Source organism: Candidatus Pseudothioglobus sp. Uisw_041 (genome assembly GCF_048087625.1).
GTDB lineage: Bacteria > Pseudomonadota > Gammaproteobacteria > PS1 > Pseudothioglobaceae > Pseudothioglobus.
Window position 1 is genome coordinate 1,440,758 of the sequence record NZ_CP159805.1, and the last position, 57,552, is coordinate 1,498,309.

64 protein-coding genes, 3 tRNA genes and 1 pseudogene (2 of these 68 only partly in view) are annotated in these 57,552 nt (G+C 36.0%); 14 read left to right on the forward strand and 54 right to left on the reverse strand.

Going from position 1 to position 57,552, the window contains the following annotated elements; all coding sequences use genetic code 11:
* Window positions 1-458, reverse strand: partial view of a thioesterase family protein gene (locus ABXT44_RS07305; protein ID WP_416686601.1) — the 5' portion only. 70 nt of this gene lie to the left of the window's left edge; 458 of the gene's 528 nt are visible here — the first part of the coding sequence; its start codon is at window positions 456-458; its stop codon lies off the left edge, out of view.
* 94 nt (window positions 459-552) lie between these two features.
* Here ABXT44_RS07305 and yihA point away from each other — a divergent pair, with 94 nt between their 5' ends.
* Both yihA and ABXT44_RS07315 read left to right on the forward strand, forming a co-directional pair.
* Window positions 553-1,158 (forward strand): ribosome biogenesis GTP-binding protein YihA/YsxC, encoded by a 606-nt coding sequence (yihA, locus tag ABXT44_RS07310; protein ID WP_416686602.1) that lies wholly within the window; start codon window positions 553-555, stop codon window positions 1,156-1,158.
* Complete coding sequence (locus tag ABXT44_RS07315) at window positions 1,148-3,652, forward strand: PD-(D/E)XK nuclease family protein (protein WP_416686604.1); 2,505 nt, start codon at window positions 1,148-1,150, stop codon at window positions 3,650-3,652. Before yihA ends, ABXT44_RS07315 begins: the two co-directional genes overlap by 11 nt.
* Here the strand turns inward: ABXT44_RS07315 and ABXT44_RS07320 are convergent.
* Window positions 3,614-4,285, reverse strand: a complete 672-nt coding sequence (locus ABXT44_RS07320; RefSeq protein WP_416686606.1) for a hypothetical protein — start codon at window positions 4,283-4,285, stop codon at window positions 3,614-3,616. The genes ABXT44_RS07315 and ABXT44_RS07320 overlap by 39 nt on opposite strands.
* 122 nt (window positions 4,286-4,407) lie before the next feature.
* Window positions 4,408-4,692 (reverse strand): hypothetical protein, encoded by a 285-nt coding sequence (locus ABXT44_RS07325; RefSeq protein ID WP_416686607.1) that lies wholly within the window; start codon window positions 4,690-4,692, stop codon window positions 4,408-4,410.
* A gap of 54 nt (window positions 4,693-4,746) precedes the next feature.
* Here ABXT44_RS07325 and msrB point away from each other — a divergent pair, with 54 nt between their 5' ends.
* Window positions 4,747-5,118 (forward strand): peptide-methionine (R)-S-oxide reductase MsrB, encoded by a 372-nt coding sequence (msrB, locus tag ABXT44_RS07330; protein WP_271556511.1) that lies wholly within the window; start codon window positions 4,747-4,749, stop codon window positions 5,116-5,118.
* A gap of 31 nt (window positions 5,119-5,149) precedes the next feature.
* On the opposite strand, the gene ABXT44_RS07335 is transcribed toward msrB, so the two are convergent.
* The 12 genes from ABXT44_RS07335 to ABXT44_RS07390 form a co-directional block, all read right to left on the reverse strand.
* Window positions 5,150-5,935 carry a sulfite exporter TauE/SafE family protein gene (locus tag ABXT44_RS07335; protein ID WP_416686610.1) on the reverse strand — a complete coding sequence of 262 codons (786 nt, stop codon included), beginning with the start codon at window positions 5,933-5,935 and terminating at the stop codon, window positions 5,150-5,152.
* A 43-nt stretch (window positions 5,936-5,978) separates the two neighbouring features.
* Window positions 5,979-6,560, reverse strand: coding sequence for a thymidine kinase (locus ABXT44_RS07340; protein WP_416686611.1), 582 nt, complete (start codon window positions 6,558-6,560; stop codon window positions 5,979-5,981).
* A gap of 65 nt (window positions 6,561-6,625) precedes the next feature.
* Entirely contained in the window at window positions 6,626-8,578 is a 1,953-nt protein-coding gene (locus ABXT44_RS07345; RefSeq protein ID WP_416686613.1) for an acetoacetate--CoA ligase, read from the reverse strand.
* 48 nt (window positions 8,579-8,626) lie between these two features.
* Window positions 8,627-9,871 carry a pyridoxal phosphate-dependent aminotransferase gene (locus ABXT44_RS07350; protein WP_416686614.1) on the reverse strand — a complete coding sequence of 415 codons (1,245 nt, stop codon included), beginning with the start codon at window positions 9,869-9,871 and terminating at the stop codon, window positions 8,627-8,629.
* Window position 9,872: 1 nt separating this feature from the next.
* On the reverse strand, window positions 9,873-12,413 hold the full coding sequence (locus ABXT44_RS07355) for a TRAP transporter permease (protein ID WP_416686615.1): 2,541 nt from the start codon (window positions 12,411-12,413) through the stop codon (window positions 9,873-9,875).
* A 130-nt stretch (window positions 12,414-12,543) separates the two neighbouring features.
* A complete protein-coding gene (locus ABXT44_RS07360; RefSeq protein ID WP_416686616.1) occupies window positions 12,544-13,527 on the reverse strand; it encodes a TAXI family TRAP transporter solute-binding subunit in 984 nt (327 codons plus the stop codon).
* Between the two features lie 205 nt (window positions 13,528-13,732).
* The gene (locus ABXT44_RS07365; RefSeq protein WP_416686618.1) at window positions 13,733-15,382 is read right to left on the reverse strand and encodes an AMP-binding protein; all 1,650 of its coding nucleotides are present in this window, start codon (window positions 15,380-15,382) and stop codon (window positions 13,733-13,735) included.
* 22 nt (window positions 15,383-15,404) lie between these two features.
* On the reverse strand, window positions 15,405-15,974 hold the full coding sequence (locus tag ABXT44_RS07370; RefSeq protein ID WP_416686620.1) for a DUF2889 domain-containing protein: 570 nt from the start codon (window positions 15,972-15,974) through the stop codon (window positions 15,405-15,407).
* A 7-nt stretch (window positions 15,975-15,981) separates the two neighbouring features.
* Window positions 15,982-16,968, reverse strand: a complete 987-nt coding sequence (locus ABXT44_RS07375) for an NAD(P)H-dependent flavin oxidoreductase (protein ID WP_416686622.1) — start codon at window positions 16,966-16,968, stop codon at window positions 15,982-15,984.
* The gene (locus tag ABXT44_RS07380; protein ID WP_416686623.1) at window positions 16,969-18,162 is read right to left on the reverse strand and encodes an acetyl-CoA C-acyltransferase; all 1,194 of its coding nucleotides are present in this window, start codon (window positions 18,160-18,162) and stop codon (window positions 16,969-16,971) included.
* 12 nt (window positions 18,163-18,174) lie between these two features.
* A complete protein-coding gene (locus ABXT44_RS07385) occupies window positions 18,175-20,613 on the reverse strand; it encodes a 3-hydroxyacyl-CoA dehydrogenase/enoyl-CoA hydratase family protein (protein ID WP_416686625.1) in 2,439 nt (812 codons plus the stop codon).
* 15 nt (window positions 20,614-20,628) lie between these two features.
* Window positions 20,629-23,085, reverse strand: coding sequence for an acyl-CoA dehydrogenase (locus ABXT44_RS07390; RefSeq protein WP_416686626.1), 2,457 nt, complete (start codon window positions 23,083-23,085; stop codon window positions 20,629-20,631).
* A gap of 168 nt (window positions 23,086-23,253) precedes the next feature.
* Here ABXT44_RS07390 and ABXT44_RS07395 point away from each other — a divergent pair, with 168 nt between their 5' ends.
* The gene (locus ABXT44_RS07395) at window positions 23,254-24,249 is read left to right on the forward strand and encodes a helix-turn-helix domain-containing protein (protein WP_416686628.1); all 996 of its coding nucleotides are present in this window, start codon (window positions 23,254-23,256) and stop codon (window positions 24,247-24,249) included.
* Here ABXT44_RS07395 and putA read toward each other — a convergent pair.
* A complete protein-coding gene (gene putA, locus ABXT44_RS07400) occupies window positions 24,246-27,881 on the reverse strand; it encodes a bifunctional proline dehydrogenase/L-glutamate gamma-semialdehyde dehydrogenase PutA (protein ID WP_416686630.1) in 3,636 nt (1,211 codons plus the stop codon). The two genes, ABXT44_RS07395 and putA, sit on opposite strands and share 4 nt — an antisense overlap.
* A 144-nt stretch (window positions 27,882-28,025) precedes the next feature.
* On the opposite strand from putA, the gene ABXT44_RS07405 reads away from it, so the two are divergent.
* Window positions 28,026-28,481: an Lrp/AsnC family transcriptional regulator gene (locus ABXT44_RS07405; RefSeq protein WP_416686632.1), complete on the forward strand. Its 456-nt coding sequence runs from the start codon at window positions 28,026-28,028 to the stop codon at window positions 28,479-28,481.
* Between the two features lie 2 nt (window positions 28,482-28,483).
* Here ABXT44_RS07405 and ABXT44_RS07410 read toward each other — a convergent pair whose 3' ends face one another.
* The 35 genes and pseudogenes from ABXT44_RS07410 to ABXT44_RS07580 all read right to left on the reverse strand — a co-directional run bounded on the left by ABXT44_RS07410 (window position 28,484) and on the right by ABXT44_RS07580 (window position 47,852).
* On the reverse strand, window positions 28,484-28,930 hold the full coding sequence (locus ABXT44_RS07410; RefSeq protein ID WP_416686634.1) for a GatB/YqeY domain-containing protein: 447 nt from the start codon (window positions 28,928-28,930) through the stop codon (window positions 28,484-28,486).
* A 32-nt stretch (window positions 28,931-28,962) separates the two neighbouring features.
* Window positions 28,963-29,178, reverse strand: a complete 216-nt coding sequence (gene rpsU, locus ABXT44_RS07415) for a 30S ribosomal protein S21 (RefSeq protein WP_416651608.1) — start codon at window positions 29,176-29,178, stop codon at window positions 28,963-28,965.
* 222 nt (window positions 29,179-29,400) lie between these two features.
* A pseudogene (gene rplQ / locus ABXT44_RS07420) lies at window positions 29,401-29,781 on the reverse strand (50S ribosomal protein L17); the annotation flags it as partial.
* A 9-nt stretch (window positions 29,782-29,790) separates the two neighbouring features.
* On the reverse strand, window positions 29,791-30,771 hold the full coding sequence (locus ABXT44_RS07425; RefSeq protein ID WP_271537418.1) for a DNA-directed RNA polymerase subunit alpha: 981 nt from the start codon (window positions 30,769-30,771) through the stop codon (window positions 29,791-29,793).
* 9 nt (window positions 30,772-30,780) lie between these two features.
* A complete protein-coding gene (gene rpsD, locus ABXT44_RS07430) occupies window positions 30,781-31,407 on the reverse strand; it encodes a 30S ribosomal protein S4 (protein ID WP_271537420.1) in 627 nt (208 codons plus the stop codon).
* Window positions 31,408-31,416: 9 nt separating this feature from the next.
* On the reverse strand, window positions 31,417-31,803 hold the full coding sequence (rpsK, locus tag ABXT44_RS07435) for a 30S ribosomal protein S11 (protein ID WP_416651612.1): 387 nt from the start codon (window positions 31,801-31,803) through the stop codon (window positions 31,417-31,419).
* 17 nt (window positions 31,804-31,820) lie between these two features.
* Window positions 31,821-32,174, reverse strand: coding sequence for a 30S ribosomal protein S13 (rpsM, locus tag ABXT44_RS07440; RefSeq protein WP_271537422.1), 354 nt, complete (start codon window positions 32,172-32,174; stop codon window positions 31,821-31,823).
* Window positions 32,175-32,287: 113 nt separating this feature from the next.
* Window positions 32,288-32,401, reverse strand: coding sequence for a 50S ribosomal protein L36 (gene rpmJ, locus ABXT44_RS07445; RefSeq protein ID WP_020026342.1), 114 nt, complete (start codon window positions 32,399-32,401; stop codon window positions 32,288-32,290).
* Between the two features lie 9 nt (window positions 32,402-32,410).
* Window positions 32,411-33,691 carry a preprotein translocase subunit SecY gene (gene secY / locus ABXT44_RS07450; protein ID WP_416686636.1) on the reverse strand — a complete coding sequence of 427 codons (1,281 nt, stop codon included), beginning with the start codon at window positions 33,689-33,691 and terminating at the stop codon, window positions 32,411-32,413.
* Window positions 33,692-33,695: 4 nt separating this feature from the next.
* Complete coding sequence (gene rplO, locus ABXT44_RS07455; protein WP_271537427.1) at window positions 33,696-34,130, reverse strand: 50S ribosomal protein L15; 435 nt, start codon at window positions 34,128-34,130, stop codon at window positions 33,696-33,698.
* A gap of 3 nt (window positions 34,131-34,133) precedes the next feature.
* Window positions 34,134-34,439, reverse strand: a complete 306-nt coding sequence (rpmD, locus tag ABXT44_RS07460; RefSeq protein WP_416686638.1) for a 50S ribosomal protein L30 — start codon at window positions 34,437-34,439, stop codon at window positions 34,134-34,136.
* A complete protein-coding gene (gene rpsE / locus ABXT44_RS07465) occupies window positions 34,439-34,957 on the reverse strand; it encodes a 30S ribosomal protein S5 (protein ID WP_416686640.1) in 519 nt (172 codons plus the stop codon). The genes rpmD and rpsE overlap by 1 nt, the downstream gene beginning before the upstream one ends.
* A 24-nt stretch (window positions 34,958-34,981) precedes the next feature.
* Window positions 34,982-35,329 carry a 50S ribosomal protein L18 gene (gene rplR, locus ABXT44_RS07470; RefSeq protein WP_271537433.1) on the reverse strand — a complete coding sequence of 116 codons (348 nt, stop codon included), beginning with the start codon at window positions 35,327-35,329 and terminating at the stop codon, window positions 34,982-34,984.
* Between the two features lie 17 nt (window positions 35,330-35,346).
* A complete protein-coding gene (gene rplF, locus ABXT44_RS07475) occupies window positions 35,347-35,892 on the reverse strand; it encodes a 50S ribosomal protein L6 (protein ID WP_416686642.1) in 546 nt (181 codons plus the stop codon).
* Window positions 35,893-35,907: 15 nt separating this feature from the next.
* Complete coding sequence (gene rpsH / locus ABXT44_RS07480) at window positions 35,908-36,306, reverse strand: 30S ribosomal protein S8 (RefSeq protein ID WP_271537436.1); 399 nt, start codon at window positions 36,304-36,306, stop codon at window positions 35,908-35,910.
* A 9-nt stretch (window positions 36,307-36,315) separates the two neighbouring features.
* Window positions 36,316-36,621: a 30S ribosomal protein S14 gene (gene rpsN, locus ABXT44_RS07485; RefSeq protein WP_271537438.1), complete on the reverse strand. Its 306-nt coding sequence runs from the start codon at window positions 36,619-36,621 to the stop codon at window positions 36,316-36,318.
* Window positions 36,614-37,165 carry a 50S ribosomal protein L5 gene (rplE, locus tag ABXT44_RS07490; RefSeq protein WP_271537440.1) on the reverse strand — a complete coding sequence of 184 codons (552 nt, stop codon included), beginning with the start codon at window positions 37,163-37,165 and terminating at the stop codon, window positions 36,614-36,616. Before rplE ends, rpsN begins: the two co-directional genes overlap by 8 nt.
* 23 nt (window positions 37,166-37,188) lie before the next feature.
* A complete protein-coding gene (gene rplX / locus ABXT44_RS07495) occupies window positions 37,189-37,500 on the reverse strand; it encodes a 50S ribosomal protein L24 (RefSeq protein ID WP_271537441.1) in 312 nt (103 codons plus the stop codon).
* Window positions 37,500-37,868, reverse strand: a complete 369-nt coding sequence (gene rplN / locus ABXT44_RS07500) for a 50S ribosomal protein L14 (RefSeq protein WP_271537442.1) — start codon at window positions 37,866-37,868, stop codon at window positions 37,500-37,502. Before rplN ends, rplX begins: the two co-directional genes overlap by 1 nt.
* A 25-nt stretch (window positions 37,869-37,893) precedes the next feature.
* Window positions 37,894-38,163: a 30S ribosomal protein S17 gene (gene rpsQ, locus ABXT44_RS07505; protein ID WP_271537443.1), complete on the reverse strand. Its 270-nt coding sequence runs from the start codon at window positions 38,161-38,163 to the stop codon at window positions 37,894-37,896.
* Window positions 38,160-38,348 (reverse strand): 50S ribosomal protein L29, encoded by a 189-nt coding sequence (gene rpmC / locus ABXT44_RS07510; RefSeq protein ID WP_271537444.1) that lies wholly within the window; start codon window positions 38,346-38,348, stop codon window positions 38,160-38,162. The genes rpsQ and rpmC overlap by 4 nt, the downstream gene beginning before the upstream one ends.
* The gene (rplP, locus tag ABXT44_RS07515) at window positions 38,348-38,758 is read right to left on the reverse strand and encodes a 50S ribosomal protein L16 (RefSeq protein ID WP_271537445.1); all 411 of its coding nucleotides are present in this window, start codon (window positions 38,756-38,758) and stop codon (window positions 38,348-38,350) included. The genes rpmC and rplP overlap by 1 nt, the downstream gene beginning before the upstream one ends.
* Window positions 38,759-38,770: 12 nt before the next feature.
* Window positions 38,771-39,463, reverse strand: coding sequence for a 30S ribosomal protein S3 (gene rpsC / locus ABXT44_RS07520; RefSeq protein WP_271537448.1), 693 nt, complete (start codon window positions 39,461-39,463; stop codon window positions 38,771-38,773).
* A 6-nt stretch (window positions 39,464-39,469) separates the two neighbouring features.
* Entirely contained in the window at window positions 39,470-39,799 is a 330-nt protein-coding gene (gene rplV, locus ABXT44_RS07525; protein WP_271537475.1) for a 50S ribosomal protein L22, read from the reverse strand.
* An 18-nt stretch (window positions 39,800-39,817) separates the two neighbouring features.
* Window positions 39,818-40,087, reverse strand: a complete 270-nt coding sequence (gene rpsS, locus ABXT44_RS07530; protein ID WP_271537450.1) for a 30S ribosomal protein S19 — start codon at window positions 40,085-40,087, stop codon at window positions 39,818-39,820.
* 9 nt (window positions 40,088-40,096) lie between these two features.
* The gene (gene rplB, locus ABXT44_RS07535) at window positions 40,097-40,921 is read right to left on the reverse strand and encodes a 50S ribosomal protein L2 (protein ID WP_271537451.1); all 825 of its coding nucleotides are present in this window, start codon (window positions 40,919-40,921) and stop codon (window positions 40,097-40,099) included.
* 10 nt (window positions 40,922-40,931) lie between these two features.
* Window positions 40,932-41,222, reverse strand: a complete 291-nt coding sequence (rplW, locus tag ABXT44_RS07540) for a 50S ribosomal protein L23 (RefSeq protein WP_416686645.1) — start codon at window positions 41,220-41,222, stop codon at window positions 40,932-40,934.
* Complete coding sequence (gene rplD / locus ABXT44_RS07545; RefSeq protein WP_271537455.1) at window positions 41,219-41,833, reverse strand: 50S ribosomal protein L4; 615 nt, start codon at window positions 41,831-41,833, stop codon at window positions 41,219-41,221. Before rplD ends, rplW begins: the two co-directional genes overlap by 4 nt.
* A gap of 25 nt (window positions 41,834-41,858) precedes the next feature.
* Window positions 41,859-42,680: a 50S ribosomal protein L3 gene (rplC, locus tag ABXT44_RS07550; protein WP_416686647.1), complete on the reverse strand. Its 822-nt coding sequence runs from the start codon at window positions 42,678-42,680 to the stop codon at window positions 41,859-41,861.
* 22 nt (window positions 42,681-42,702) lie between these two features.
* Entirely contained in the window at window positions 42,703-43,014 is a 312-nt protein-coding gene (gene rpsJ, locus ABXT44_RS07555) for a 30S ribosomal protein S10 (protein ID WP_271537458.1), read from the reverse strand.
* Between the two features lie 79 nt (window positions 43,015-43,093).
* Entirely contained in the window at window positions 43,094-44,284 is a 1,191-nt protein-coding gene (gene tuf / locus ABXT44_RS07560) for an elongation factor Tu (RefSeq protein ID WP_416686450.1), read from the reverse strand.
* Between the two features lie 13 nt (window positions 44,285-44,297).
* Entirely contained in the window at window positions 44,298-46,400 is a 2,103-nt protein-coding gene (fusA, locus tag ABXT44_RS07565; protein WP_416686649.1) for an elongation factor G, read from the reverse strand.
* Window positions 46,401-46,415: 15 nt separating this feature from the next.
* Complete coding sequence (gene rpsG / locus ABXT44_RS07570) at window positions 46,416-46,883, reverse strand: 30S ribosomal protein S7 (protein ID WP_271537464.1); 468 nt, start codon at window positions 46,881-46,883, stop codon at window positions 46,416-46,418.
* Between the two features lie 20 nt (window positions 46,884-46,903).
* A complete protein-coding gene (gene rpsL, locus ABXT44_RS07575) occupies window positions 46,904-47,278 on the reverse strand; it encodes a 30S ribosomal protein S12 (RefSeq protein WP_271537465.1) in 375 nt (124 codons plus the stop codon).
* A gap of 100 nt (window positions 47,279-47,378) precedes the next feature.
* The gene (locus tag ABXT44_RS07580) at window positions 47,379-47,852 is read right to left on the reverse strand and encodes a low molecular weight protein-tyrosine-phosphatase (RefSeq protein WP_416686651.1); all 474 of its coding nucleotides are present in this window, start codon (window positions 47,850-47,852) and stop codon (window positions 47,379-47,381) included.
* 144 nt (window positions 47,853-47,996) lie between these two features.
* Between ABXT44_RS07580 and ABXT44_RS07585 the strand changes: the two genes are divergently transcribed.
* The 7 genes from ABXT44_RS07585 (at window position 47,997) to ABXT44_RS07615 (ending at window position 52,689) form a co-directional block, all read left to right on the forward strand.
* Window positions 47,997-48,962, forward strand: a complete 966-nt coding sequence (locus tag ABXT44_RS07585) for a KpsF/GutQ family sugar-phosphate isomerase (RefSeq protein ID WP_416688462.1) — start codon at window positions 47,997-47,999, stop codon at window positions 48,960-48,962.
* Window positions 48,963-48,997: 35 nt separating this feature from the next.
* Window positions 48,998-50,386 carry a UDP-N-acetylmuramoyl-L-alanyl-D-glutamate--2,6-diaminopimelate ligase gene (locus ABXT44_RS07590; RefSeq protein WP_416686653.1) on the forward strand — a complete coding sequence of 463 codons (1,389 nt, stop codon included), beginning with the start codon at window positions 48,998-49,000 and terminating at the stop codon, window positions 50,384-50,386.
* On the forward strand, window positions 50,373-51,701 hold the full coding sequence (locus ABXT44_RS07595; protein ID WP_416686654.1) for a UDP-N-acetylmuramoyl-tripeptide--D-alanyl-D-alanine ligase: 1,329 nt from the start codon (window positions 50,373-50,375) through the stop codon (window positions 51,699-51,701). The genes ABXT44_RS07590 and ABXT44_RS07595 overlap by 14 nt, the downstream gene beginning before the upstream one ends.
* A gap of 34 nt (window positions 51,702-51,735) precedes the next feature.
* A tRNA-Arg gene (locus tag ABXT44_RS07600) sits at window positions 51,736-51,812 on the forward strand.
* Between the two features lie 56 nt (window positions 51,813-51,868).
* Window positions 51,869-52,450 (forward strand): CDP-diacylglycerol--glycerol-3-phosphate 3-phosphatidyltransferase, encoded by a 582-nt coding sequence (gene pgsA / locus ABXT44_RS07605; protein ID WP_416688465.1) that lies wholly within the window; start codon window positions 51,869-51,871, stop codon window positions 52,448-52,450.
* Window positions 52,451-52,479: 29 nt separating this feature from the next.
* Window positions 52,480-52,555 (forward strand) — tRNA-Gly (locus ABXT44_RS07610).
* Window positions 52,556-52,615: 60 nt separating this feature from the next.
* A tRNA-Cys gene (locus ABXT44_RS07615) sits at window positions 52,616-52,689 on the forward strand.
* A gap of 46 nt (window positions 52,690-52,735) precedes the next feature.
* Here ABXT44_RS07615 and ABXT44_RS07620 read toward each other — a convergent pair.
* The 3 genes from ABXT44_RS07620 to ABXT44_RS07630 all read right to left on the reverse strand — a co-directional run bounded on the left by ABXT44_RS07620 (window position 52,736) and on the right by ABXT44_RS07630 (window position 55,565).
* Entirely contained in the window at window positions 52,736-54,469 is a 1,734-nt protein-coding gene (locus ABXT44_RS07620; protein WP_416677743.1) for a SulP family inorganic anion transporter, read from the reverse strand.
* Window positions 54,470-54,574: 105 nt separating this feature from the next.
* Window positions 54,575-54,892, reverse strand: a complete 318-nt coding sequence (locus ABXT44_RS07625; protein ID WP_416686656.1) for a branched-chain amino acid transporter permease — start codon at window positions 54,890-54,892, stop codon at window positions 54,575-54,577.
* The gene (locus ABXT44_RS07630; RefSeq protein WP_416686658.1) at window positions 54,885-55,565 is read right to left on the reverse strand and encodes an AzlC family ABC transporter permease; all 681 of its coding nucleotides are present in this window, start codon (window positions 55,563-55,565) and stop codon (window positions 54,885-54,887) included. The genes ABXT44_RS07625 and ABXT44_RS07630 overlap by 8 nt, the downstream gene beginning before the upstream one ends.
* Before the next feature lie 220 nt (window positions 55,566-55,785).
* Here ABXT44_RS07630 and sat point away from each other — a divergent pair, with 220 nt between their 5' ends.
* A complete protein-coding gene (sat, locus tag ABXT44_RS07635; RefSeq protein ID WP_416651651.1) occupies window positions 55,786-56,991 on the forward strand; it encodes a sulfate adenylyltransferase in 1,206 nt (401 codons plus the stop codon).
* A gap of 176 nt (window positions 56,992-57,167) precedes the next feature.
* Window positions 57,168-57,552: the beginning of an adenylyl-sulfate reductase gene (locus ABXT44_RS07640; RefSeq protein ID WP_416686660.1), read on the forward strand. The gene runs 410 nt beyond the window's last position; 385 of the gene's 795 nt are visible here — the first part of the coding sequence; its start codon is at window positions 57,168-57,170; the stop codon falls past the right edge of the window.

Here is a 57,552-nt window from a genome sequence, read left to right on the forward strand (position 1 = left end):
TTTAAAAGTATATCTTCAACAGTTGATTCAATCTGGCATGCTTTCCCTTTGTTCATATCTACATGAACAAGCATTTGCTCAGTTGTAGCTAATAAGTCACCACTTTCAGCATGGAACATTTGATGAAAAATATGAAGCTTTTTTGCATCTAAACCAAGTAATTGAGTAGTAAACTTAAGAGGCTCTCCCTTTGAAACTTCCAAATAAAAGTTTATATGCGTTTCAACAGTATAGAAAGACTTGCCTGCTAAGCGATAGTCATTATCAACCCCAATGTATTGAAATAAAGCATCTGAAGCATCGCCAAAAGCATACAAATAGAATGACTCGCTCATATGGCCATTGTAGTCAATCCAATCTGGATGAACTTCAGATTGATATAACTCTAGAGGAGTATTAAGCTTGTCCTCTAGAGAAAAGTATTGGTACTTTCTTTTAAGATATATTTCATTATCCATATGATGTCAGAATACCTAATAGAATTAGAATGTAATGAGATGTCAATTAATAAAGATTATATAATGACAATGTCTGCACCGAACTACTTGAATTATGCATAATTTCTATCGCAAAGCAAAGTTTCTTTTATCCTGTCCATCCATTAAAGGTTGTCCAGAAGATGCTGGATATGAAGTTATTTTTGCAGGTCGTTCTAATGCAGGTAAATCTAGTGCAATTAATACACTCACCGAACAAAAAAAATTAGCGAAAGTTAGCAGAACTCCTGGTAGAACTCAGCATTTAGTCTTCTTTGAGCTTGATAAAGATAGAAGGCTTGTTGATTTACCTGGTTATGGATATGCCAAGGTTCCAGATGCTGTAAAACAAAATTGGCATAGAAATATGAGTGAATATTTTGACAATAGAAAGTGCATGCGAGCTGCAATACTTGTAATGGACTGTCGCCATCCATTAAAGCCCTTTGATCAAATGATGCTTGAGTGGTCTATCACTAATAAAGTCTCTACAAATATTTTACTAACAAAATCTGACAAACTTAAAAAGGGAGCTGCAAGTTCAGCTAAACTTGCTGTCATGAAAGCAATCAAAGGTTACCCATCAATAAGTGTTCAGCTTTTCTCATCCCTGAAAAAAGAAGGGGTGCCTGAACTTTGTAGTTATCTTAATAAAATATTTGAAGTGAGTAATGAGGGTTAACCTAGACCTCTCTTTAATTAAAGCTAACGATACAATTATTGTTGCGAACAATCGCCAAGTCTTAGCAATCAAGAAATCAATATCTGAACTTAATGGCACATCAAAAATGCCGAAAGTATCTTCCTATAAATCATGGCTTGAAGGCAACTGGAATCAAAATAATCCATCAAGAAGTTTGCGCCTGCTAACTCAGTTTGAAATAAGATTTTTATTAAAAGAAATTAGTAAAGGAGATGTTACAAGCAATCCTGAAACTTTTATTGATGAGCTAATTAAGTGCTACATAATTTGCAAAACTTATTTTATTGATATAACTGAGTTATCAAGTTTTGGTGCAATCCCTCCTAAGTTCTTTATAGGCTGGATAAGTAAATATGATAAGTTTAAAATGGCTAATAAGTGTATCGATCATACAGATCTTTTTCGTGCTTCACTAGAATCTCTAAAAACTCAAAATAAAGAAGGGAAATATTATTCTTATGGCTTCAATGAGCCAACACCTGAGCAAAAAAAACTTTTTGAAATATTAAAATGTAGGCCTATGTTGTATCAAGGTCAAAATAAAAATATTCCTGCCTTCTCTTTCAATAACCAAGACACTGAATTAAAGACAATAGCAAAATGGGCAAAAGAGATTAGTCTAAAAAATCCAGATAAAAAAATTGGAATTGTTATCCCAAATTTAAATGAATTACAGCATATTGTTAAAACTATTTTTGATCTTGAATTTACTTCGACCCTAATCGAAACTCATCAAAAACCATACAATATTTCTCTTGGAATACCGCTTGGACACTATCCACTCATTCAACATCTTTCCTCTGTTTTACAAATTTCAACTGAATTTATCAAGGGTCATATAAGCCACGAATTATTGATCAAGGTTGTTACTTCGCCTTATATTAAAGGTGCTAAGAGTGAGCGAGATAGTCGCGCGTTATTGGTCTCTAAAGTTTTAAAAATTGGCGCCAAAGAGAGCAGGGTTAATAAAATCATTTCTCTTTTAGATACATGCCCATCACTTAAAGAGATTTTTATAGAAATAAATACAATTAATACCTCAAAAACTATATCTCTTGAAGATTCCCTTGATTCTGTCAACTTATTACTTTCTTGTTGGGGCTTTACTTCAGATAGAGTCTTATCAAGTAGTGAATATCAGATATTTGAAAAGTATCAGACTGAAAGTTTAATTCTAAATAAACTATCAATTTATTATAAAAAAACAAACTTATCAAATGCTTTAGATATCTTAAGTGCCCATATAAGTGCTGTTATTTTTCAACCAAAAAGTGGTTTGTCAAATATTCATATAATGGGCTCTCTTGAGGCTGAGGGTTTATTCTTCGATCATGCATGGGTATCGAGCATGACAAGCAACTTCCTTCCAGGGCGAATAAAAATGCCATTATTCATTCCATCAAAGACTTCAATTGAGTATAAACTTCCAAATTCAAGCTTTCAATTAGTTGCTAAAGAAAGCAAAAAAACATTAGAAAACTTAAATAATTTAAGTTTTGATACTACATACAGTTACCCAAAGAACTCAAGTAATCGTGAAGAGCTTCCTACTCCATATTTAGACTTTGATGAATTTCCTTTCGAAGCTTTATCTGAAGATTTTCCTAGAGATTTAGAATATATTGAAGATTTTAAAGCATCTAAAATTATTGAACCTTCCATAAAAAAAGGCGTTAAAACCCTTCAAGATCAGATGAGTTGCGGGTTTAAAGGATTTACAAACCGTCTTAGTATTGATAACTTTGAAGAGCCACATCTTGGTATAAGCCGACTTGAACAGGGCAATTTAATCCATAAGATCTTAGAAACTTTATTCAATGAGATTACAACCAGCACAAAATTATTACAACTTTCTGATAATGAGCTTACTTTATTAATAGAGAAGCATACTGAGTCTGCAATTTTGAAAATACCTAATTCAAATTTTAAGGTCAATGAAAAAAATAGGCTTTTAGCAATTATTAATGAATATCTTGATCTTGAGAAGCAGCGAGATTACTTTGAAGTGCTAGAGACTGAATCAGCATCTGAAGTTAATATTGAGGGCTTGAAGTTTTCAACTCGTATTGATCGTATGGATCAAATGGCTTCTGGTACAAAACTCATCATTGATTATAAAACTGGAAAAAATATTAAAGCAAGTCATCTCACTGGAGATCCTTTAAAGGAGGCTCAGCTTCCTATTTATGCAATAACGAATTCAGTTGATGGAATCTCATTTGCAACTATTAACTCTAATAATTGTGAGTTTAAGGCAATAACAAAGAATAAATTTGAACTTCCAATAAGTAAACAGGCGAGTAATAAAATGCCAGATTGGGACAGTCAATTGACTGAATGGAAATCAAGCTTAATCTCAGCTAGCCAAAATTTTCAGTCAGGTGTTGCTAGCGTCTTGCCTGCAAAAAATGCTTGCGAGTACTGTGATTATGACCTACTCTGCAGAATCGATAAATCTAGTAATAATCGATAGTCTTTCTTGAGCTATCTCTTGTGCAATATTAATATTAGCAAGTTTTGAAATCTGAATTGATTTAAGAAGCTCCAGTAATTTAATTATTGGCTTTGTATTTATATCCAAGTAATCAAAAGCTGTCAGAATTATTTGAAACCTTTTATGACGCCTTAAACCATCATTCTTTAAGTAAAAATTTAAGACTTCCTGAGGATTAAATGACAAGAAATTCATAGCAAAATGACTCCATTCTGCAACGAGTTCAGTAATTTGTTGGATATCTTTTGGACATTTAAGATGCTCACAAAGCGCCTCAATATTTTGAAGGTTTTGCTTATGAAGCCAAAGAGCAAAGGAGACTTCAGGTTGCTTGATTGATTGATTGAGTAGCTTAAAATCACTATTATTACTAAGCTCTAGCATTGGAAATAAGCTTTCATATGCCCTAGATTCAATCAAAACTTCAAAAAATACAGACGGTGACTCTGTCTGCATTGAAAGAGCAATTTCTTTAAAAACGCGCTCTGATGTTAGAGCGTCGACTTCACCAGAGACAACCATTTTTTTTATTAGCTCTAGCGTCTTATCGTCAATAGTAAAACCAAGATTAGAGAAGCGAGATGCAAAACGGGCAGTGCGTAATATGCGCACAGGATCTTCTGAAAAAGCATCAGATACATGCCGAAGTGTTTTCTTTTTGATATCTTCTATTCCGCCATAAGGATCAATATAACTTCCATTGCCATCTATTTTTTGGGCAATTGCGTTAACTGTTAGATCCTCCTTGAAAGGTCTTGCTCAATTGTTACAGTCCTAGAAGTGTCAAATGCAAAGCCAGTATAGCCTGCGCCGACTTTACGCTCAATTCTTGCGAGTGCGTACTCATCATGAGTCTCTGGATGAAGGAATACTGGAAACTCTTTTCCAACCTGACGATAGCCAAGTGACAAAAGCTCCTCAGGGGATGAACCAACAACAACATAATCCTTTTCTGTTGTTTCGGATGCTATCCCTAAAATCTGATCTCGAATAGCGCCGCCTACTAAATATATTTCCATAATTATTAACTGCAGATTTTAAAGATGACTGTAAATTTATCTTATAATACACGAATGGATAATAAGAAGAATATATCACCCGAAGCGTATCATATTACTCAAGAATGCGGCACTGAGCCTCCATTCTCTGGTGAGTATTATAATCATAATGAGACAGGTCACTATCATTGTATATGCTGTGACGCAGTGTTATTTGAATCGAGTACTAAATTTGACTCGGGAAGTGGGTGGCCAAGTTTTTATGAACTTGCAAACAGTAGCTGTGTTCGCCAACTAGAAGATAACTCTATGGGCCACGTTAGAGTAGAAGTTAGATGTGCGTCTTGTGATGCCCACTTGGGACATGTTTTCCCTGATGGCCCTCAGCCTACTGGAAAGCGATACTGCATTAACTCTGTTGCTTTAAATTTTACTGACGATCAGTGATGGTTTGGTAATAAGTCTAGCTAGCAACCATTTAATAAAATAGAACCATAACCGCCAAAAAACCTAGAAAAATTGAAAACCCTTTTTTGAGTTTTTTACTATCAACAGCATGGGTTACCTTGGCTCCTAATGGCGCAAAAAAAATACTCGTAGAGACAATAGCGACAAGCGCTTCAAAATTGATAAATCCAATCCCACCAGTTGGAAGGTCTTGACTTGAGCCTGTAATCATAAAACCAATACTTCCAGCAATTGCAATTGGCATCCCAACAGATGCAGAGGTTGCAATAGCATTTTTAATATTTACATTGTTATAAACCAAAAATGGTGTTGTCATAGTTCCGCCACCAATTCCAACCATAGCAGAAATTAGGCCAATAAAATACCCAGTTATTGACCAAGCCCATCTAGATAAATTATCAGCATGACTTGATGCTGTAACCCCAAACCATAGAATCAAAGCAACACTAATCTCAAAGAGTGCAAAAAATAGCCTTAGAAAATCAAAGCTCATATATTTTACTAATAGGGCGCCTGTAAAAGACCCAAGTAGAATCGTAGGGGCTAACTTTTTAAAATTATCCCAAAGTATTGCTCCGTGCCTTTGATGCGCATAGAGACTAGAAATAGAAGTAAAAACAATAGCCGCTAAAGCAGTGCCAATTGAAGTATGCATTAAGATTGACTGGTCCACAGATGGTGCCAAAAGATAAAGCAAAGCTGGAACAATTATTAGCCCCCCACCAACCCCCAATAGACCAGCTAAAAATCCAGAAAATGCACCTAAAAGCAACAGAAGGGCAACAAGCTCACTCACAACACAAAGACTATTAAAGTGTTATTTACCTTCATATGTCAACTCAATTTGACCAGATATGCTCTGCAAAATGCTTTCGACACATGGACTGGTAACGATCATTACCACCAATAACTACTTGATCGCCATCATTAATAATATTACCTTTTTCGTCTGTGCGAACCACCATCGTTGCTTTACTTCCACAATGGCAAATAGTTTTTAGCTCTATTAGATTATCTGCCCACGCCAAAAGATGCTGACTACCTGGGAAGAGTTCACCTCTAAAGTCAGTCCTAATCCCATAACAAAGAACAGGTATATCTAGATCATCTACAGCAATAGCGAGCTGCTTAACTTGATCTCGACTTAGAAACTGACTTTCATCAATAAGCACGCAGTTGATGCCTTGTTTTTTATTTTCCTCAGAAAGTATCTTAAACAAATCATCTTCCTTATGAAAAAGATAGGCCTCTGCCTCAAGGCCAATTCTTGACGTTACTTTACCAACACAATATCGATTGTCAATTGCTGCCGACATAATATAAGGCCGCATACCCCTCTCTTTATAGTTATATGCAGACTGAAGAAGTGAGGTTGACTTTCCGGCGTTCATTGCAGAATAATAAAAGTAAAGCTTAGCCAAAATACAAACCTTAAATTAGAAATAATATAATATTATAACCTTTGATAACCCTTCAAAATGTAGCATCATTGAAGCTCTTTATGTTGATAAAACTCCTGAAGAACTTCCGGATTTTCTAGTGCAGTCTTGTTGTCAATAGGAAGATTATTAATTGCTTTTTGAACCGCTAATTCAACAATTTTGCCACTCTTTGTTCTAGGAATATCAGAGACCTGAATGATCACATCTGGAACATGCCTTGGCGTGGTATTGCTTCTAATCTGATGAGCTATTTTATTCTTAAGCTCATCATTCAGCTGCTGACCTTCACTTAACTTTACAAACAAGATGATTCGTGAGTCATCATCAAGTGCTTGCTCAACAACGACAGACTCCAATACTTCATTTAGTATTTCAACTTGTCGATATATTTCAGCTGTTCCGATCCTCACTCCGTCTCGGTTAAGGGTCGCATCTGATCTCCCATAAAAAATCATTCCACCAGATTCCATGAGCTTTACATAATCCCCATGGCACCAAACATTGGAGTAGCGTTCAAAATATGAACTTTTGTATTTATTCATTTTCTTATCGCTCCAAAACATTATTGGCTTTGAAGGAAAAGTACTAGTGCAAACCAGCTCGCCCTTTTCTCCAGTAACAGATTCGCCTAGCTCATTCCAAACCTCAACTGAAAGACCAAGGCCTCGAGTTTGTAGCTCACCTCGATATACTGGAAGTATTGTAGAGCCCAATACAAAACATGAAACAATATCAGTCCCACCAGAAATAGAAGACAAACATATTTCTTCTTTTACGTATTGATAGACATAATCAAAACAATCAGGACTTAATACTGATCCTGTAGAAAGCAACATTCTTAGAGCTTCTAAATTGTGAGATACACTTGGATTGAGATTTATTTTCCTGCAAGTATCCAAAAATTTCGCAGATATACCCATAACATTAATTCTTTCTTGCTCTGCATAGTCAAACAAAACACCAGCATTATGTTTTAATATTGGAGAGCCATCATAGAGCATTATTGTTGCCCCAGAAGCTAAAGAGCTCACGAGCCAGTTCCACATCATCCAGCCACACGTAGAAAAATAAAAGACCCTTTCACCTTCTTTAATGTCGCAGTGGAGAGTATGCTCTTTTTTATGTTGAATTAGAGTCCCACCAACTCCATGAACAATGCACTTTGGAATGCCAGTAGTTCCAGATGAAAATAAAATATAGAGTGGGTCATTAAAAGTAACTGATTCAAAAATTAATTCAGGAGTTACTTCCTGATCAGCAATTTTATCAAATGCAAAAATGGAATTATCTTCATTTAAAGAAGCTTGATCGTTAATATAACGAACCAATAAAGTGTTTTCAATAGATGGCAACTTTGAAATTATTTCTGCATTCTTTTCAAGGCAATTAAAAACCTTTCCGTTATAAAGATATGCGTCCACACAAATAAATACTTTAGGCTTAACTTGACCAAATCGATCTAGGACTCCTTGAACACCAAAATCAGGAGAGCAGGATGTCCAGATTGCACCAATACTAGATGTTGCCAACATTGAGACCACCGTTTCGGCCATATTAGGAAGCAAGCCAGCAACGCGGTCACCTTTTACAACGCCACTTTTCTTAAGCCAGTGAGATAGCCTTGCAACCTGATTATATAATTCGTCGTGTGTTAAAGAACTTTTATGTTTATCTTCGCCCCAAAAAATTATTGCAGGCGTTTGATCTCTTTTAGATAATAAATTTTTTGCAAAATTTAATTTTGAATCTGAAAACCATTCTGATTTTAAAAAATCTTCACCATTTTTTAAAACTTTTTTAGATTTTTTATCTACAATAATTCTAGAGTAGCTCGAAAACAACTCCCAAAAAGATTCAGGGCATTTGCATGACCATTTATATAAATCATGAAAATTTTCTAGGCTGATATTGAATTTTTTATTAACTTTTTGAATAAATTCCCAGGCCTGAGAATCTTCTATTTGGTTTTTTGTAGGGCTCCAAAGCAACTTAATCATCAAACTCAAATCCCTTGTTATAATCCACTTATCTTTCCTTAATTATGTTTACTGAGATTTAATCCACTCTTTTAAAAGTGAAACACCTTTTACTATTTGTGGACAAATTATATCTAAAAAATTCTCAGGTGAGAAATCCTTATTTGAAATAAATTTAAGAGCCGCTGAACCATCAAAATCTACAAACGCAATACGTGATAATAATTTATCTTCTTCTAAACCAAAGTCAGACCCAGGCAACATTGCAAAACCTATATCGTTAAGTATTTTTTTACAAAGTGTTTTGTCATTATTCATTTCCTTGGTTATATTTATAACATTTGAAAAGTCACATATCATGTAGAAGCCTCCTTGTGGTTTTTGACATTTCACACCAACTGAGCAAAGTTCTCTATAAATATAATCAGCAATTATTTTCAAAATTAGCCTCGAACTATAGAGAAATTCTGAATGATCTTCTGAATATGCTTTAATAGCTGCGTACTGAATAGGCGCACTCACAGCAGTATAGGTTTCGCTAGCTATAGCTCTCACGCTGTCCCTAATATAACTCAATCCTTCTGGAAAAATTAATGTTCCAAGTCTCCACCCACCAGCTCCACACCACTTACTCAATCCACTACTAATAATTGTTTTTTCAGGGTAGTAGTGAGTAATGGATTTATACTCTCCAGTGAAATCTAGCTCAGCATATATTTCATCAGCAATAATAATGATATTGTACTTTCTGGCAACCCTTGCTAATTCCTCTAAATCTCCATGTACTGTTCCTGAAGGATTATTAGGCGAGTTTAAAATTAAAAGTTTATTAACCGACTTAAGATTATCACAGACTCTACCTAGCTCTTGAGGGTCAAGATGCCAATTGCTCTTAGCAGAAGCCTTAATCCAATGAACTTTTTTATTTATTATTTGTGCTTGGGGCTCATAAGACACCCAACTCGGCCTTGGAAGTAGCAAGTCACAATCTAATGCTAACTGTGTTTGAAAAATTAATTCTTTCGACCCAGGGCCAATTATGACATTTTCAGCGCCATATTTATATTGATTTTTATTTGAATGATAATGAGCAACCTCACTCCTTAATCCTATTAAACCAGATACATTTATATAATCTTTTTGATGGGCATTTTTTTTTAACTCATCAACAATTACCTCTGGAACTGGGAAAGGAGACTGGCCTAATCCAAACTTAAAAACCTCTTTACCATCTTGAATTAAATCCTGCGATAGTTCATTGATAGCTAATGTAGCTGAAGTCTTTAAATCTATAATGTTTTTTTGTATATCCATATTAGTAATTTTTCCGTCTAAACTGCATTGTCGCTATAATGCCTAATAGCATAAGAGCTGGTATAAAAATAATCTGCTTAGGTAGAGTATTTCTTTTAGTTTGAACAGATGTGATAATCCAGCCACTATCAACACCAGCAACTTTCATTGACTCAACCTGCTTGTTTATTGCTCGATTATTTGACATGCCAGGCATTACCATTGCAACCTCCATATCCCCAAATAAGTCATCTAAATAAAAGCCAGTATTATTTATTTTTTCCATTCCAGAATTACCCTCAGCTAAAGATAATAAAAAAGTGTAACTTCTTTGAATGCCCTCAAGTGTTTCTCCTTCAACAATAAATCGAATCGATTGACCTGAGGTCATTGCTTCAGCAATTTCAAATATTTGATCTCCAGGAAGACTTTCATAAGGTGGGTCAACTTTATTCCAAAAATAACCAGGCCTGAATAACATAAAAGCTACTAATAAAAGTAATAAGGTTTCCCACCATCGATTCCTTACTAGCCAATAACCTTGAGTTGCTGCTGCAAATAATAATATAGCAATAGTTGAAGAAATAACGACCATTAAAAAACTAAATACATTACCTATTCCAATCATAAGTAACTGAGTATTGAATATGAATAAAAAAGGAAGTATGGCTGTTCTCATATCATATATAAAACCTTGTACTCCAGTTTTAATTGGATCACCCTTTGAAATAGCTGCCGCAGCATAAGCAGCTAAACCAACTGGTGGTGTATCGTCAGCCAATATTCCAAAGTAAAAAACAAACATATGCGCTGCAATTAGAGGAATAGCAACATTATTTGCAGCACCCAAGCTAACAATTACAGGCGCCATTAAACTGGAGACTACTATATAGTTTGCAGTTGTTGGTAAGCCCATGCCTAAAATTAAACTAATCATTGCTGTGAAAAGTAAGATCAAAAACAAGTTGCCTGCTGCAATAAACTCAACCCATCCTATAATAAGTTGGCCAACTCCTGTTAGAGTTACAGTGCCAACAATTATTCCAGCTGCAGTAGTTGCAACACCTACTCCAATCATATTTCTTGCGCCATTAATAAAGCCAGCTTTAATATCATAAAGGCTTTGGATTAGCTGATTAGTGAAATCTAAACTACCTCGAAATACTCCTAAAAGAATTTTTTGTGTTAAAACGATAAAAACCATAAATAGTGTTGCCCAATAAACTGATGTTTCAGGTGAAAAACGCTCAACGGTCAGTAGCCAAATTAATAATATTACAGGGAGTAGGAAATGAAGTCCTGCTTTAACTGTTTTTCCAACTTCAGGAATTTCAATAATATCTCCAGTCGGTAGATCAGGCATTCTAGAGACATAAAATAATAAGGATACATAGCTGAATATCATAATTGTTGAAACAATCAAAATATTAAAATCGCCAGCTACTGCTTTTATCAATTCAAAAAATGGTGGAAGGACCCAAACCAATATTCCCAAAAGTATAAGCACGGTGCATATGCTAATTAGCTTATCAACTCTGTTAAGTTTTTTGGTTCTTTTAAGACCCTCCATTCCCGCCTTTAAAGCCTCTAAATGGACAATATAAATTAAAGCTATGTATGAAATAAGAGCAGGTAAGAAAGCATGTTTAATAACTTCTATATAAGATATACCAACATACTCAACCATTAAAAAAGCAGCAGTTCCCATAATAGGTGGTGTAAGTTGGCCATTCGTTGAAGATGCAACCTCTATGGCTCCAGCCTTCTCAGAGCTAAAACCAACTCTCTTCATTAATGGTATTGTAAATGTCCCAGTAGTTACTACATTAGCTATTGAGGATCCAGAGATCATACCGGTCATTGCCGATGATACTATTGCAGCTTTAGCTGGTCCACCACGATAATGGCCTGTAAGTGCATAAGCTACTCTAATAAAATAATTTCCCGCCCCAGCCTTTTCAAGGAGTGATCCAAATAAAACAAATAAAAAAACCATACTTGCAGATACGCCAACTGCAATTCCAAATGCGCCTTCTGTAGTTATCCACATATGGGAAACAATTTTATTCAATGAGGCGCCGCCATATCCACCAGCACCAAAATAAACATACGAAAGAGCAAGCAAAGCAACAATCATTAGTGGAGGGCCTAATGACCTTCTTGTGGCCTCTAGTAACAATAATAGCCCTACAACACTTAAAACTAAATCCGTTGAATTTGGGACACCTAAGCGCATTTCAAATGCTCTTGAATCCCAAACCTGATTATAAATTAAATATATACAAGAAAGAACAAGCAGCAAACCCATAATCCAATCTGTCCAAGGAACAAGAGTTCTTGAAGAATTTTTAAATGCAGGATAAGTCATAAAAGCTAAAAATCCAGCAAAAGAAACATGGACTCGCTTTACTACATCAGCATTCATCCATGGCGTAATTTCAAGAACTAGAGGAGAGGAGACATATAGTTGAAATAATGACCAAGTCAATGCAGTATATAGCAGTATATTTTTGACAAATATACTATTTGGATTTCGATTTCCAGTTTCCAAATCAGTTTTCATGTAAATTTATGACCTAAATATGATAATTGAATAATATATCTTTTCGAACATCTATAAAGGATTTTTGAGTCATTAAGAAAAATAAAAAAAAAGGATGGCGTTGGCCATCCTTTTTAATTAAAACTTAAAATTACCAGTTCATTAAACCAGCTTCTTTATAGTACCTTGCTGCACCAGCATGAAGTGGAGCTGATAAGCCATCTTGAATCATTTCTTCTTTCTTCAAGTTAGCAAATGCAGGATGCAACTTTTTAAAGGAATCAAAATTTTCAAACACACCCTTAACAATAGAATGAATTACATGCTCTGATACTGCAGCTGAACTAACAACTGTTGCGCCCACACCAAATGTTACAGTGTCTTCAGGATTTCCATTGTACATTCCACCCGGAATAGTTGCAGTACGATAGAAGTCATTGTTAGCCACTAAACCATCTACTGCAGCTCCAGTTACATTTACTAGGACACTGTCACAAGAGGTAGTTGCTTCTTTGATTGAACCTGAAGGATGGCCAACAGTAAAGACCATTGCATCAATTTTATTGTCACATAATGCTTTTGATTGTTCAGAAGATTTCAGTTCAGATGCTAGAGCAAAAGTTGATTTATCCCAGCCAAGCGCCTCCATTAATACCTCCATAGTTCCTCTCTGGCCAGAACCAGGATTTCCAATATTAACTCTCTTGCCTTTTAGATCCTCAAGATTACGAATACCTGAATCAGCTCTAGCTACAACAGTGAAAGGTTCAGGATGTACTGAAAAGACTGCTCTTAGATCTGTAAATGCACCTGCATCAGCAAATTTACTAGTTCCGTTATAAGCATGGTACTGCCAATCTGACTGAGCAACACCTAAATCCAACTCACCAGCACGAATCGTGTTAATGTTGTATACCGACCCACCTGTTGACTCAACTGTACAACGAACACCATGGCTCGCCCTGTCTTTATTTACTAGTCGACAAATAGAACCACCAGTCGGGTAGTAAACGCCTGTCACTCCACCAGTTCCAATAGTAACAAATTGATCTGCTGCTGAGACTGCTGTTGAAGCAGTTATACCACTTAGCAAAGCTGCAGAAAGTAACGCACTAAAAAAATTAAATTTTTTCATTTTTTTCTCCTTAATTTATAAATCATATTTATTTGACAACAAATTAAAAAGTACATTAATTTCTTTTAAATTTGAGTCATAATCAAAAATAGACATATTCTCTTTCAGGAAAAACTGTCTAATCAATAAGTTAATTTTTACTATAACTTAAGAGCGTAAAACTTATCACGCACTCTATTTATACCATAGAATAGATCATAATGGTCTATTGATTAGTCTTTAACTCTCTTCTTAGAACCTTACCAACATTTGTTTTTGGAATCTCTTTAATAAACTCAATATGCTTAGGAACCTTATAAGCAGTTAGTTTTTCACGGCAAAAACTAATGATCTCCTCTTCTGATAACGTTTGCCCTTCATGAAGAACTATAAATACTTTCACAAGCTCTTGAGAGCTCTCACCCTCAATTCCAACGCAGCCACACTCAAGAACTGCAGGATGCTCATTTACGACAGCCTCTACCTCATTTGGAAATACATTAAAACCAGAAACAATAATCATATCTTTTTTACGATCAACGATAAAAATATTACCTGTTTCATCTATTCGAGCAATGTCACCTGTCATGAACCAATTATTTTCGTCAAGACCTGAAACTTCAGAATTCCAATATCCACTCATAACCTGTGGTCCGCGTACGCAGAGCTCTCCAACCTCGTTAGTTTCAGTTAAAACATTATTATCCTCATCTCGAATTTCAATTTCAGTGAAAGCAGCAGGAAGTCCTACAGAGCCAGTAAATTCAGTTTGTTTATAATCATTAACGCTCACCAAAGGAGAAGTCTCTGTTAGTCCGTATGCTTGCCAAATGACAGATTTAGTAGTTTCATGCCACCTTTTTGCAGTGGTATCTAAAGCAGCCATTCCGCCGCTTAATGACATAAGCAAGTTACTAAAATCTAACTCCCTAAAGCCATCATAATTTAATAGGGCCTCATAAAGAGTATTGACACCAGAAATCATATGAAACTTATGTTTTTTCATTAATGAAACAAAAGTCTTAAGGTCTCTTGGGTTAGTAATTAATACACTTTTACCGCCAATATGAAACAGCATAAAGTTGTGTACCGTTAGAGCAAAAATATGATAAAGAGGTAACGGGCAGATTGCAATTCTCTGTTCATTTCTTGATTCATCATACATTTTTGGATCAATAGTAAAAAACGCCTGAATAATATTTGCAAGGATATTTCGATGAGACAATACTGCGCCCTTTGAAACTCCTGTTGTGCCTCCGGTGTATTGAAGAAATGCAGTATTATCAATAGAGATATCAACTTTAACTGGATTTTTCCCTAAGTTGTCACTTAGTACTTTATTAAACATAATAGCGCCATCAATATTAAATTTAGGCACTAATTTTTTAACTTTTCTAGTTACAAAATTAATAATTTTCCCTTTAAATCCAAGAAGGTCACCAACAGTTGTAATCATTACTTTTTCTACATTCGCAAGATTAGACTTTTCTACTACATTAGCGACGCCCTCCCAGACTACTAATACTTTAGCTTCACTATCTTTAAGGACATGCTCTAATTCTCTTTGAGTATAGAGAGGGTTAACATTAACAACAACGATTCCAGCCTTCAGAGCTCCATATACAATGATTGGATAGGCAAGCATATTTGGCATCATCACAGCTATCCTATCTCCTGCCTGAAAATTATTAGTCAGCCATGAGGCAAAAGCATTTACTTTTTCTGAAAGATCTTCATATGAAATTTCAACACCAAAGCTTTCAAATGCCATTTTTCCATTATGCTCTTGACAGCAGTTATCAAAAAACTCTACTAAGTTACCATGCTCTTTAAAAAACTCTGTTTCTTCAAGTTTGTTTGGTATGACTTTTTCCATGCTTTTCTCCTTATTCTAGTAATTAACTTTTCTCTATCTTGTTTATTAATATTTCTTTGTACTGATTATAAACCTCTCCATCTTTCTTAAATGCAAAACAAGAGTTTGTAAATTTTTTTTCTATCGATTTGGCTTCCTCTAAAGAAATAGTATTGGTTTTGCCGCCAGTTTTCTCTTTCCAAAGAGTTTGATAAGCAATCGTTCCGGCATAAGCCAATAAGTCAGTAATATGCCTACATCCTTTTTCACCACCCATAGCTTTGATAACCTTCCTGTTAAAGCCTGAAATTAAATACTCACCTTTTAAATTTTGGCAATTTTGTACAGATTGCGGGCAAATATTGTATGGGGATGCATTTATTACTGCCTCTATATCGATAATTTTCCTGTCGTCATCTAGAGTTAATCTTACAGCCATATCATGAAGTGGCTCTCCTGCACTTATATAGCCTCTATGCATATTTTCAAATGAATAAGTTTTACTATCAACTAGGAATACCTCAACGTCCCAAAGCCCATCATCTCTTTTATAGCCCTTTCCTTCGATGACTCTATTATGTTTTAAATCTCGCTTTGCTGGCCTAGATAGCATTTATTTATTATCCTTTTAAAATTCGACTTTTCGATTTAGCATGTTGCATTTCTAATTCTAACACTAAATCCTCAACACTTGGTACATTGGAGATAGAGCCAACTCCCTGCCCTGCTGAAAAAATATCACGCCACCTCTTAGCAGTAACCTTACTGATATCAAAATCTACTTTAAGTTTTTGCTTAATTAGGGGCATTATCATTTTTTTTAAATCACCCAATGTTTGCTTAACTCCTCTTTCTTTAGGAGAAATCCCAGCATTTTTTAGTGATTGCTCGAGCCAATTTCCATTAACACCAGTAATTTTATTAGACTTAATAATGTCACTGGCTGAGGCGTTAAGTATCATCTCTTTATACTCCTCAGTGGCATCACTTTCTTTTGTAGCAATAAAGCGAGTTCCCATATAAGCCATGTCAGCACCCATAGCCTGGATTGCTAAGATTGAATCGCCTGAGCTGATACTTCCGCCGACAATAATTGTGCCATCAAAGATCTCTCTCACCTCAGCTACAAAAGCAAATGGTGACAATTCACCGGTATGCCCGCCTGCGCCATTACAAACCAATATTAAACCGTCAACTCCAGCATCAATTGCTTTTTTTGAGTGGTATAAATTAATAACATCTGAAAAAACTAATCCGCCATATTTATGGACTTTTTCAACAACCTCTTTGGGGTTACCCAGTGAAGTAATTACAATTGGTGGCTGATGCTTAAGAATTAAATCGAGGTCATCATTACTCCGAGCATACATTTTACTAACAATAAGATTAACCGCCCAAGGAAGTGCTTCTTTGCCTGAACCTAAAGCTTCGGTTATTTCAGAAAAAGTTTGATCCAGTGCTTCTAATGTTCGACAATTAGCTGACGGAAATGACCCAACAATTCCTGCCTTTGATGATGCAATAACAAGTCTTGCGTTGGATACAATGAACATTGGTGACTGAATGATTGGCAGTCTTAGCTTACTGATAAAATTTTGTGTTTTCATCTAATTTCTTATATTTTTAAGTATGCCTGCAGCGCCCATTCCAGTTCCAATACACATTGTGACCATACCATAATCAATATTTTCTCTTTGCATAGCTGATACTAGAGTAGCAATCCTTATAGCCCCTGTAGCTCCTAAGGGATGACCAAGCGCAATTGCGCCACCAAGTGGGTTGACTTTTTTAGAATCAAGACCCAACTCTTGAATTACAGCTAATGATTGAGCAGCAAAGGCCTCATTGAGCTCAATCCAACCAATATCATCCAGACTTAAGCCTGTTGATTTTAAAACTTTAGGAATTGCTTTGACTGGGCCAATTCCCATAATTTCTGCAGGAACTCCTGCAACTGAAAAGCCCATGAACTCAGCTTTTGGTGTTAGATTATATTTTTCAACAGCCTCTTCGCTAGCAACAAGAACTGCAGCAGCAGCATCAGACATTTGTGAGCTATTTCCTGCAGTAACTGAACCATCCTGAGCAAATACAGTTCTTAGTTTAGCCAAAACTTCAAGACTTGTATCTTCTCTTGGCCCTTCATCCATAGATACAACATTAGAACGAGTTGTGTATTCATTGGAAGTGGTTGAGTATCCATTTTCAACAGTTGTTATTGGGGATATTTCGTTTGAAAATGAACCATTACTATTTGCAAGAATTGCTTTTTGGTGACTTTCAAATGCAAATTCATCTTGAGCTTCTCTTGATATTTTATATTTCTGTACTACTTTTTCTGCTGTTAATCCCATTCCGTATGCAATAGAAATATTTTCATCTGATAAAATTTTAGGATTCATAGAAGGTTTGAAGCCAGTCATAGGAACGCTGCTCATACTTTCAACACCAGCTGCTATAACTAAATCAGCTGAACCCGATTTTATTAAGTCAGCGGCATTGGATACCGACTGAAGTCCTGATGAGCAGAACCTATTTAAAGTATACGCAGGGGTTGAATCTGGCAAGCCAGCAAGTAATGTTGCAATGCGCGCAATGTTAAGCCCTTGTGGGCCCTCTGGCATAGCGCAGCCAACAATAATGTCATCAATATTTTTATTAATTTCTTCACTAGCATCCGATTCTTTCAATACACTTTGTATTGCATGAATTAATAAATCATCAGCTCTAGTTTTAGACAATAAACCCCTTACTTTTCCAACTGGAGTCCTTTTTGCATCAATAATATAAGCTTTTCTCATAATGTTCTCCAGTTAATTTCGAAGTGGCTTGCTATTTCTTAGCATAAACTCAATTCTTTCTTGCGTTTTCTTAGTGCCTAAAAGTTCTATAAAATACTTCCTCTCAAGATCTAATAGCATTTGCGAATTCACTGTTGTATTTTCTTCAACTTCAGAACCAGTCATTACTTTTGCCAGAGAGGTTATACAATACTTATCATGATCTGACATAAAGTGCCCTTCATAAAGGTTGGCAATTTGCGCCATAATGTTTGCATACCCAGCTTTTCCAACTACTTTAAATGTTGCATCTAAGGGAGATTTAAATCCAGATTCTAGTAATGCCATTGCTTGTTGCTTTGCAACATAAAGTAACTCGTTTGGATTAGCAATAATTACATCATCATTTTTTAAATAGCCCATTTCTTTTGCCTCTAAAGCACTTGCTGAAACTTTTGCCATGGCAATTTGCTCAAAATGCTTAGAAAGCAAAGGAAATATATCATCTGTTTCTTTATTAAGAAATGCCCTTAAAGCCATTTCCTTACTGCCACAGCCCGCTGGCAAGGCACCAATTCCAACTTCTACAAGGCCGATATAAGAATTCATTGAGGCTACCACTTTATTGCAATGCAATAAAAGCTCGCAGCCTCCACCAAGTGCGAGCCCATCAACTGCAGCAACTGTTACTATTTTGCCGTGCTTTAAGCGCATTAATAATTCTTGCAGCATAGCTACTGTTTTTTTAATGGAATAAAGCTTACCAAGCTTAGGAAGCCCTGGATTCATAACTTCAAACGCCTTCTTTTTAGCTTTAGAGGCAACTCCTGGATCTTTTTCTAGTAGGCCTAGTTTAATAGCAGAAATTATTTCATATAGATTTGCTCCAGCACAAAAATGCTCTTGCTCCTGCTTAAAAATTAAAGCATGAAAACCATTTTCTTCAAGATAGTCAAGGCACTTTGGTAGCTCAGTTAAAACGTTTGAACTTAAAACATTCATTTTTGTTTTAAAAGAAACGCTGGCAATACCATCGCCAATATCAAGTAGCTTAGTCGCCTCACCTTCCAGCAAAATATTTTGGTGATATTGCTTTTCACCCTGCAAAAGAGTTTTATGTAAATGCCTTTCATATACTGGATGAGATGATCTTGGAATATATTGATTCTTATTTGGATCAAAAGCCCCATCATCAGAATAAACAAAATCTTTATCCATAGCCCAATTTGGAAGGGGCTCTTGAGAAAGAGTTTTACCGCCACTAATATCAATATTCAGGGCCTCTCTAACCTTACTCCAACCAGTAAGCTGGACTTGCTCGAAGATACCTTTCTGCCAAGCAAAGCCTGACTTTAATGCAAGATCAACACACCTTACTGTTTCAGCCACATGCTCTAAATGAAAAGAGGCATAGTGAAAAACATCACGATGAACTGACCATAAAAATTGTGCTTGCGGATCACCAGATTTGGAAAGCTCTAATAATGAGTTCTCAATATTTCCATTATCTTTGAGTATTTTCTTGACTGTTGAACTAATAGTTTTATCTGAGAGTCTATATTCTCCAGTAGCTGGATCATAAACATTTATATTCTTTCCTACTTTCTCATAAATGCCTTTTTTAGTCTTACTTCCTAATAACCCTTTTTCAATTAAATGGTCAATCCAATCAGGCAATTTGAATTGCTCAACCCATGGATCATCCTTAGCATTTTCATAAATATTTTTTACAACATTCGACATCACATCAAGACCAACAACATCTAAAGTTCTGAATGTAGCACTAGCAGGTCTTCCAACCCTCTTGCCAGTTAGTGCATCAACTGTATCAGCAGATAAAGAGAAATTTTCAGCATGCTTTAATACAGCCAAAAAAGAAAAGACACCTATTCTGTTAGCAATAAAAGCAGGACTATCTTTTGCATAAACAACTTCCTTTCCCAATGCCGAGGTAATAAATCCTTCAGCAATATGAAGTAACTTTTCATCACTAAATGAAGTTCGTATTAATTCAACAAGTGGTAAATATCTAGGAGGGTTAAAAAAGTGAACTCCAAAAATTCTACTTCTCAAGCTTTCTGGAGAATGCTCAGCAATTTTTTGAATTGATAACCCAGAAGTATTTGTCACGAGAACTGCATGATCATTTACATAAGGAGCTATTTTCAAGAAAAGTTGTTTTTTGATATCAATATTTTCGATAATTGACTCTATTATGAAATCACATTTTGATAGAGTATCTAGATTCTCATAAGTTGAGGTCTTAATTAAACTCGCTATTGAGAGGCTTGCAAATGGGGTAGGTTTCAATTTTTTCATCATGGAGAGCGATTTCATTAACGCCTCTTCACTTGTATCAAACATGACTACATCAAACCCTAAGTTTGCGAAGTGAGCAGCTATTTGCCCACCCATTGTTCCCGAGCCAAGAACGGCAATCTTGCTAAAAGCTTTATCAAAATATTGTTTCATAGTTTTCCTATATTTTTAATTCTTTAAATTTTCAAAATCATCCACTTTTAGTGCTTCAAGAAGAGTGTCATTCCATCTGAGCCAATTTTCTTTATCTTCAGTGGTTAAAGTTTTATTATCAACAAGCCCTTGAAGCCAAAACTCTAAGGTAATACTTGGCTGATACTTATATCCAGCTTTTTTGGCTTTATCTCTGAGCACTTTTAATTTAATCCCAGCCTCATACCCCTGAAATAGAATATAAAAAGGGTGTCCAGGTTTTTCTCTTAAGTTGGAGCAAATACATGTAGATAAGTTGTCAATTAACCAGTCAATATCAGTAATAGAGTTTGAAGTAGCAATAATTAATTTGTCATTAATTTTATCGCTAGTGACTGAAAAAGGAAAAAGGAAAAATCTTATTATTGCCTTAATAACTCTATTAACTGGCATACTTTCTATATTTTCTCGCATCGCAATATCAGCCTCTTTGACTAACGTGAGAACTGATAATTTAAGAATACTCTCGATATTATCGTCATTTTGGAATTTCTCCTCATAAAGCTTTATGCATGAACTGATTTCATACATTGCAGAAATTGCATCAGCAAATCGACCAGACACCATCTCTTTTCTTTTTAAAGATCCACCTAACAATAAAGAGGCGATATCGGTTAAGACGGCAAACTTTGCGGATAAAACTGATAAGCTTCTATAGTAAGGCTTTGTCGTTTTATTACCATAAGGTTTTGCCAATCTGCCTTTAGTCCAAGCGTAGACAATTGCTCTAGCAATGTTATTAATAAAGCTTCCAACATGAGTTACTAGAGCTTTATCAAAATTCTTTATTGCATTCTTCCCGTCATCATGAAGCGCTGTTAATTCATCTAGTAAAGTTTTGTGGCACCTAACAAGTCCCTGTCCAAAAATCATTAAGCTTCTAGTTAGAATATTTGCGCCTTCAACAGTAATCGCAACTGGAGCACCAGAATAGACATTTGAAACATAATTTCTTTTGCCTTGCATTACTCCTCTTCCGCCATGAACATCCATTGCATCTATCGAAGAATTTTGCAATAACTGAGTGTTTCTATATTTCACTATTGCTGAAATAATTGATGGTCGATGTCCAGCATCAAGCGCCCAAGTAGAAAGATTAATGTTTGCAGTTGCTCGAAATGCATTTGTCGCAAGATTCGATAGTTTCTCTTGGATTCCCTCCATTTTCGAAATTGGAATTCCAAACTGCTCACGAGTTTGTGCATAGGTACTCGTAGTTAAAAGCATAGCCTGAGTGGCAGATGCCCCAGTTACAGGCAACGAGATTCCTCTACCAACGCTTAAGCACTCCATAAGCATTCTCCATCCATGGCCAATCATTTTTTCACCACCGATTACCCAGTCCATTGGTATAAAAACATCTTTACCATAAATAGGGCCATTTTGAAATGGCTCGCCAATTGGACGATGACGTGTTCCTATACTTAAACCCTCAGTTTTTCGTGGAATAAGTGCGCAGGTAATTCCTAAATCATTTTTCTTATAAAGAGGGTGATCAGCTGGCAGTAAATTATCAGGGTCATATGCCTTAAAAGCCAACCCAATCACTGTAGCTATAGGTGCAAGGGTTATATAGCGCTTTTCCCAATTCAATCTTAGACCCAATACTTTATTACCTTCGTACTCACCATAACATACTATCCCATTATCAACCAGAGAGCCCGCATCAGATCCAGCAACTGTAGAGGTTAGTCCAAAGCATGGCACTTCTTTTCCTTTGGCTAAACGAGGCAAGTAATGTTGTTTTTGCTCTTCGGTCCCATACTTTAATAACAGCTCACCAGGTCCTAAAGAATTTGGAACCATAACCGAAATTCCCAAAAACTGTGAGGCCGATGAAAGCCTTCCTACAATTATGGCATGCGCGAAATGAGAAAAACCGAGTCCATTAAATTCTTTTGGAATAATCAAACCCAAGAATCCCTTATCAAAAATATACTGCCAAACCTCCTTAGGCAAATCTTCACTGGAAACAATTTCGTAGGAATCAACCATACCGCAAAGGGTTTCAACTTCATTATCAACAAAACTTTGCTCCTCATCAGTGAGTTCAGTTGCCTCAAGTTCTGATAGCTTCGTCCAATCAGGATTGCCTTGAAATAACTCAGCATCCCACCAAACGCTTCCTGCCTCAAGCGCAATACTTTCCGTTAAGCCAATCGGAGGAAGGGATTTGCGCATTAACTTATAAAGCGGCTTAGTAAACAACAATAATCTAACACTTGGAACTATTAGAATACCTAAGGCTAAAAGAAAAAGAAGTAAAAGCTGAGCGCCAAAATGCTCAGCAATTACAGCCCCTGGATATGTCAAACCAACAGCTATTAGCCACAATTGCCATGGCTTAATTTGAAATCTCACTAAAGCTACTAGAATTAATACAATAGAAAGAAAGAAAGAAAGAAGTGAATATTGAAATATAGTTTCGAGCATAACAATTAATCCTAATTTAAAGCGTTGTCGTAAATGAATTATTAATTTAATAATTGAATAACTAGTATAGTTATAAAAATTAAATCTAAGTTATCATAATATAATAAAATATTAACATTTTATTTTCTAAGGATTGTGATTTTTATCTTAACTTTATGTTGAATTAGTATGAATACAAATAGTGCAGTTTGGCGATCAATTCTAAGATTACAACAAATTTACCCAGAAAAAGTAAATGAAATTTGTAATGGGATTGGGTTATCAAAAAATATGCTATTAAATCCAAACTTATCACTACCAATTGATATTTTTTTAAACTTTTTTATCGAGGCTGAATCAGTTTTTAATGATGAGCTAATCTCAATAAATTATGCTCGATTAGCTCAAATAAGGCCTAACTATGCTGAAGCCTTTGGATTAATGTTTGTTTATTCTAGACACTTAAAAGAGGGCTTTAAGCTATTGCAAACTTATATAAATATTGAATTAGAAGGTATTAATTTTGTAATTAGGGAAGATCTCAATGAAGTTAAAGTGCTATTTATTGCAAACGCAAAGATTCAGCATTCATCTGTTTATGAGAATCTATGCCTTTCAATACTTGCTGCCTTTATTAGGTCTAAAAGATTCCCAATTAAATGCATTAATACAAAAACTCATACCTCTGGAGGAGCCATAAAAGAAAAATCAGTTTTTAGTTGCCCAATTAACTCTCAAAGTGCTGAAACATCAATTGTAATTAGCAAAAAAAATTATTTAAAAAAGAATACTCTCTCAAACACGAAGCTTGTTGATTACTTAAAGTCAATTGCGCAAGAAAAAATTGATAAAAAGGTTAGTAAGGTTAATCTTGTTGAAAATATTGAAGTACTGATGAATAATTATGTAAATTATTATAGTAATATCAATATTCAAGAAATTTCAGATCAGCTTGGTGTCAGCACTATCCAGCTTCGCTATCAATTATCAAAAGAAAACACAACGTTTCGAAAGGTTCTAAATAACTTCAAGCTCAAAAAAGCCAAAAATATGCTTCAAAAAGGTCTTTCGGTTAAAGTAATTTCATATCAACTTGGCTACTCAGATCCCTCTTCATTTATTCGTTGGTTTATTGGCCAGACTAAATTAACGCCAACAACATTTAAAACAACTAATAGAGATTAAAGCGCTAAGAGATTGGCATTACCGCCAGATGCCGTTGTATCTTCTGTAATGACACGCTCATTAACTAATTGCCATGTCTCGTAAAGAGAACTCATAACTGGGGTAATCGCTGAGCGCTGATTAATTATTAACTTTTCCACTGACATCAAATTACCAAAAAATAATATTACTTTATACGATTCACTTTTCATCAACTTCAGGCTTGGCCCGTTAACCAATCTAAATATACTCTCTTTACCAAAGCCAAGCGTAATCAGAGAGTTATATTCATCTTCTTTAATAAGACTAACAACGCTATTTCCTAATACAAGAGCTAGTAAAGTCTGCTTAAGTGCATCAATAGCTGTTGGACCAAGGCATAATGCTGTTCCTTTTGGTTTATATCTAATACTATTTGATTCACCAGTTGGCCCAGGCAAGGAAATCTTAGTTGCGTATTTAGCTATTTCATCATGCAGAAAGTCAAAGAAATCACTTTCAATGAATGAAAATTGGTTTTTCATTTTAGTTATCAAATCTTCATTTATTAGAATGCTTGGCAAAATCAAATTATTAACTTGTGCATTCCCATAAAGTTTAAGTTCATGATCGGTTGTCTTAGTTGAGGCTATACTCTGGCTGTATCCATGAAGTGAACTTGGCCCTCCTGCTTTAGGGCCAGTTCCCGATAAGCCCTCACCTCCAAAAGGTTGAGATCCAACAACAGCACCAATTTGATTTCGATTCACATAGATATTCCCAGCATTAACTCTGGACGTAATTTCCTCAACTTGCTTGTCAATTCTGGAATGTATACCAAACGTTAATCCAAAGCCTTTTGCATTTAATTGATCAATCATAGATTCCAACTCATCACTTTTGTATGAAATAACATGAAGGATTGGACCAAAAAACTCTTCATTGATTTCATCAATTGATTTAAGATTAATAATTGTTGGAGTTACATAATAGCCAGTCTTAAGATCACATTGAATATCTTTAATTATTTGATTTCTTTTTCTAGATTTTTCAATATAGCTTTGAAGTTTTACTTGTGCTTCACGATTTATAACTGGACCGCAATCGGTAGAGAGGTGTTTAGGATTTCCAATACGGAGCTCCTTCATTGCGCCCTGAATCATCTTTAGGGTTTCATCAAAGCACTCTTCCTGAATCATTAGTACCCTAAGTGCAGAACAACGTTGCCCTGCACTTTTAAATGCTCCATCAATGACATCTCTTGTTACCTGTTCGCATAAAGCGGTTGAGTCTACTACCATTGCATTTAGGCCGCCAGTTTCAGCAATAACTCTTGCCCCTGGATTTCCATTTTTAATTAGGTTGTGTTTGATTTGTTTTGCTACAGCTGATGAGCCTGTAAAGGCTACACCAGAAATTATTGAACTGCTAGTTAGGTAAGAGCCAACATCTGAACCCTTTCCTAAGCAAAGCTGAAATACTCCTAAAGGAATTCCGGCCTCAATTAATAACTCACTTGCTCTATAGGCTATTAAAGAGGTACTCTCAGCAGGCTTAGCAATTACAACATTTCCAGCAGCAAGCGCAGCAGCGACCTGGCCTGTAAAAATTGCCAAAGGAAAGTTCCACGGGCTAATACAAACAAAAACTCCCATGGCTTGTCTTTCATTAGGAATTATATTATGTGCTAAGTTGGAATAATAGCGTAAAAAATCAACCGCCTCTCTAACCTCATCAATGGCATCTTGATAAGTCTTTCCAGCCTCTCGCATTGCAAGGGCCATCAATTCAAATTGGTTTTCTTCATAGAGTTCAGCGGCTCTATTTAAACTCTCAAGAATTCTGTCTGGGTCATGAGAATTTAAATTAAATGCATTTTGTGCAGTTATTAAGCAGCGATCTAACTGTGATTGATTTGCATATAGCAAACTCCCCAAAATATCAGAAGTATCAGATGGATTTTTTACTTCTTCTTGATTAGAGTCCTCTAGGGCTATCCCAGAAATCATTGATTTTGCTTGCCACTTTTTCTTTAACCAAGGCTCTTGAGATTGAAATAGTAAATCAACTTCATTCTGCTCAGTCAGCATAATACTTGATGAGTTTTGACGGATATTTTTAAAAATGTCTTTTGGAAGTGGGATTTTTGAATGAGAGTTATTAGTATCTTTTTCAACTTCAGAAAAAACATCTACTGCTAAGCTTTCTGGCTTAATATTCTCATCAAATAAATGATTAATAAAGGAACTATTAGCTCCATTCTCTAATAATCGCCTCATTAGATAAGCCAACAACTCCTTATGACTTCCAATTGGCGCGTATACCCTTGAAAGGACATTATATTTATTTTTTATATGGATATGAAGAGACTCGCCCATACCATGAAGTCTTTGTACCTCAAATCCAACATTATCTCCAGCAATTTCGCAAACGCTGACTAATGAATGTGCATTATGACTAGCGAATTGGGGGTAGATAAAATTCCTCATCAAGAGTAGTTTTTGAGCGCATACTAAGAATGAATAGTCAGTATTTATTTTTTTTGTAAAAACTGGATAATCAACTTCTCCCATAACTTGGGCTTTCTTAATTTCACTATCCCAATATGCCCCTTTGACTAGCCTTACCATTATCTTTAAATCATATTTTTTGCAGCTTTGGTGAAGCCAATCAATTACATATGGTGAACGCTTTTGATAAGCCTGAACTACCACTCCAAATCCTTGCCATGAGGTATTTGAAATCGAATCCATAATTCGATCAATAACGTCCAATGAGAGGTCTAAGCGCTCAGCCTCTTCGGCGTCAATATTAATTCCTATATTATATTTTTGAGCAATATTTACGAGCTCAATTATCCGAGGTAGTAATTCAGAGAGAACTCTCTCTCTGTGCATAAAATCATATTTAGGATGAAGTGCAGAAAGTTTTACCGATATTCCATCAGCCTCAAGTACATTTTTTGATTGCCTATGCTTTCCAATTTCTATTAATGCATTCTTGTAAGATAAAAAATACTTGTCAGCATCTGCCATAGTCCAAGCAGCTTCTCCAAGCATGTCAAATGAATACAAACCATTTTTAGCCTTACTTGATTTAATTGCAGTTTTAATATTTTCAGCATAGACAAACTGCTTAGCAAAAAATTGCATCACATTGTTTGCACTAAACCGTATACCGGGCCTAGATAGAATCTCTAACGCTTTTTTTATTCTATTTTTAATCTCTTTATTACTTCCATGTGCAATCATCCTATCTGCAATACTAAGAGCAATAGTTGCAATGTTAACCATAGAGGATTTACTGCCACCAATATGCCTGGTCCATCCCTTTCTAGCAACTTTATCAATAAATAATTTATCCCTTGTTTTGTTATCTGGAACTCGAAGAAAAGCCTCAACTAGAGTCATTAATGAAAGCCCTTCATCACTTGTTAAATTATATTCAGAGATAAACAATGACAATAAGTCTGGTTGATTTGAAGCTCTTAAATCTTTGATAAGATTCGAAGTTTTTTTCTGAAAATCTGCTCTTTGATATGCATTTGTTGTTTCAGATAGCTTAAGTTGATCTAGGGCCTCTGCCTCTGACATTACTCTTGCATCTCTCATTTTTTTTCGAGAAGATGTGTAATCTATGTCAAATACTTTAGAAGTGTATTGATCCTGCATCATATAAGAAATATTTTAAATAATAAAACAATTTTAATTTATATTAAATAGTCATAATAACTATAATTTTTTAATAAACATATAATTAGACTTATATATTAAAAATTAAATTATAATATATCTATTATTTTAAATTAAATAGTTATTATGCCTACTCTTGATAGTTTCGATCATAAGATTCTTAAGCTCCTTCAAAGTGATGGTCGAATGACTGTTACTGAATTGTCTAATCAAATTGGGTTATCTAAAACCCCTTGTTTAAATCGTATTAAAAAATTAGAGACGTCAGGATATATCAAAGGCTATAAGGCTATTATTGATCATGAGTTAGTTGAGAATAATCATATTGCATTTGTTCAAATTAAGATGAATGATACAAAAACTGCCGCACTAAATTCATTCAATAGAGCAATTAAAGATATAACAGAAGTAGAACAATGTCATATGATTGCATCAAATTTCGATTACTTATTGAAAGTCAGAACGCAAAATATGGAGAGTTATCGAAAGGTCTTAGGTGAAAAAATTTCATCGCTACCAAATGTTCAGCATAGCTCAACCTTTGTCGTTATGGAAGAAATAGTAACCAGTATGTATAACTAAAACTAGCTTAGTTTGGCTTTAATTAATTGAGAAACAACGCCCATATCTGCTTTACCATCAAGCTGGCCTTTAAGAACGCCCATTAGCTTACCCATATCTTTCATAGAGTCAGCTCCAGTTTCAGAAATAGCTTTAATAACTGCAGCCTCAACCTCATCTTTACTTAGCTGCTTTGGCATGTAGTTATTTATAATTAAAAGCTCTGCTTCTTCAATATCAACCAAGTCAGTTCTTCCAGCATCTGAAAATTGTGATATAGAATCTTTACGTTGCTTGACCATTTTTTGAATAACAGACAAAGCCTGCCCATCAGTCAATTCGATGCGCTCATCTATTTCTTTTTGTTTGATTGCCCCTAGAATCATACGAATTGCTTTAAGGGCTTCTTTGTCTTTAGCCTTCATTGCTAACTTCATATCGTTAGTAATGAGTTGTTTTAGCTGTGACATATTTTGATTTACTTTTGCACTATAAATAGTGATTAGTACATACGTTTACGGTGAATACGATTTTTTGACATTTCTTTATGAGTTCTTTTAACTGCAGCAGCTTTTTTACGCTTATTAACCCACGTAGGCTTCTCAAAATACTCTTTTTTCCTAACATCTGTAATAACACCCGCTCTATCACAAAGACGTCTGAAACGACGAAGTGCAATATCAAATGGTTCGTTCTCTCTTACTTTAATTGCTGGCATATGGTAATTCCTTTATGATTCTTTTTTTGACGCTTTAGCTTTAGTTTCTTTTTTAGGTGCAGCAGCTTTAGTTTCTTTTTTAGATGCAGCAGCTTTAGTTTCTTTTTTAGGTGCAGCAGCTTTAGATTCTTTTTTAGGTGCAGCAGCTTTAGATTCTTTTTTAGGTGCAGCAGCTTTAGTTTCTTTTTTAGGTGCAGCAGCTTTAGTTTCTTTTTTAGGTGCCTCAATAATAACCTCTTCTTGACCTTCAAAATCAACTAATTGAACTAATGCCATTGGAGCTTTATCACCTGTACGAAAACCTGCTTTTAAAATACGTATATATCCACCAGGACGATCTTGATAAAAAGGTCCCAATTGCGTAAACAACTTAGCAACCATTGCATCATCTCTTAGTTTAGAGAAAATATGACGACGATTAGCAACGCTATCCGCCTTAGCTCTTGTAATTAAAGGCTCGATAACGCGTCTTAATTCTTTCGCTTTAGGAAGTGTTGTTTTAATTGTTTCATGCAGAATTAATGAATTAGCCATATTCTTAAACATGGCTTTTCTATGCGATGAATTTCTATTTAATTGTCTACCTGACTTTCTGTGTCTCATTATTTATCCTTATTCACTCATTAAGTCAACTGGTGGCCAGTTTTCAATTTCTGTACCAAGCTCTAGATTTTTCTCTGTCAAAACTTCTTTAATTTCATTAAGTGACTTACGCCCCAAGTTTGGAGTTCTAAGTAAGTCTTGCTCTGATTTTTGAATCAAGTCACCAATATAATAGATTTGTTCAGCTTTCAAACAGTTTGCAGAGCGAACTGTTAATTCAAGCTCATCGACAGCTGATAAATACATTGGAGGAAAGTCATCTGAAGTTGGTTGTGGCTCCTCTTCGATTACTGGCTCTAACTCAACAAATGAGGATAATTGATCTTGAAGAATTGTAGCAGCTCTCTTAACAGCATCTTCAGCATTAACTGAACCATTAGTTTCAATAACAATATTTAGTTTATCTAGATTAACTTTTTGTTCAACTCTTGCAGATTCAACAGTAAAGCTTACTCTTTTTATAGGAGAGAAACTTGCATCTAACTGAATGCTTCCAATTGTCTCAGAATCAACTGATCTAGCAACAGCAACGTCATAACCGATACCAGTATTAATAACAACAGTCATTCTAATTTTTCCACCTTCATTCACTGTAGCTATTACTTTCTCAGGATTAAATACAGAAACATCTGTACCATTTGCTTCAATGTCCGCAACTGTAAGCTCACATGGACCTTGTTTTTCAATAATAACTGTAGCGCTATCACTTGAATTTAGGCCAATAGAAGCCTCTTTAAGATTGAGAAGTATATCTAGAACGTCTTCTTGAACACCTTCAATAGTTGAAAATTCATGCATTACACCATCAATCGCTACTTCTGTGATTGCAGAACCAACCATAGAAGATAATAACGTTCTTCTAATTGAATTTCCTAAAGTATGTCCAAAACCTCTTTCAAAAGGCTCTAGAACAACGCGATATTCGTTTTTAGACAACTCAACTGAATCTACTAGTTTTGGTTTTAGAAAATCTCTTGCACTTCCTTGCATATTTAATTCCTATTTAGAATACAATTCAACGATTAATTGCTCTGAAATATCTGAAGATAATTCATCGCGAGCAGGGACATTTTTAAAAACACCTTTTAATGCTTTATTATCAACATCCAACCACTCTGATAATCCACTTTGACCAGAAATTTCAAGTGCTAGTTGAATTCGGCTTTGTTTTTTTGCTTTTTCTCGAACAGAGATTTCATCATTTGCACTTACTTGAAAAGAAGGTATATTAACCAGCTTGCCATTTACTACAATTGACTTATGAGACACTAATTGTCTTGCTTCGGCACGCGTTGAAGCGAAACCCATTCTATAGACAACATTATCAAGACGACACTCAAGAAGTGATAGTAAATTTTCACCAGTTGGCCCTTTTTTTGCACTAGCTTTTTTATAATAAAGACTAAATTGCTTTTCTAATACACCATAAATACGTCTAACTTTTTGCTTTTCACGGAGCTGCAATCCATACTCACTTCCTTTTTGACGACGGGCATTTGCTCCGTGAACACCAGGAAGTTGTGTTAATTTACATTTGGAATCGATAGATCTAATTCCACTCTTAAGCTCTAAGTCCACACCTTCACGGCGTGCTAATTTACATGTAGGACCTGTATATCTTGCCATAATTTATCCTTATACTCTACGTTTCTTAGAAGGACGACAACCATTATGAGGTATAGGCGTCACATCTGTTATTGATTGAATTTTTAAACCTTGTGCATTCAAGCCTCTGATTGCAGAATCACGTCCTGGGCCTGGGCCTTTAACTCGAACCTCTACATTTTTCATTCCAAAAGCTTGAGCCTTTTCACCACAATTACCTGCTGCAACTTGAGCTGCAAAAGGCGTTGATTTTCTTGAGCCTCTAAATCCTGCTCCACCTGAAGTTGCCCAGCATAAAGTGTTCCCATGACGATCTGTAATCATCACAATAGTATTATTAAAAGTTGCATGAATATGTGCAATACCGTCAGAGACGATCTTCTTAGATTTTTTCTTAACTGTTTGCTCTTTTGCCATAATAACTTATGCCTTAATTATTTAATTAAACGACGCGGACCCTTGCGAGTTCTAGCGTTTGTTTTTGTTCTTTGACCACGTAACGGTAATCCCTTTCTGTGACGTATACCACGGTAGCAACCTAAATCTCTTAGGCGTTTTATGTTCATTGCAACATCACGCCTCAAATCACCTTCAACTTCAAATTGAGAAACAGCTCCACGAATTGCTTCTAGTTGATCTTCAGTTAGTGCAGACACCTTAGTGCTTTGCTCTAATTTAAGTGTTTTACAAATTAGTTTTGATCTAGTTTCTCCAATACCAAAAATTGATTGTAAACCAATTACAATATGTTTATTTGTTGGAATATTTATGCCTGCAATACGTGCCATATAATCTACCTATGCCTCTAAAAATTTTATTTTTGAATGGATAATTCCATTCAAAATTTTATAGTTGAAAAATCGTGCAATTTTACTTTGTAAATGAACGCCTGTCAATGTCATCAACCTTGTCTCTGCTTATGGCGAGGCTCTTTACATATGACACGAATTACTCCATGTCTTTTAATAATTTTGCAATCTTTACAAATTTTTTTAACTGATGCTCTTACTTTCATAACTTACCCTTACTTTAAATTTGCTTTGCGCATTAAGCCTTCATACTGATTGGACATCATATGAGACTGCGCTTGTGCTATAAAATCCATTACTACAACAACGATAATTAAAAGACTAGTTCCACCAAAGTAGAACGGAACGTTCCAATACAAAATTAAAAACTCTGGAAGTAGGCATACTGCTGTTATGTAAATAGCACCTACTGCTGTTAGTCTTGAAGTTACTGCGTCTATATAGTCTGCCGAATGCTGTCCAGGTCTAATGCCTGGTATAAATCCACCTGATTTCCTTAAATTATCTGCTGTATCTTTCGCGTTGAAAGTAAGAGCTGTATAGAAAAAGGTAAAGAAGATAATGGCAGCACCATAAAAAATTATGTAGAGAGGCTGGCCTGGTGAAATGCTTGAAGTAATATCTGCTAACCATCCCATTCCCTCAGATTGAGAAAACCATCCACCTAAAGTTGCTGGAAATAAAATAATACTTGAGGCAAAAATAGGCGGAATAACACCTGCCATATTAATCTTGAGTGGTAAATAGGATGTCTGACCACCAACCATTTTTCTTCCCTGTTGTCTTTTAGCATAATTAACAGCAATTCGTCTTTGTCCTCTTTCCATGAAAACAACAAAAGCCATTACAAGAACTACCATTACCAACATAAGTACGACAACAAATACACTTAACTCTCCCGTACCAACCATACTAAGAGTATTACCAAATGAAGCTGGCAAGCCTGCAACAATACCTGCAAAGATTATCATTGAAATTCCATTACCAATTCCTTTCTCACTAATCTGTTCACCAAGCCACATCAAAAATAAAGTACCAGTAGTTAATGTAACTACTGTTACAAAACTAAAGGTTAGGCCAGGATTTGTAACTAACGCTACGCCTCCACCTGACTGAGACTGAAGTGCAATTGACACTCCATATGATTGAAATACCGCTAAAAATACTGTACCCATTCTAGTATATTGAGTAATTGTTCTTCTTCCTCTATCACCTTCTTTTTTAAGTTGCTCAAACTTCGGAACAACTGATGTCATCAGGTTCATAATAATTGAAGATGAAATGTAAGGCATGATTCCAAGCGTAAAGATTGATAAGCGTTCTAAGGCTCCACCTGAAAACATATTCATCATTCCTAGAATACCAGTTCTGTTATCTTCCACAAGTGAAGCTAACGCAGTCTGTGATATAAATGGAATCACAATATGCGTTCCAAGTCTGAAAACGATTAAAGCACCAACTAAGTATAGGATGCGTTTTAATAGATCGTCACTCATATCCTTACTCGCTTATGGTTCCTTTAGCAGCCTCAATAGCTGCTTTAGCACCCTTAGTTGGCTTAATTCCAACTAGGTTAATAGCGCGATTGATTTCACCTGAAAGCATAACCTTGACTCTTAATATATTTTTAGTAACTAGGTTGTGCTTCTTAAGAACATCAATATTGATATCAGTTTCAGTTAACTTATCAAGCTGAGATAGTGTTACCTGAGATGTTATTATAGAAACCCTTGACGAGAAACCAACCTTAGGCAATCTTCTTTGAAGTGGCATCTGACCACCTTCAAAACCAACCTTCGAAAATCCACCAGATCGAGATTTTTGACCTTTATGACCTCTTCCAGCTGTCTTACCCATTCCAGAACCAATGCCTCTTCCGACACGCTTCCTGCTAGTTTTTTCACCTATTGCAGGCTTCAAAGTATTTAAATTCATTATTTAACCCTCTACTTTTAATAAGTAAGACACTTTATTAATCATGCCTCTTACTTCTGGTGTGTCCTCAAGAATAACCGTATGGTTAATTCTTTTTAATCCTAAACCAGTTACTGTCGCACGATGCTTAGGAAGGCGGCCATAAAAACTTTTAATTAATGTCACACTTACCGTTGACTTTGTAGACACAGCTTTTTTAGTAGGTACTTTTTTAGTTTCAACTACTTTAGAAGTTGCAACCTTAGCAACTACTTTTTTAGGAGTTGACTTCTTAGGAGCTGCTTTTGTTTCTACTTTTTTCTCAGCCATCACACTTCTCCAGTAATTTGTTCAACCGTTTTACCTCGCTTTGCAGCGACTATTTGTGGCGATGACATTTGAGTTAAGCCTTCAACAGTAGCTCTAACAACACTAATTGGGTTACGAGTACCATTACACTTTGCCAAAATATTATGAACTCCAACTGCCTCTAAAACACTTCGCATGGGTCCACCAGCAATTACGCCTGTTCCTTCAGAGGCAGGCTGCATATATACTTTAGCAGCTCCAACAGATGATGTAATAGAGTAGTGCAATGTTCCATTTACTAATGGGACAGGCTTCATAGCTCTTTTAGCTTTATCCATTGCTTTTTGAATAGCTAAAGGAACTTCACGAGCTTTTCCAGTTCCATATCCAACTTTTCCATTTCCATCACCAACAACTACTAGAGCAGAGAAACCAAAAATTCTACCACCTTTGACAACTTTAACTACGCGTCGAATATTAACCAGCTTTTCGATGAATTCACTTTCTTCTTTATAATTATTTCTTTTATTATCAGCCATTCTTTAAACCTTAAGTTTACTTAATTAAAAATCTAATCCACCTTCTCTTGCCGCTTCAGCAAGGGCTTTTACTCGTCCGTGATACTTAAATCCTGAACGATCAAATGCGACCTTAGAAACTTTAGCTTTTTTAGCAGCCTTTGCTATCAAATCTCCCACCTTTGAAGCGGCTTCAACATTTCCACCATTCTTCATTTTCAAAGATATGCTTGATGCAGAAGCTAACGTTTTCGTCCCACAACCACTAATGATCTGAGCATATATATGCTGAGAAGATTTGAATACACATAAACGCTCTACATCTCTTTCAGCATGTTTAGCTCTAAATTTTGTTGCTCTTCTTAAGCGAGCATCTTTTTTTGATAATTTCATTTAACTACCTTAATCAATTATTTTTTCTTAGCAGCTTTACGAACAACCTGCTCATCTGTATAACGAACGCCTTTACCTTTATATGGCTCTGGAGGACGAAATGCTCTAATTTCTGCTGCAGCTTGACCAACTTTCTGCTTATCAATACCTTTAACAATAACCTCTGTCTGCGAAGGAGTTTCAACAGAAATACCTTCAGGCAAATTATAGTTAACTGGGTGAGAAAAACCCAAAGTTAAGTTTAATACTTTACCTTGCGCTTTAGCACGATAACCAACTCCAATTAGTGTTAGCTTCTTCTCCCAGCCTTCGGTAACGCCTTTAATTAAATTTGCTGTATTTGCTCTTACTGTTCCAGCCTGAGCCCATGCGCTTTTTTGTTCTTTCTTACTAACTGCATTTGGCTCAAAGGTTAATACATTATCATGATTAGAAACAAGGACTGCTGAATTAACATGCATTGTCATTTCACCAAGTTTTCCTTTGACCGAAATTAATCCTTCAGCTTGCGAAATATTTACGCCTTCAGGGATTGTAATTGGTGCTTTTGCAATTCTAGACATTCTTAATCTCCAATATTATGAAACACTGCACAAGACTTCACCACCAATATTTTGGGCTTTGGCAGCTTGACCTGTCATTACTCCTTTTGGTGTTGAGACAATGACAATACCTAAACCATTCATAATTCTTGGCATCTCGTCTTTGCTCGCATAATGTCTTAAGCTAGGCTTAGAAATTCTGTTTAAGGTTTCAATAACTGGTTGGTCATCAAAATATTTTAATTTTATTACTAACGTTTTGTTAGCAGCTTTATCACCTTCAATAGCAAAAGAAGTGATATAACCTTCGTCTTGCATAACACTGGCAATCGCCGACTTCAAATTTGAAGCTGGGATACTTACTTGATCTTTATTAACTGCTTGTGCATTCCTAATTCTAGTCAACATATCAGCTATTGGGTCAGACATACTCATATTAAACTCCTACCAGCTTGCTTTAGATAATCCAGGGACTTCACCATTCATAGTGCGCTCTCTGAGTTGGGATTTGGCCAAGCCAAATTTACGATAAAACCCATGAGGACGACCTGAAAGACCACATCGGTTACGTTGACGTACAGGTGAAGCGTCTCTTGGGAGTGATTGTAATTTAATCACCGCCTGAAAACGGTCTTCATCAGAGGTATGAATACTCTTAATAATTTTTTTAAGTTCAAGACGTCTCTCCTTAAACTTTTCGACCAATTTTGATCGCTTCACATCTCTGTGAATCATAGACTTTTTAGCCATTATTTTCTCCTTTAAATGGAAAATTAAACATCGCCAATAGTTTCTTAGCATCTTCATCATTTTTTGCATTAGTAGTGATAGCAATATCCATACCGCGCACTTTTGTTACTTTATCAAATTCAATTTCTGGGAACACAATCTGTTCAGTAATACCCATGTTGTAGTTTCCGCGACCATCAAACGATTTATCATTAAGTCCGCGAAAATCTCTAATACGAGGTATTGCAACATTCACTAAACGGTCTAAGAATTCATACATTCTTTCTTTTCTCAAGGTAACTTTACACCCAATAGCATTTCCTTCTCTAAGTTTAAAGCTTGCTACTGACTTTCTTGCTAAACAAGTCATTGGCTTTTGTGAAGAAATTAGTCCTAACTCCTCAAGAGCACTTTCTAGTATTTTTTTATCTCCCAATGCACTGCCTAATCCCATATTTATTGTTATTTTTTCAATCTTAGGGACTGACATTGTATTAGTGACACCTAATTCTTCCTTTAATTTAGGAAGAATTTCATTTTTGTATTGTTCTTGTAATCTAGACACTTGTCACCTATTTATTTGTTATATCAAAGTACGGATTCGCCGCTCGATTTATAAAATCTTTCTTTCACACCTTTATCATCTGTTCTAATACCTATACGATCTGCTTTTTTTGAAGTTGGGTTGTAAATTGCAACATTAGAAATACTTAATGGCATTTCCTTTTCTTCAATACCACCCTGAATACCTTCCTGAGGATTAGCACGAACATGTTTCTTAGCTAGATTTAAACCTTCTACAATAACTTTTACTCCAAGGATATTTTTTACAGATCCAATTGAGCCCTTATCCTTTCCTGCAATAACTATCACTTCATCATTTTTTTTAATTTTCATCATTACAGAACCTCTGGTGCAAGTGAAACAATTTTCATAAACTGTGCGTTTCTTAATTCACGAGTCACAGGTCCAAAAATACGTGTACCAATTGGCTCTAATTTTGGATTCAGCAACACTACAGCATTATTATCAAAGCGAATTCTAGAGCCATCACTTCGGCGAACACCTTGAGCAGTTCTAACAACTACTGCATCATATACATCACCTTTCTTAACTTTACCTCGAGGAGATGCCTCTTTGATACTAACCTTAATAACATCACCAATATTGGCATAACGGCGCTTTGAACCGCCTAAAACTTTAATACACATAGCCTTAACCCCACCACTATTGTCAGCTATATGTAATCTTGTTTGCATTTGAATCATATTCTTCTCTCTAAAATGCTACTAGTTAATCAATATTTACAGATTTTTCAACAACTTCTACCAAAGCCCAATTCTTTGTTTTTGAGAAAGGCTTTGATTCAGAAACTCTTACTACATCACCAAGACCACATTCATTCTTCTCATCATGTGCATGAACTTTTGTGCTACGTTTAATATATTTTTTATAAATTGGATGGCGCACTTTGCGCTCAACTAAAACAGCAATTGTTTTATCACGGCTATTACTAACAACCTTGCCTGTTAATATTCTTTCTACTGAATTAGTTTCACTCATGACTTCTTCTCATTAATTATTGTTTTAATTTGGGCAATTGCTTTCTTTGTTTTACTAAGCTTTGATAAATCACTTAACTGAGAAGTGCTCTGCTGCATACGCAATTCAAAGTGCTCCTTAAGCAATGTTATAAGCTGATCATTTAACTGAGACTCGTCTTGATCTCTTAATTCTTTAACATCCATTACATTATTGTCCGTTTAATTACTGTTGTTTTGACAGGAAGCTTTGCAGCTGCAAGCTCAAAAGCTTCTCTAGCAACAACTTCATCTACACCCTGCATTTCAAATAACATCTGTCCAGGTTTAATTAACGCAACCCAATATTCAACACTACCTTTACCTTTTCCCATACGAACTTCAAGGGGTTTTTTAGTAATTGGTTTATCAGGAAATACACGAATCCAAATTTTTCCTTGGCGCTTAACATGTCTGGTCATTGCACGACGTGCTGCTTCAATTTGCCTAGCAGTCATTCGACACCTTCCAGTTGCTTGAAGGCCAATATCACCAAAGCTTACATTGTGGCCAGCAGCTAAACCGCGGTTGCGGTTTTTCATCATTTTTCTAAATTTTGTACGTTTAGGTTGCAACATTTCTTAATTCCTTTACTTCTTTACTGTTTGTTTTCCAGCACCACGCTTTGAAACTTCTTCAATAGTGCCTTTATTATGATCTAGAATTTCACCTTTGAAAATCCATACTTTAATGCCAATAACTCCATACTGAGTATTCGCCCTATAACTGCTATAGTCAACGTCAGCTCTAAATGTATGTAATGGAACACGTCCTTCGCGATACCACTCAGATCGAGCTATTTCAGCTCCATTTAATCGACCACTTACCATTATCTTAATTCCTAGTGCGCCCAATCTTGTAGCGTTACCTAAAACTCTCTTTACTGCGCGTCTATACATCACTCGCTTTTCAAGTTGTTGTGCAATATTTTCAGCAACTAAACGAGCATCTAATTCTGGTTGCTTCACTTCTTCAATACTTATATGGACAGGAACGCCCATCATTTTTGAAACCAAGTTCTTCAACTTCTCAATATCAGCACCTTTTTTACCAATTACAATTCCAGGTCTAGCTGTATGAATAATAACTTTAGCAGTGTTTGACAATCTTTCAATACTTATGCGACTTACAGATGCGGTAGTTAATTCTTTGAATAAGAAGTCTCTTACTGCAATGTCAGACAACAAATATTCGGAATAATTTTTACTACTGGCGTACCACTTTGAATGCCAATCTTTAACAATTCCTAATCTTATGCCTACTGGATTTACTTTTTGACCCATAATTTTTTACTCGCTTACGCCAACACTAATGTGGCTTGATCGTTTAAGAATACGATTCGCTCTACCTTTTGCTCTTGGGCGAATACGTTTCATTGTAGAACCTTCATTTACGAAAATACTACTTACCTTTAGTTCATCTACATCTAATCCATCATTATGCTCAGCATTAGAAATCGCCGAACTTAGAACTTTTTTTACAAGTACCGCAGCTTTTTTATTGCTAAATGTCAAAATACTCAAAGCCTCTTCCACCGGCTTATTGCGAATTTGATCAGCAATTAATCTAACTTTAAAAGGTGAGATTTTTGCGTATTTATGAATTGCTTTAACTTCTATCATTATGTCACCTTATGCTTACGATTTACGGTCACCGGAGTGACTCTTGAATGTTCTTGTTACGGCAAACTCGCCTAATTTATGACCAATCATATTTTCGTTTATTGAAACTGGAACATGATTACGACCATTATGTATAGCTATTGTCAGCCCAATCATTTCAGGAACAATAACTGATCGACGCGACCAAGTCTTAATTGGTTTTCTATCATTATTATCTTGAGCCTTCAATACTTTCTTAATTAAATGCTCATCTACAAATGGACCTTTTCTAAGTGATCTTGCCATAATTTCCCTTTAATTCCTTCGACGTACGATAAGCTTATCAGTACGTTTATTGCTACGTGTTTTGTATCCTTTAGTAGGAGTACCCCAAGGAGAAACTGGATGTCTACCACCACTAGTTTTTCCTTCACCACCACCATGTGGGTGATCAACTGGATTCATTACTACACCACGAACTGTTGGTCTAACACCTCTCCAACGAGTGGCTCCAGCTTTTCCTAATTTTCTTAAGCTATGCTCTGACTTTGAAACTTCACCAAGTGTCGCACGGCATTCAGCTAAAACTTTTCTTACTTCACCAGACCGAAGTCTAAGAGTGACATAGTTACCTTCTTTGGCAACTAGCTGGACTGATGTACCAGCACTTCGTGCAATTTGAGCTCCTTTTTGTGGCTTAAGCTCAACACAATGTATAACACTACCAAGTGGTATATTACTCAAAGGTAAAGTATTTCCTTTTTGTATTGCAACTGAATTTCCAGAAACAACCTGATCACCTGCATTAACACCCTTAGGTGCAATAATGTAACGTCTTTCACCATCAGCATACAAGACAAGAGCAATGTTTGCACTTCTATTTGGATCGTATTCAATTCTTTCAACTGTTGCAGTAATATCATCCTTATTACGCTTGAAGTCAATAATACGATATCTTTGTTTATGGCCTCCACCTCTATGCCTAACAGTAATTTTTCCACGGTTATTACGACCATTTATTCTATTCTTACTTTCTGTTAAAGCTGCAAAAGGCTTACCTTTGTGCAAATCTTTATCAACTACACTGACAACATGTCTTCTGCCAGGTGAGGTTGGTTTTCTTTTTATAACTATTGCCATAATAAATTCTCTATGAGGCAGTTGCGTCAATCATCTGACCTTCAGACACTTTAACGACTGCTTTTTTCCAATTAACACGCTGTCCAGCTTTACCTTTGTAAATCTTTCTCTTGCCTTTTACATTTGAAGTAGTAACACCTTCAACAGTAACTCCAAATAACTCTTCAACTGCAGCCTTCACTTCTCTCTTATTACTATCAGGTCTAACCTTAAAGACGTACTGGTTATTAGCAGATGCTAAAGTAGATTTTTCAGAAACAATTGGCCCAAGTAGGACGCTTAATATTTTTTCTTTATTCATAACATTGCCTCAACTTTTTTTAATGCGGCTTTTGTCATAACTACATTGTCATAACCAATTAAGCTTACTGGGTCTATACTTTGAGTATCGCAAACACCAACATGGTATAAATTCCTTGAAGACAAGTACAAGTTCTCATCTAGCTCATCTGTCATTAACAAAGCATCCTTAAGGTTTAAGGATTTCATTAGTGACGTAACATTTTTTGTTTTTGGTTCAGTAATTTCAAGATCTGAAACTATCTTTAAGCGATCATTACGAAGTAGCTCTGAAAATATAACGCTAATTGCACCTTTGTACATTTTTTTATTAACTTTTTGAGAATAGTTACGAGGCTGAGCAGCAAAAGTTACTCCACCACTTCTCCAAATAGGTCCACGTGAAGTACCTGCTCTAGCACGCCCTGTACCTTTCTGCTTCCAAGGCTTCTTACCACCACCACTGACTGCAGCGCGATTTTTTTGTGCTTTAGTGCCACTTCTACCACCTGCCATATAAGCAGTTGTTATTTGATGAACTAATGATTCATTATAGTTCCGACCAAAAATATCATCTGAAACTTCTTGAGAAGTAGATTTGTTCGTTTTTAAATTTAATACTTTTACTTTCATCGTTAGACCTTTAAATAACTATTTATTAAGCTTCAGTTTCTTTATCTTGATTTTGTTCTATATCTGTTGCAACATCTTCAACTACAGGAGCCTCAACTACTGCTTCCACTGATGCCTCAACTAACGTTTCTTCAACTTCTTCAACTGGAGCCACTTGTTGTTCAGATAGCTGCTTACTTATCTCAGAATTAATTTTATTCTTTTTATCTGACAAAAATACTCTTACAAAGCCATTTTTAGAACCTGGAATAGCACCTTTAACTAACAACAAATTACGCTCACTATCAACTCTAAGTATCTCCAGACATTCTTCTGTCACTTGAGCATTACCCATTTGACCAGCCATTTTTTTACCTTTGAATACGCGACCTGGATCTTGACATTGTCCTGTAGAACCAATCGCACGGTGAGAAACTGAGTTTCCATGAGTTGCATCTTGCATACTAAAGTTATGGCGCTTTACGCCACCTTGAAATCCTTTACCTTTTGACTTTCCTGTTACATTCACGTAATGTCCAGCGCCAAAATATGAAACATCAAGATTAGGCATATCAGAAACTTCATTTTCACTAACTCTCATTTCCCAAAGTCCAAGGCCAATTTCTTGAGAAGCTTTTGCATAATGACCTTTTAACGAGCTAGAAACACGACGAATTTTTGCGTCACCCTTCTTATTAGTCTTTTTGCCAGTCGTGACTTGAATTGCATTGTAACCATCGGTATCGACAGACTTGCTCTGCACTACTCGATTAGGCTCTATCTTAATGACGCTAACGGAAGATGCTGAACCATCGTTAGCCATCAAACGCGTCATTCCTAATTTTTTTCCTACTAATGCAATTGCCATTTTAATAATCCTTTCTGTTCTATTAGTTAAGTTGGATTTTCACATCAACACCAGCAGCAAGATCTAATTTCATCAATGCGTCTACTGTTTTGTCTGTTGGACTAATTACATCCATCAACCTAACATAAGTTTTAAGTTGGTACTGATCTCTAGCATCTTTGTTTACATGCGGAGAAGACAACACAGTAAAACGTTCTGTCTTGGTAGGTAAAGGGATTGGACCCCTTACACTAGCACCAGTTCGTTTTGCTGTTTCTACAATCTCTACGGCTGATTTGTCGATTAATCGATGATCAAATGCCTTTAATTTAATTCTAATATTTTGATTGCTCATTTGCCTATTTACCTTATCTAACTTGTGATACGAAAAAACCGTCGATTATACAAGATATCGACGGCCCTTATTCAACTAATCAGCTCGTAATTTTCGAGACGACTCCAGCACCTACTGTGCGTCCACCTTCTCTAATTGCAAATCTTAATCCTTCTTCCATTGCAATCGGAGCTAGTAACTCAATTGTCATCTTCACATTGTCACCTGGCATAACCATTTCAACGCCTTTTGGCAGTTCGCATGCACCAGTAACGTCTGTTGTTCTGAAGTAGAACTGTGGACGATAATTGTTAAAGAATGGAGTATGACGTCCACCTTCTTCTTTACTTAAAACATAAATCTCTGCTTCAAACTTAGTGTGCGGGTTAATCGTACCTTTCTTAGCCAGTACTTGACCACGTTCAACGTCTTCACGCTTCGTTCCGCGAAGAAGAACACCAACGTTATCACCTGCTTCACCTGAGTCAAGCAATTTTCTAAACATTTCAACACCTGTACAAGTAGTCAGCTGCGTGTCTTTAATACCAACGATTTCGATTTCATCACCAACATTAACAACACCACGTTCGATACGACCGGTTACAACCGTTCCACGACCTGAGATTGAGAACACGTCCTCAATTGGCATTAGGAATGATTTATCCGTGTCACGAACTGGAGTTGGGATGTACGTATCTAATGCTTCAACTAGCTTCATAATAGAAGGTACACCAATATCAGATGTGTCGCCTTCTAATGCTTTTAAAGCTGAACCAAAGATCACTGGAGTGTCATCACCTGGGAATTCGTACTCTGTTAAGAGTTCACGGATTTCCATTTCAACAAGCTCTACTAATTCTTCATCATCAACCATATCGGCTTTGTTCATATAAACAACGATGTAAGGAACACCAACTTGACGAGACAATAGAATGTGCTCACGCGTTTGAGCCATTGGTCCATCAGTTGCAGCAATTACAATAATTGCGCCGTCCATTTGCGCAGCACCTGTAATCATGTTCTTAACGTAGTCGGCGTGTCCCGGACAATCAACGTGAGCGTAGTGACGAGCCGCTGACTCATACTCTACGTGCGCTGTTGAGATCGTGATACCACGCTCTCTTTCTTCAGGAGCATTATCAATATTTGCATAATCCTTAAATTCACCACCGTTCATTTCAGCCATAACCTTAGTAAGGGCTGCAGTTAAGGTAGTTTTTCCATGGTCAACGTGACCAATTGTTCCCACATTTACGTGTGGTTTGGTTCTTTCAAATTTCTCTTTTGCCATTTCTAATCCCCTATTAAGTATTTAATTTTTCAATAACATCTTCAGCAACATTTCTTGGAGCTGCAGTATATTTAGCAAATTCCATAGAGTAATTTGCACGCCCTTGTGACATTGAACGAAGATCCGTTGCATATCCAAACATTTCTGCTAAAGGAACAGCAGCCTTTATTTGTTTGCCAGCTGGAGTGTCATCCATAGCACTTACAATACCTCTTCTACGATTTAAATCACCCATAACATCACCCATGTAATCTTCAGGTGTTGATACTTCAACATTCATCATTGGCTCTAGCAATTGAGGATTAGCAAGTTTAACGCCCTCTCTAACACACATAGAGGCTGCAATTTTAAATGCCATTTCGTTAGAATCTACATCATGATAAGAACCATCATAAACAGTAACTTTAACATCAACTAATGGAAATCCAGCAATAACGCCGTTTTGCATTTGTTCTTGAACACCCTTATTAACTGCAGGAACATATTCCTTAGGAATAACGCCACCTTTAATTTCGTCAACGAATTCATAGCCCGCACCAGGCTCCTGTGGCTCAATTCTTAGATAGACATGACCATACTGACCACGACCACCAGATTGTTTGGCAAATTTATGTTCGTGCTCAACAAGTTTTGTAATTGTTTCACGGTACGCTACTTGAGGGGCACCAACATTACACCCAACATCAAATTCACGCATCATTCGATCAACAATAATATCTAAGTGAAGCTCGCCCATACCTGCAATAATTGTTTGTCCAGACTCTTCGTCTGTAGAAACCCTAAAAGAAGGGTCTTCATTTGCTAGCTTTCCTAAAGCAATACCCATCTTTTCTTGGTCAACTTTAGTTTTAGGCTCAACTGCAACAGCAATTACTGGCTCAGGAAATTCCATTCTTTCAAGAATAATTTTATCTTTCATGTCACATAGTGTGTCACCAGTCGTAACATCTTTTAGGCCAATAGCTGCAGCAATATCTCCAGCTCTTACCTCTTTAATTTCTTCACGATCGTTGGAGTGCATTTGAACAATTCGGCCGATACGCTCTTTCTTACCTTTAGATGAGTTATATACAAAATCACCTGACTTCAAAACACCAGAGTAAACCCTAAAGAAAGTTAGGTTACCAACAAAAGGGTCTGTCGCAATTTTAAAAGCTAGAGCTGCAAAAGGCTCATCATCTGTAGGAGGCCTTACTCCTTCTGATTCAGCAGCATCATCTAATATTCCAGTAATAGCATCCACTTCTTCTGGAGAAGGCATATACATTACCATAGCGTCTAGAACAGCCTGGACCCCTTTATTTTTAAACGCTGTACCACAGAACATTGGAATAATTTGATTTGCAATGGTTTGAAGACGGATACCTTCTTTAATTTCATCAGGATTCAATTCACCGTCATCAAGGTACTTCTCCATAAGTACTTCGTTAGCCTCTGCTGCAGATTCCATCATGAATTCACGTTTCTCATCTGCAAGATCTTGCAAATTAGCAGGGATATCTTTCACTTCATATGTTGCGCCTTGATCTTCTTCATTCCAATAAATGGCCTTCATACGGATAAGATCAACTACGCCTTCAAAGGCATCTTCTGCACCAATAGCAATTTGCATCGGAACAGGGTTAGCACCTAATCTTGTTTTAATTTGGTCGCATACACGTAAAAAATCCGCGCCTGCTCGGTCCATCTTGTTAACAAAGCCAATTCTAGGAACGTTATATTTATTTGCTTGTCTCCAAACTGTTTCAGATTGAGGCTCTACGCCGCCCACAGCACAAAAAACGGCGCAAGCGCCGTCTAATACTTTTAATGACCTTTCAACTTCAATCGTGAAATCAACGTGGCCTGGGGTATCAATAATATTAATTCGGTGATCTTCAAACTGACCATCCATTCCCTTCCAGAAACAAGTAGTTGCAGCTGAAGTAATTGTAATACCTCGCTCTTGCTCTTGCTCCATCCAGTCCATTGTTGCACTTCCATCATGGACTTCACCAATTTTGTGAGTACGTCCTGTATATAGAAGTATGCGTTCAGTAGTCGTCGTCTTTCCAGCATCAATATGTGCCATAATACCAACGTTACGATAACGATTAATTGGAGTAATTCTTGCCATGATTGAGTCCTTAAATTACCAGCGAAAATGAGCAAATGCTTTATTAGCATCCGCCATTCTATGAGTGTCTTCTTTTTTCTTAAATGCAGTACCACGGTTTTGAACTGCATCTAGCACTTCGCCTGCCAACCTAAGCTTCATTCCTTTTTCACCACGCTTTCTTGATGCTTCGATAATCCAACGCATCGCCAAAGCAACTTTCCGATCTGATCTTACTTCAACTGGAACCTGATATGTAGAACCTCCAACACGACGAGATTTGATTTCAACTGCTGGACCAATATTTTCAAGAGCTTTTTTAAATGTTTCAACTGGCTCCGCGTTTCCTTTGGATTCAATTGTATCTAGTGCATCATAGACAATCTTTTCAGCGACTGATTTTTTACCATCTAGCATTAAAATATTTACAAACTTAGCTAGAACAAGATCATGATACTTAGGATCTGGCAATATTAATCTTTTTGGGGCGGCTCTTCTTCTCATATTAGTTTTCTCTTAATAAATTATGTTTTTGGTTTTTTGGTACCGTATTTTGATCTGCCTTGCATTCTTCCATCTACACCAGTTGTATCTAATGCTCCACGAACAGTGTGGTAACGTACACCAGGTAAATCTTTAACACGACCACCACGAATAAGAATCACCGAGTGTTCTTGTAAGTTATGTCCTTCACCACCAATATAAGTTGTAACTTCAGCAGAATTAGTTAATCTGACACGAGCAACTTTTCTTAAAGCAGAGTTAGGTTTCTTTGGTGTTGTTGTATAAACTCGAGTGCATACCCCACGTTTTTGTGGGCAACTGTCCAACGCTGGGACACCAGTTTTAACAATCTTCTTACTTCTTGGCTTTCTTACCAATTGGTTAATCGTTGACATAAAGGTTTATACTCCAATGTATATTTAATTTTTCGCCCACATAGCGGGGTCAATAAAGCGGGCAATTATACTTTGGTGCTGACTTGAATGTCAATGAATATTAGTCTTTTTTTACTATACTTTCAAAAAATGATGTGCAAGCTGAGTAAAGCATCTCAAAGACTTCATCAAACTTTCCCTCATAATAGGGGTCAGGAACACTAGCACCATAATGTTCTTTGGAATAATTTAACATTAATTCAATCTTTGAATGACTTTCAGAAGGTTGGATTGATTTCAATCTTTCGAGATTGTCAGAATCCATGGCAATAATGTAGTCATAATAATAAAAATCACTCTCATGAACGTGCCTCGCTCTCTGACTTGACAAATCAACACCATGATTGATAGCGGCTTGTTGAGACCTTTGATCAGGTGAATTACCTATATGGTATGCGTGAGTCCCAGCTGAATCTATTTCAAAATGTTGAGATTTACTATTTTTTTCAACAATTGATTGAAAAGCACCTTCCGCTGTTGGAGAGCGACAAATATTACCCATACAAACAAACAGAACTTTGTTTTTTAATTCCACTGAAATAGCTCGGATAATATAAATGCTAAAAGTTTTCCCATCCCAAGATTATATTTCAAATTAAGAAATAATTATATAACCCATACTAGTTAAATAATATTTATAATCTATCAATACACAACAAAGACCAATTCTACTATGCCTGTGGGTAAATCTATAATCGATATTGCTAAAGACGTCATTCAAACTGAAGCTGATTCTGTTTTAAAACTTAAAGGAAGAATTGATCAAAGTTTTGATGAGGTTTGCCAAATTCTTAAAAACTGTATAGGGAAAGTTGTTCTAATTGGGATGGGTAAATCAGGCCATATCGCCAAAAAAATCTCTTCCACCCTGGCATCAACAGGGACACCTGCTTTCTATTTACATCCAGCTGAGGCTGGTCATGGCGACCTTGGGATGATTAGTCATGATGATGTAGTTATCATGATTTCCTATTCTGGAGAATCAGATGAGATTATCTCATTACTCCCAGGAATCAAAAGAATGAATGTGCCTATTATCAGTATGACAGGAAGTGCTAAGTCTTTAATCGCCTCATCAAGTGATTTTCATTTAGATATAAGTGTCGATAATGAAGCATGCCCTAACAATTTAGCGCCAACCTCAAGCACTACTGCAACCTTGGTTATGGGTGATGCAATTGCTGTCTCGCTTATGTCCTTAAATAATTTCACATCAGATGATTTTGCCATGTCTCATCCTTCAGGCTCCCTAGGCAGGAGACTACTCACGCTTGTCTCCAGTATTATGAAATCAGGGGAAGATATACCAAAGGTCACTAAAGAGATGCTGCTTATTGATAGCCTTTTAGTGATGAGTGAAAAGGCACTTGGGATGGTTCTCATTGCTGAAAATGAAAAGCTCGTAGGAATATTTACTGATGGTGACTTAAGAAGGGCATTAGAGTCTAATGTAGATTTTCAGAAATTAACCATTCAAGATGTCATGACCAAAGATTGCAAGTCCATTGAACCACAAGAGCCTGCATTAATCGCAATGCAGTTGATGGAAAAATACAGCTTAAATTCACTGCCCGTTGTAGACTCGGAAAACCGAATAGTTGGTGCTATAAACATGCATACGTTGATTCAAGCGAAATTATTTTAGTAAGTTGACCATTACCTTTATAGGTTTTAATAACAATGGACATTAAAATCCTTTTATCCGATATTGCTGAAACTACTGAAGCATTTGATGTTTCTGGTCTGTCACTCAATACGAAAACTCTTACTAAGGGTGATTTGTTTATTGCCCTTCAAGGTGAGAAAAATCATGGTGCTGAGTATATCGACAGTGCAATTAAAAACGGCTGCATAGGGGTTTTAATTGAGGGAAGAGATGTTGATTGCGACGTCCCAATTATTAGAATTGACAACCTCAAGCTTCATCTTTCTGGGCTTGCTCAAAATTTCTACACCAAAGCAAAGGATGTTGATCTCATTGCAGTCACGGGTACAAATGGTAAGACGTCTGTCAGTCATTACATTTCACAGCTACTAGACTTCTTAGAAGTTAATAATGGCGTTATTGGGACTCTTGGAATCAGCAAGGTTGAAAAGAAAAGTATAAACACAACACCAGACATCTTCTCAATATACAGCTCACTTAATGAATACAGCAACCAGGGAATTGAACTAGCCATTATTGAGGCCTCTTCGCATGCGCTCATGCAAGATCGGCTTAAAGGGCTTTCATTTATTCAGGGCATCTTCACCAACTTGACTCAAGATCATCTTGATTATCATGAAACAATGAATAATTATAAAGAGGCCAAAGGTAAATTATTTACGAATGGTTTTTCAAAAAAAGCAATTATTAATAGGGATGATGAAAATCATCAATATTTTTTAGATACTGCCTCGGATAAAGATCCACTTACCTTTGGAATCGATGATTTAGAATTCTTTAAAACTAGTGAGAATGGTTTTATTTGTCAGCTCAATAATTACGTCTTTGAGTTACCCTTAATAGGGGAGTTTAATTTATCAAATGCTCTTGCAGCATTCACTAGTGTTAAATGTTTGGGATATAGTGAAGATCAAATTATTCCTTTTCTTGCAAAACTTTATCCACCGCCTGGAAGAATGCAGCAACTTGAAAACAGCCATATTTGGATAGACTATGCACACACACCAGATGCACTTGATAATGCCCTTGCATCTCTTAGGACGCACTATCCTGAATTTAAAATCAGAGTGCTTTTTGGGTGCGGTGGAGATAGGGATAAAACCAAGAGGCAGTTAATGGGGAAAATCGCAAGTGAAAAGGCTGAAAGCATAATTCTTACCAATGATAATCCAAGAAGCGAAAGTCCAGAAAAAATTATTGAAGATATACTTGGAGGAATTAAAGTAGAGAATGATGTCCAGGTAATCTTAGATCGAAAACATGCAATAGAAACGGCAGTAAAAACCTTAGGGGAAGATGAGGTATTACTTATAGCAGGCAAGGGTCACGAAACAACACAAACTATTGGTGATCAAATTTTTCAGTTCAGTGATGTTGAGGTCGCATTAGATGCTTTCATCTGACACCGATAAAATAAGCAAAATTATTAGTGGTAAATCAAGCTCAGATAAAGCGATCAACTTTCAGGGCATTTGTACTGACACTCGAGGTCAAATTTCTGGAAAGCTTTTTATTGCGCTTAAAGGTGAAAATTTTGATGGTCATAACTTTATTGAACAAGCAGAAGATTTAGGCGCTAGTGCAGCTATTACTCATAAAAAAGTTAACTCAAATTTACCTACTATTGAAGTTAATAATTCAGAAATAGCATACCAAAAATTAGCCGCTTGGCATCGTCAATCTCACTCGCCAATTGTAATTGCAATTACTGGAAGTAATGGAAAAACCTCAACAAAAAACATGCTTCACTCAATCTTGTCCCTACACGGCCCAACACTCTCAACTGAAGGCAATCTTAATAACCACTTAGGCGTTCCTAAAACACTTTTAGAGCTTGAAAAAAATCACCAATACTGCATTATTGAAATGGGCGCAAATCATGTAAATGAAATTGAGCTATTGTGCAAGTTGGCTCAGCCAGATATTGCAATCATTACAAATGCGAATAATGCACACCTTGGTGAGTTTGGCAGTGAGAAAAACTTAGTAAAAGCAAAAGGAGAGATTCTCGAATCTTTATCTGAAGATGGTATTGCAATCATTAATAAATCCTCACCTCATATCAATATTTGGGAAAAAATGTCTAACACTAAAGCTCTTACTTTTTTTGGTAATAAAAGTGACATATATGCCAGTGATATTAAGCACACTAATTCCGCTCTAAACTTTAATCTTAACTTTAATCTTAGCTCTGTAAATATAACTCTTTCAATGATTGGCTTACATCAAATAGACAATGCATTAGCAGCCTCAGCTTGCGCGCTTAAGCTTGGGGTTAGCCCTCAGATGATAAAAAAAGGTCTTGAAAACTCAGCGCCTGAAAAAGGGCGGCTAGAATTAATTAAACTTCAAAATTTCACTATACTTGATGATAGTTATAATGCAAACCCACAATCAATGAAAGCTGCAATTGACTCACTTAAACAATTTCCTGAAAAGAAAGTTTTAGTTCTTGGAGCAATGGCAGAGCTTGGTAAAGATTCAAAAAAACTTCATCAACAAATTGGAGATTATGCGCGTGAACAAAATATTGATGATCTTCTAACAATTGGTCAAGAGGCTCAATACTATAAAGGCAGGCATTTTGAGAATATTGAATCAATATTTAATGAGATAGAGAGCCATCATAAAGGCGCTACAATTTTAATAAAAGGTTCAAGAATGATGGAGCTTAATAAATTGGTTGATAATTTAATAAATACCTCAAACTCTTCTTGACCTTTACATGAAACATGGCGATAATTACGCTGCTGCGCTCGTGGCTCAACTGGATAGAGTACTCGGCTACGAACCGAGCGGTTGCAGGTTCAAATCCTGCCGAGCGCACCAACATTTAAATAAGTTTGCTCTAAACACTACGAGTCTTTGATAGAATTAGCCTTATGATGACTCTACCTAATTTAATTACCCTATCAAGAATCTTTTTGATTCCTATCTTTATTGGTTTGTTTTATTTACAGCCAAACTATCTGGATGGAGAGCCACTTAGCTGGATTAATAATTCTATTATTGCAATTTATATAGTTATCAGTGCGACTGACTTTATAGATGGGTTCTTAGCCAGAAGACTCAACCAAGAAACTGCGCTTGGGGCATTTCTTGATCCAGTTGCAGACAAGCTGATGGTTTGTACAGCGCTTATTCTTCTAATAGATTACTATCACACGTGGTATATCACAATTCCTTCAATAATCATAATCTCGAGAGAAATTCTTGTTTCTGCGCTTAGAGAATGGATGAGTGAAGTTGGTAAAAGATCTAATGTTGCTGTGTCATGGATAGGGAAATCAAAAACATTTGTACAAATGATTGCAATACTATTTCTTTTGATTCATCAGCCTCTATTCGTTTTTTCATTTAACGAGATAAATATAATGGGCCGTATCCTTCTCTTTGCTGCAACAATTCTGACGCTCTGGTCAGGTATAAAATATCTAATTGCAGGGCTAAAAACATTTGACAGTTAGAAAAAAAACACTATAATTTCCAACCTTGTGCGGGAATAGCTCAGCTGGTAGAGCATCACGTTGCCAACGTGAATGTCGCGAGTTCGAATCTCGTTTCCCGCTCCAAATTCTAACTGTTTGTGTTGGTCTTGATAACAAGGCTTTTTTTTAAATTTAACCTCAATTGGCTGGGTAGCAAAGCGGTTATGCAGGGGCCTGCAAAGCCTTATAGACCGGTTCGACTCCGGTCCCAGCCTCCAATCAAAAAAAGCTCGATTAAATCGAGCTTTTTTATTGGAAAATCTATTAATTACATTCTTTAAAAACTAGTGCTTGGCACTTTTCGCATTTACTCTTATCAAGCCGGTCATATAAAACATTAATGGCCTCTGCTTTTGAATCAAAAAAGTTATCTCTGCCAATCTCATTAACAAAATTTACTTTTTCCATAAACTCAAAGGCTGTAGATTTCACAGCAACAAAATATAAACTACCATTCTGGGCTTTTAAACGTTTATTTTCAATTAGAAGTGCCTCTATGCCAGCTAGATCAATAAAGTTAACACCACTTGCAACAATCAAAATATGATAAATTCTCTGATTATCAACAATCTGACTTATTTGTTTTTGAATGTGGTTTATTGATCCAAAATATATTGACATATCAATACGAATTATCTTGAGCTGTGGGCATTGAACTAAAGGCGCCTTTCTAATACTTTGCAACCTTCTATCACCTTCGCCTGGTGGAGTCCCAAATGCTAGCGTATGAACATCTGGAGTTGATGTCTTGGCAATAAAAAGCATTAATGATAATAGCACTCCAAGATATATCGCAAACTCTAGCTCAAATAATAGAGTTGCTAGAAATGTTGCCGTAAAGATAACGCTCTCTGACTTGCTGTACGTAAACGTTTTTTTAATATTTTTAAAATCTATGAGATTATATGCAACAAGAAGGATAACTCCTGCCATTGCTGCAAGGGGTAAATACGAAATTAGTGGTGCAACTAAAAACACAATTGCCATTAGAAAAAGTGCTGCAAGAATTGCAGATAAAGGGGTTCTTGCTCCAGATTCAAAATTAACACCTGACCTTGTAAAAGATCCAGAAGATGCATAACTTGAGAAAAAGCTTCCTACAATATTTGATGTTCCCTGACCAATAAACTCCTGATTCGCATTAATCCTTTGATTTGATTTAGTAGCAATCGACCTTCCAATTGATGAAGCCTCAATAAGACCTAAAAGTGCAATTGCAAATGCCTCTGGTGCAAGTGCCTTTAATGAGTTTAACGAAAAGTCAGGCGTTGATAACGGAGGAAAGTAAGCCGGCATTGCTCCGACAGTTTTTATGCTGTCAGTAAAGCCGCCCAAGTAAAAAGCCAGTAGCCCACCAACTAGCATACCAATTAATAAATTAGGAAATTTTGGTTTTAAAATTTTAACAACTATCGCAGTTACTAAAGTCCCAAGACCAACAATTAAAAGATAGATATTAAATTCCCCAACTCCCGTATAAATATCAAACCAAGTGTTAAGAAAATCCTCGCCTCTGGGGATATCAATACCTACAATATAGGGGATTTGACTGCTTGCAATCAATAGCGCTGCGCCAGCTGTAAAACCGATGACAACATTATGAGAAACAAAATTTACCAACATACCAAATTTAGCAAGTCCAAAAACTAGTTGGTACACTCCCGCCAAAAAGGTCAGCGTCAAAGCTAGCGATACAAATTCTGCACTGCCAGGTTCAGCGTACTTACTGACTGCTGCAAAAACAACAATTGAAATAGCTGTGGTTGGGCCAGAAACTAAATGGAAAGACGAGCCAAAAAGTGCAGCAACTATAGGAATAACCATCGCTGTATAAAGGCCATATTCTGGAGGCATTCCTGCAATTGTTGCAAAGGCAACACTTTGAGGAAGGACAATAATAGCGCCTGTCAATCCTGCAAAAAAATCAGCCTTAATTGTCTCTATAGTGGTCAGTCTAAACCATGCTATAAAAGGGAAAATTTTGGCTAATTGAAACATAAGATTATAAGTTTAAAATGAGTCGTTTATTAATGGGTGTCAGATTATATAGTAATTCATATGTACTCAAAGATCTCAGGTAATATTTAATAATATTAAGTTGTACTAAGTTTGAACAAAGATCATATAAACAATCGTTCCACTAACAATACTTAATAGAGCATTTCTTTTATAAATATGAAGTCCAGCAGTTACTAGCAATGCAATAAATGTATAGACAATTTCAAATGTTAAGTACTCAACATCCTTTAGCATGTAAATTACAAGTATTGTCATCACCATTGGCGGTGTGCTTTTAGAAATGTAATTAAACAAAGAGCTCTCTTGACCTTTACTAAAAAGTAAAAATGGCGTCAGCCTTGTAATATAAGTTGCTACTGTCATCACAAGCATAGCAGCTAGAAGATAATTTATTTCATTCATTGGGCTGTATTTTGATTAACCGCAATAAAACTATTGATGCGATTGAAAGAATAATGGCAACCAAAAGCATATGTTTTATAAAAAATAATAAAGCAATAGCAGATGCGATGAATGCGATGACAAACGGCAGCAACTTCTTCACCTTAACCCACTGCTCAATAAGTAACACCACAAACAAAGCAGTCGCTGCAAATTCCATTCCATTCGTATTGAATGACAAAGCATTTGCTGTTAAGGCGCCAATAGTACATCCCAGAACCCAATATAATTGGGCAAATAGCGTTATGAAGAAATAATAACGCTCCTTAGTAAAATTTTTAGGAACCTTGATTGTGGTCATCAGCGCATAAGTCTCATCCGTTAGACCAAATATTAAATATAACTTTCTAAGATTCCAATTACCAAAACTTTCAAGAAAAGCTAGGCCATAGAACATATGCCTTGAGTTTAAGAAAAATGTTGAAATTGCAATTTCTAATAAACCTATTCCAGAAGAGAGAAACCCAATTGCCATAAACTGAGCAGCTCCAGCATACACAAAGATGGCCATCAAGGATGCGAAATACCATGGGTAACCGAGCTCCTGGAACAGAAGACCAAAGGCAATCCCTAAAGGTACAAAACCAAATAGAATTGGTAGCGATATTGTTAATGCAGAACGAATCATTGGCATAATTTTAATAATTTAAAAAGCGATTGAAGTGTGTAATTAAACAGAAAAAAATAAAAGATATATATTAATTCATGTATACTTTTTATACTAACAAATGATTGCCAAGTAGGTCAAGTTTTAATTGACATATTTAAACAATTAAACCTATAATAACATATTGATAACTCATATATATGAGTTCTAAAAATCTATTAAAACTATTTAAAAAAATAATTAATTTATGTCTCAATTAGTACCGCCCCACGCAAGTAATGAACTCAAAATCCTCGCTTTAGGAGGAGATGCATTAAATTCAGAGCTGAAAAAAACAGATTCAATGGATAAATTGTTTTGTTCATCAAGAGAGTTTGGTGATTTGATCATGCTTGGTATTGGTGGTTTTACTCCTCTTGAAGGTTTCATGGGAAAAGCTGACTGGCTAAGTGTGTGTAAAAATATGGCATTGGACAATGGAACTTTTTGGCCTATCCCAATAACACTTTCTACTGATAATGAAGATTTAAAAGTTGGTCAAGAAGTTGCTATTGTGTACGAAAAAAATAATGCAGTTATCGCTACAATGCTTATTTCTGAAAAATACTTAATTGACAAAGAGCTAGAGTGCAACGAAGTATTCAAGACTAGCGACATAAAACATCCTGGTGTTGCCTTAGTTATGGCCCAAGGTAAATACAATCTTGCTGGAGCTGTAAAAGTTTTATCAGATGGAGGATTTCCAAATCAATATGGTGACCTTTACATGACACCTTCTGAAACACGCGCATACTTTGTAAAAAAAGAATGGTCTACTATAGCTGCATTTCAAACTCGCAACCCTATGCATCGCTCGCATGAGTATTTAGCTAAAATTGCTATAGAGATATGCGATGGAGTAATGATTCATTCAACTTTAGGAGAACTAAAGCCAGGCGACATTCCTGCTGATGTTCGGTCCAAATCTATTTCAGCATTAATTGAAAATTACTTTGTAGATAACACTGTTCTCCAATCTGGATACCCATTGGACATGAGATACGCTGGTCCAAGGGAGGCATTACTTCATGCGCTATTCAGACAGAATTATGGGTGCTCTCATCTTATAGTAGGACGCGATCATGCGGGTGTTGGAGATTATTATGGACCATTTGATGCTCACAATATTTTTGATGAAATTGACAATGGTCTGGCTACTAAGCCCTTAAAGATTGATTGGACATTTTGGTGTGAAAAATGTGCTGGAATGTCAAGCATGAAAACTTGCCCACATGATCAGGAAGACAGACTAATGCTTTCAGGCTCTAAATTAAGACATCTTCTTAGTGAAAACCTAGAAGTTCCTGATAATTTTTCAAGACCTGAAGTTGTTGAAATTCTTCGTAAGTACTATTCTAAAATTAAAGAAAGTGACAAAGTAAAAGTTGAGCTTAAAGGGCATTCTGCGAAATAGATGAAGATGAAATTAAATTTAATCAACAATCCTGGTCTATTAGTTATGAGTTTTCTGGTTCTATAAAAATTGAATTACAAATGCGCAAATATTCTACAATCTCATGCTCGGAAATATAGTGAATTTATTATGGATAAGGGCCTCCATAATACAACAACAAAAAGGAAAAATATAATATGATATCTATTAACCCATTTTCTGAAATTTCATCATTTATTCCATCTTTTGTAATGCAAACTTATGTAATTGCAATGTTTGTTCTTGTTATAGGTGCCACGCTTTTTGATGTGGTTCATAAAAAGAGTGCTAAGTATTTCTTCAACAACTCAGTTAAAGCAAAAAAATCTGCAACCAGAAACGTAGGCTCTGGAGAAAAAGTTTCTATTGCTTTTAAAACTGCAACCAATGAAATCTTAACCTCGTCAGAATTTTGCAGCACTAGAAGAAGATTGGCTCACCTTCTGACAATGTATGGATTTATCATTTTTGTCGTTGCGACAGTTGTAATGATTTTTTCTTACTCAACTCCTAACACAATGACTCCTTCAATTTGGCCATTAG

Bases quoted from the DNA above. Each gene is read 5' to 3' on its own strand.
- ABXT44_RS07345 (WP_416686613.1), bottom strand. From the start codon at position 8,578: ATGATTAAGTTGCTTTGGAGCCCTACAAAAAACCAAATAGAAGATTCT.
- rpsD (WP_271537420.1), bottom strand. From the start codon at position 31,407: ATGGCAAGATATACAGGTCCTACATGTAAATTAGCACGCCGTGAAGGT.
- secY (WP_416686636.1), bottom strand. From the start codon at position 33,691: ATGAGTGACGATCTATTAAAACGCATCCTATACTTAGTTGGTGCTTTA.
- ABXT44_RS07625 (WP_416686656.1), bottom strand. From the start codon at position 54,892: ATGAATGAAATAAATTATCTTCTAGCTGCTATGCTTGTGATGACAGTA.
- rpsM (WP_271537422.1), bottom strand. From the start codon at position 32,174: ATGGCACGTATTGCAGGCATAAATATTCCAACAAATAAACATATTGTA.
- rplO (WP_271537427.1), bottom strand. From the start codon at position 34,130: ATGAATTTAAATACTTTGAAGCCTGCAATAGGTGAAAAAACTAGCAGG.
- rpsH (WP_271537436.1), bottom strand. From the start codon at position 36,306: ATGAGTATGTCTGACCCAATAGCTGATATGTTGACTAGAATTAGGAAT.
- rpsG (WP_271537464.1), bottom strand. From the start codon at position 46,883: ATGAGAAGAAGAGCCGCCCCAAAAAGATTAATATTGCCAGATCCTAAG.
- rpmJ (WP_020026342.1), bottom strand. From the start codon at position 32,401: ATGAAAGTAAGAGCATCAGTTAAAAAAATTTGTAAAGATTGCAAAATT.
- rpmD (WP_416686638.1), bottom strand. From the start codon at position 34,439: ATGGCTGAGAAAAAAGTAGAAACAAAAGCAGCTCCTAAGAAGTCAACT.
- ABXT44_RS07380 (WP_416686623.1), bottom strand. From the start codon at position 18,162: ATGAGAAAAGCTTATATTATTGATGCAAAAAGGACTCCAGTTGGAAAA.
- ABXT44_RS07355 (WP_416686615.1), bottom strand. From the start codon at position 12,413: ATGAAAACTGATTTGGAAACTGGAAATCGAAATCCAAATAGTATATTT.
- rplP (WP_271537445.1), bottom strand. From the start codon at position 38,758: ATGTTGCAACCTAAACGTACAAAATTTAGAAAAATGATGAAAAACCGC.
- ABXT44_RS07375 (WP_416686622.1), bottom strand. From the start codon at position 16,968: ATGAAAACACAAAATTTTATCAGTAAGCTAAGACTGCCAATCATTCAG.
- rplC (WP_416686647.1), bottom strand. From the start codon at position 42,680: ATGGCAATTGCATTAGTAGGAAAAAAATTAGGAATGACGCGTTTGATG.
- ABXT44_RS07620 (WP_416677743.1), bottom strand. From the start codon at position 54,469: ATGTTTCAATTAGCCAAAATTTTCCCTTTTATAGCATGGTTTAGACTG.
- ABXT44_RS07370 (WP_416686620.1), bottom strand. From the start codon at position 15,974: ATGCTATCTAGGCCAGCAAAGCGAGATTTAAAACATAATAGAGTCATC.
- rplF (WP_416686642.1), bottom strand. From the start codon at position 35,892: ATGTCTAGAATTGCAAAAGCACCAATTACAATCCCTGAAGGCGTAAAT.
- ABXT44_RS07350 (WP_416686614.1), bottom strand. From the start codon at position 9,871: ATGGATATACAAAAAAACATTATAGATTTAAAGACTTCAGCTACATTA.
- rpsE (WP_416686640.1), bottom strand. From the start codon at position 34,957: ATGGCTGATAATAAAAGAAATAATTATAAAGAAGAAAGTGAATTCATC.
- rpsU (WP_416651608.1), bottom strand. From the start codon at position 29,178: ATGCCAGCAATTAAAGTAAGAGAGAACGAACCATTTGATATTGCACTT.
- rpmC (WP_271537444.1), bottom strand. From the start codon at position 38,348: ATGGATGTTAAAGAATTAAGAGATCAAGACGAGTCTCAGTTAAATGAT.
- ABXT44_RS07595 (WP_416686654.1), top strand. From the start codon at position 50,373: ATGCTTTCATCTGACACCGATAAAATAAGCAAAATTATTAGTGGTAAA.
- rplN (WP_271537442.1), bottom strand. From the start codon at position 37,868: ATGATTCAAATGCAAACAAGATTACATATAGCTGACAATAGTGGTGGG.
- ABXT44_RS07410 (WP_416686634.1), bottom strand. From the start codon at position 28,930: ATGTCACAGCTAAAACAACTCATTACTAACGATATGAAGTTAGCAATG.
- rplW (WP_416686645.1), bottom strand. From the start codon at position 41,222: ATGAATAAAGAAAAAATATTAAGCGTCCTACTTGGGCCAATTGTTTCT.
- ABXT44_RS07360 (WP_416686616.1), bottom strand. From the start codon at position 13,527: ATGAAAAAATTTAATTTTTTTAGTGCGTTACTTTCTGCAGCTTTGCTA.
- ABXT44_RS07405 (WP_416686632.1), top strand. From the start codon at position 28,026: ATGCCTACTCTTGATAGTTTCGATCATAAGATTCTTAAGCTCCTTCAA.
- rplB (WP_271537451.1), bottom strand. From the start codon at position 40,921: ATGGCAATAGTTATAAAAAGAAAACCAACCTCACCTGGCAGAAGACAT.
- tuf (WP_416686450.1), bottom strand. From the start codon at position 44,284: ATGGCAAAAGAGAAATTTGAAAGAACCAAACCACACGTAAATGTGGGA.
- fusA (WP_416686649.1), bottom strand. From the start codon at position 46,400: ATGGCAAGAATTACTCCAATTAATCGTTATCGTAACGTTGGTATTATG.
- ABXT44_RS07315 (WP_416686604.1), top strand. From the start codon at position 1,148: ATGAGGGTTAACCTAGACCTCTCTTTAATTAAAGCTAACGATACAATT.
- pgsA (WP_416688465.1), top strand. From the start codon at position 51,869: ATGACTCTACCTAATTTAATTACCCTATCAAGAATCTTTTTGATTCCT.
- rpsL (WP_271537465.1), bottom strand. From the start codon at position 47,278: ATGTCAACGATTAACCAATTGGTAAGAAAGCCAAGAAGTAAGAAGATT.
- ABXT44_RS07395 (WP_416686628.1), top strand. From the start codon at position 23,254: ATGAATACAAATAGTGCAGTTTGGCGATCAATTCTAAGATTACAACAA.
- rpsK (WP_416651612.1), bottom strand. From the start codon at position 31,803: ATGGCAAAAGAGCAAACAGTTAAGAAAAAATCTAAGAAGATCGTCTCT.
- rplX (WP_271537441.1), bottom strand. From the start codon at position 37,500: ATGATGAAAATTAAAAAAAATGATGAAGTGATAGTTATTGCAGGAAAG.
- sat (WP_416651651.1), top strand. From the start codon at position 55,786: ATGTCTCAATTAGTACCGCCCCACGCAAGTAATGAACTCAAAATCCTC.
- ABXT44_RS07365 (WP_416686618.1), bottom strand. From the start codon at position 15,382: ATGGAAAAAGTCATACCAAACAAACTTGAAGAAACAGAGTTTTTTAAA.
- rpsJ (WP_271537458.1), bottom strand. From the start codon at position 43,014: ATGAGCAATCAAAATATTAGAATTAAATTAAAGGCATTTGATCATCGA.
- ABXT44_RS07390 (WP_416686626.1), bottom strand. From the start codon at position 23,085: ATGCTCGAAACTATATTTCAATATTCACTTCTTTCTTTCTTTCTTTCT.
- ABXT44_RS07385 (WP_416686625.1), bottom strand. From the start codon at position 20,613: ATGAAACAATATTTTGATAAAGCTTTTAGCAAGATTGCCGTTCTTGGC.
- rpsC (WP_271537448.1), bottom strand. From the start codon at position 39,463: ATGGGTCAAAAAGTAAATCCAGTAGGCATAAGATTAGGAATTGTTAAA.
- rpsQ (WP_271537443.1), bottom strand. From the start codon at position 38,163: ATGAGTGAAACTAATTCAGTAGAAAGAATATTAACAGGCAAGGTTGTT.
- rplR (WP_271537433.1), bottom strand. From the start codon at position 35,329: ATGAAATTATCAAAAAAAGATGCTCGCTTAAGAAGAGCAACAAAATTT.
- msrB (WP_271556511.1), top strand. From the start codon at position 4,747: ATGGATAATAAGAAGAATATATCACCCGAAGCGTATCATATTACTCAA.
- ABXT44_RS07325 (WP_416686607.1), bottom strand. From the start codon at position 4,692: ATGGAAATATATTTAGTAGGCGGCGCTATTCGAGATCAGATTTTAGGG.
- rpsS (WP_271537450.1), bottom strand. From the start codon at position 40,087: ATGGCAAGATCACTTAGAAAAGGTCCATTTGTAGATGAGCATTTAATT.
- ABXT44_RS07630 (WP_416686658.1), bottom strand. From the start codon at position 55,565: ATGCCAATGATTCGTTCTGCATTAACAATATCGCTACCAATTCTATTT.
- ABXT44_RS07590 (WP_416686653.1), top strand. From the start codon at position 48,998: ATGGACATTAAAATCCTTTTATCCGATATTGCTGAAACTACTGAAGCA.
- rpsN (WP_271537438.1), bottom strand. From the start codon at position 36,621: ATGGCTAAAAAGTCTATGATTCACAGAGATGTGAAGCGATCAAAATTG.
- yihA (WP_416686602.1), top strand. From the start codon at position 553: ATGCATAATTTCTATCGCAAAGCAAAGTTTCTTTTATCCTGTCCATCC.
- ABXT44_RS07425 (WP_271537418.1), bottom strand. From the start codon at position 30,771: ATGCAAGGAAGTGCAAGAGATTTTCTAAAACCAAAACTAGTAGATTCA.
- putA (WP_416686630.1), bottom strand. From the start codon at position 27,881: ATGATGCAGGATCAATACACTTCTAAAGTATTTGACATAGATTACACA.
- rplD (WP_271537455.1), bottom strand. From the start codon at position 41,833: ATGAAAGTAAAAGTATTAAATTTAAAAACGAACAAATCTACTTCTCAA.